Genomic DNA, 57671 nt, shown 5'->3' on the forward strand with positions numbered 1-57671 from the left:
GCTCCCTGGCGGAGGCGACGTCGCTGCTGGTGTCGTTCGGCCTCGTGACGGTGCTGGCATTCGGACTGGTGCTGGGCGCCGGGGTGCTGAGGGCGGGCGATCGCAAGGTGGCGGAGGGCGGCGCGCCCGACGCGGCACCCGCCGCCGCACCGTCCGGAAGCACCGCCGGAAAGTGACACGGGACGGCGTACGGGTGCCGCGGACGGCGCGGGGCCCGTACGCCGCAGGTCAGCCGGCGATCGAGTCGAGCTGTTCCGCGGCGGGGCACAGTGCCCACGGGTCACCGCCGGGGGAGTTTCGAGGCGGGGACCGCCGCCCGGGCCTCCCGGTCGCCCGCGGCCGCGGCCGCGTGCACGATGTCGCTCGCCGCGTACCGGTGGAACTCCAGCTCGGGGTGCGGCCAGGGGGCGGCCCCGGTCGCGGCGGGCAGCAGATGGCGCACGGCCGTGAACAGGCTCTGCCCCTGCGGCCCTTCGTAGTCCCAGAGGTCCACCCCGACCTGCCTGCCGATGGCGGCGAGCCGGGTGTGGGCGACCAGGTCGAAGGTCGAGTAGTGCCGGCTCCTGGTCCGTGCGAGCTCCTGGGGCCGGCTTCCACCCTCACGATGTCCCGACGACTTCGAACTGAGCGGTGCCGTGCTCGGCACCATCGTCGTGATCACCGGTTACCACGTGCTGCGGGCCTTCGCCCCCGCCCACCTCAGGACCAAGGAGCCCTGCTGGACTCGGGCACCTCCGCGTACGACGAGGAATCGCCCAAGAGCTGAGGCTCAGCCGGTGGCCAGGGCGTAGGCGTAGTCCGGGGTGAAGGATCCGGCCGCGCCCGTGCAGCCGTCGGACTCCCCCGGCAGCTTCACCCACAGGTAGGCGTCGATCCGGGACTCGCCGGTCCTCGTCGTCGGGGTCCGGCCGAGGGCCCTGCCTCCCGGGTCGCACCAGTCACCGGCCTGCGGCGCCCCGTTGCCGTTGCGACTGGTGTCGATGACCGCGCCGAGGCGGGCCGGGCCGCCGAGGGCGGCCAGTACCCGGCGGGCGTAGTCCGCTTCGTCCGCCGTGCTGTGGAAGTTCGACACATTGGTGAAGATGCCGTCCCCGCTGGTCGCGGCTCCGGCCTCCTTGAGCGCCGCCGCCTGCTTGGCGGCGGCGTGCCAGCCCGAGTGCCCGCCGTCGAAGTAGACCCTGGCCCGCGGGTTCGCGGCGTGCAGGGTACGGCCCGCCCTGGCCAGCGACGCGAAGCGGGCTGCGCGCTGCCCCGCCGAGAGGCAGTCCGAGAGCGCGATCGCGTCCGGCTCAAGGATCACGATCACCGGCCCGCTGCCCAGCCCTTCGGCGAATTCGCCCATCCACGCGTCGTACGCCGCGAGTCCCGGCGCCCCTCCTTCGGAGGCTCCGCCACAGTCCCGGTCGGGTATCGCGTAGGGCACGAGCACGGGGGTGCGGCCCGCGGCGGCGGCTCCCGACGTCACGCCGCGGACCTGGGCGGTCACCGCTGACGGGTTGTAGGCCGCGAACCAGACCGCGGCCGGCTGCGCCGCGATCCGGGACTCGATGAGCGGGCGGCGCGGATCGTCCCGGTGGCCTCGGACCCAGTCCAGGACCTGCGACTCCGGGTGGCGGTAGAGCCCGGCGGCCGTGGCGGTCCGCTGCGGGGGCTTCTTCTGCGACGGCGCCGGAGCGGCTCTCTTCACGCCCGTCCGGGAAGGACGCGGCGAGGCGGAGGGGGACACGGTGGCCGGTGACGCGGTGGGCACCGCGGGCAGCGGTTCGAGGACCGGCGAAGCGGTCGTGTCGGGGCGGGCGGTCGTCCGCTCGCCCTCCCCCGCGGCTGCGGTGATCACACCGGTCGCCGTACCGACGGCGACGACGGCCGATGCGGCGAAGGCCATGGCGTGCCGGCGTGCGGTACGCCTCCGCTGTCTGGTTTCGGTCCTGCGTTGTGCGCGTGCGCCCGACACTGTTCGTTCCTCTCCCCCGGCGCCCCGCGTTCGTCCGTTCCGATGAACCTCCGGCCGGTCTGCGCCGTGGCGAGCCTACGGCTGGGACGCTGCCCGCATGGCCCAGTTCGAGCAGTTCGCAGACCCGGTCGGCGCCTCCTGCCCACGAGTGGACGGTGCGGTGGCCGATGTGGGCACGGTGATCGAGCGGATGCGCATGCTCCGCTCCCACTGGCCGCCGGGAGACGGCGTAGCCGTGTTCAACCAGGTCTATCTGACGGTCACCGAGGCCGTCAGCGGGCGGACCGAGGACGGTTCCCTCCCGGACCGGGACACCGTGTCCGCCCTGGATGTGCGGTTCGCCGAGCGCTATCTGACCGCTGTCGACACCGCCGCCGCGGGCGGTCGGCCGCCCGCCTGCTGGCGTCCGCTGTTCCAGCTCCGGCGCCATCCCGGCGTACGCCCGCTGCAGTTCGCACTCGCCGGTATCAATGCGCACATCGGTCACGATCTCGCCGTGGCCGTGGTGGACACCTGTCGTACGCTCGGCTGCGCTCCGGCGGACCTGGAGGAGGAGTTCGACCGGGTGGGAGATCTCCTCGTGATGCTGGAGGAACAGATCCGCGAAGAACTGATGCCGGGTCCCGATCTGCTGGAGGTCGCCGACCCCCTCACGCATCTGGCGGGTTCCTGGAGCCTGGAGAGGGCCCGTGAGGCCTCGTGGTCGGCGGCGCGGATGCTGTGGCGACTGCGTGGAGTACCGCTGCTGGCCGAGGAGTTCAGGGCTCGTACGGACGCGGGTATCGGCCTGGTGGGGCGGATTCTGCTCACCCCGTGCCGCTGATCCGGTTCACCCGGACGGCGGGTCATACCCTGGGGTGTTCCCCGGCCTCTTCCCCGCGGAGCCCATCATGTCCGATCCGGCCGGCCGCCCCCGCGTGGTCGTCTCCGTACCCCCGCACCTGCGCGCCGAGTTCTTCACCGCCGAGGTCTGGCAGCAGTTGGACGCGGCGGCCGAGCTGACCGTTCTGGACGAGCACCGGGACCGTACGGCGCTGGCTGCGGCCCTCCCCGGCGCACGGGCACTCATCACCTCGTGGCGCAGTCCGCGCGTCGACGCGCGGCTCCTCGACTCCGCTGACCGGTTGGAGCTCGTCGCGCACACGGGATCGGCCGTGGCCCCGTACGTCGACGAGGAGGTGTTCCGGCGCGGCGTCCATGTCACGCAGGCGGGGCACGAGATGGCCCGGCCGGTGGCCGAGGTGGCCCTCGCCTTCACCCTGTCCCTGCTGCACCGCATCCACCGCTTCGATCATGCCCTGCACGGCGGCGCCCCGTGGGCCGAGGCCGTCCAGGGCGCCGCCGTCGCACGAGATCCACGGCAGCGACATCGGGGTGGTCGGCGCGTCCCGCACCGGTCGCGCGTACATCTCCATGGTGCGGGCGATGGGGGCGCGGGTCCGGGTCACCGACCCGTTCCTGTCCGACGCGGACGCGGTGGCGCTCGGGGTGGAGTCCGTGCCGCTGGAGGAGCTGCTGACGCGGAGCAGAATCGTCGCCGTGCACGCCCCGGTGACCGAGCGGACGCACCGGATGCTCGGTGCCGCCCAGCTTGCGCTGATGCCGGACGGCGCGGGCCTGGTGAACACCGCCCGGGCCTGGCTGGTCGACGAGGAGGCACTGCTCGCGGAGCTGGCCTCGGGGCGGCTGGACGCGGCGATCGACGTGTTCGACGCGGAGCCGCTCCCGGAGGACCACCCCTTCCGCGCCCTGCCGAACGTGCTGCTGACCCCGCATCGGGCCGCGGGCAGCGTCGAGGGCAGGCAGCGTCTCGGGGCGAGCGCCGTCGGCGAGGTGCTGCGGTTGCTCGCCGGGCAGCGCCTGCTCCACACGGTGACCGCCGACGCCCTGGAACGCCTGCGCTGACGGCCCGTCCGGGGTCTGCGCGCGCAGGCGTTCCGGGCGGTGCCGGGGCTGCCGGCCGGGCCGGGGTCTGCGCCGACGGCCCGGCCGGTGCCCGGTCTCAGTCCTCCGGAAGCTCGACCGGTGCGATCTCGTCGAAGACGTCGCCGGGGCCGGGGTTCGTCGGGTCCGTGGCGCCGCCGAACTGGGCCATCACACCCCAGACGGCGTTGAGCGCGGTCTGCACGGCGCCCTCGGCCCAGCCGGCCGTCCACGAGATGTCGTCGCCGGCCAGGAACAGGCCCCGCTTGTCCGAGGGCAGCCGGTCCTGCATGAAGTGGGTGAACAGGCGCCGCTGGTAGCGGTAGTGACCCGGCAGGTTGGCCTTGAACGCGCCCATGAAGTAGGGCTCGTTCTCCCACGAGACGGTGACCGGGTTACCGATGATGTGCTTGCGGATGTCGACCTTGGGATAGATCTCGCCGAGCGATTTGAGCATGACGTCCATGCGCTCCTTCGGGGAGAGCGGCAGCCACTTCAGGCTGTCGTCGCACCACGTGTAGGAGAGGCAGATGACGGCCGGCTTGCCGGGCCCGTCGTCCAGGAGGTACGTGCCCCGGGTCATCCGGTCCGTGAGCGTCATCGACATGGTGTCGCGGCCGGTCGCTTCGTCCTTGTCCAACCAGAACGGCCGGTCGACGGGCACGAACAGTTTGGACGACTCCATGTAGTGGGTGCGCTCCATCGCCGTCCAGTGGTCGATCGGGAAGAGCGCGTCGTCGCAGGCGATCTTGGAGAGCAGCAGCCAGGACTGCCCGGTGAAGACCGCCGCCCGGTAGGAGCGGATGTCGCCGGTGGCGTCCGTGACGGTGATCCGGTTGCCTGCGGTACGGTCCAGGCGGGTCACCGCGGGGCGCGGCTGCCCGCCGTGCAGGGAGGCCAGCGACGTACCGAGCGGCCAGTGGACGATCTTGCGCGGTTCGCGGTCCCACAGGCGCAGCGGCAGCTGCTGGCTGCCGCCGACGATCCCGCGGTGGTGGTCGTCGGCCTCGGTGTAGACGACGCGGAGGATCTCCAGGATGGAGTTGGGGAAGTCGGTGTCCCAGCCGCCGGTTCCGAAGCCGACCTGGCCGAAGATCTCGCGGTGCCGGAAGGACTTGAAGGCGTCCGAGGCGCAGAGGAACCCGTAGAAGGTCTGGTTGTCGAGCTTCTCGACGAGCTTCGCCCAGATCTCCCGGATGCGCGGGACATCGCGCTCGCGCATGGCGCTGTTCATGTCGGAGAAGTCGGCGCCCTCTTCCAGGCACGCGTTCCAGGCGTCCATCACATCGCGGTAGACCTGCGGCAGATCGGCGATCGTCTCGGCGTAGTGGGACTCGCCCTTGAGGTCGACGACGGTCGACGGAGTCGCCGCGGAGAGCGGGTTGGGGAACGGCTCGGTCTCCAGGCCCACCAGGTCGATGTAGTGCTGCAGCGCCGTGGACGAGGGCGGGAAGCGCATGGCGCCCATCTCGGCGGTCAGCGAGGGGTCGCAGCCCTCGAAACCGACCGTACGCAGCCGGCCGCCGATCTGGTCCGCTTCGTAGACGACGGGCCGCAGCCCCATCTTCATCAGTTCGTACGCGGCGATGATGCCGGAGAGGCCACCGCCGATGACGGCGACCTCGGATCCGTGCTCGGTCGCCGGTATCTGGCCGATGCCCGCCGGGTGCGCGAGGAAGTCGTCGTACGCGTAGGGGAAGTCCGGCCCGAACATGGTGATCGGCGGCTGCGCGTCGGTGTGCTGGACGGCGTTGGGCACCGTGGACGTCATGGGGTACGGACTCCTTGCACAGGTGAGAGGGGGACGAAGAGGGAGGGCGGCGCGGGTCAGACGAGGGAGCCGTACAGGCCGGGACGGCGGTCCTTCAGATACGGGTTGGCCGTCCGCGAGGCATCGAGGAACCCGGGGTCCACCTCACCGATGACGAGCTCCTCACCGCGGCCGGCGCGGGTCCTCACAGTGCCGTCGGGGCCTGCCAGACAGCTCAGCCCGACGAACTCGAACTCACCCTCCGGACCGGTCCTGTTGACGTACGCGACGTACATCTGGCTCTCGAAGGCACGGACCGGGACCACCGACTCGGCGACGAACTGGAAGGGGTGCATCTGGGCGGTCGGCACCAGCAGCAGACCGGTCCCCGCCAGGGCGTGCGCGCGGACGTTCTCCGGGAACTCGACGTCGTAGCAGATCAGCACGCCGATCCGGACGCCGTCGAGGTCCGCCTGCACCACGGCCTGCTCGCCGGGGGTGAACCACTTCTGCTCGAAGCTGCCGAACAGGTGGGTCTTGCGGTAGTTCGCGAGGGCGCCGCCGTCCGGGCCGATGAGCTGCGCCGCGTTGAAGATCAGCTCGCCGGCGCGCTCCGGGTAGCCGTACAGGACCGCGATGCCGTGCCGCGCGCAGAGCTCGGCGACCGCGCGTGCCCCCGGGCCGTCCGCGGGTTCGGCGAGCGTGGGGACGGCGTCGCCGACGGCGTATCCGGTGAGGAAGAGTTCCGGGCAGACGAGCAGTCGGGCACCGGCTTCGGCGGCGCGTCCTGCGGCCTCGTCGAGCACCTTGATGTTCTCGTCCACGGAGCCGGGTCGTCCGGAGCTCTGGAGCAGGGCGGTACGCAGCGGCGGCATGGCTGACCTCGGGCGGTGCGGGCGGAGTACGGGGAGACGTATTGAAGGTACGGGGCGCCGATCGGGCCGGACAAGGCGCGAGTGTTGCGCACACACCATCGATTCATTGCGTCGGACAGGGCTGCCGCGGCGATTCGTTGCGTACGGCGTCCACGCAGGTCAGAAGGGTGATTTCGGTCTCGCACGGGCGGGGGCGGGGCCCCGCGCGGCCTCAGGCGGGAGAGCCCGAGGCGTACCGTCGCAGCAGCGGGGAGAGGACGAGCACCGACTTGGTGCGCTCCACGTACGGCTCGCCCGCGATGCGCTCGAGCACCTGCTCGAAGTGCCGCATATCGGCGGCGAAGACCTGCACGATCGCGTCGGCGTCCCCCGTGACGGTGGACGCGGACGCGATCTCCGGGTAACGGGCGAGGCCCTGCTTGATCGCTTCCGGTGCGGTGTTGCGGCTGCAGTAGATCTCGATGAAGCCCTCGGTGTGCCAGCCGAGCGCCGCCGGGTCCACCCGCACGGTGAAGCCGGTGATGGCTCCCTCGGCGCGCAGTCGGTCCACGCGGCGTTTCACGGCGGGGGCGGACAGTCCGATGATCGCGCCGATGTCGGCGTAACTGCGCCGGGCGTCTTCGGCAAGGGCGTGGACGATGCGTTCGTCGAGGTCGTTCAGGCGCACTTCAGAGGGATCACTTCTCTGCGACGGTCGGATTCGGGGGCGGCACGGGCCGCCCCCGAAGTAGACCACGCGCGCCCGCGCGGGGCGCGCTCACCGCAGGGGGGCGGCCGGTCAGAAGGGGAACTGCGAGCGGCCGTGCTGCACCGAGATCCACTTCTGGGTGGTGAAGGCCTCGATCGTCGAGTCGCCGTTCAGCCGTCCCAGGCCCGAGGCCTTCTCGCCGCCGAAGGGCACGATGGGCTCGTCGTGGACCGTGCCGTCGTTGATGTGGATCATGCCGGTGCGGATGCGCTGCCCCACGCGTACACCGCGTTCGATGTTTCCCGTGTGCACCGCGCCGCTCAGCCCGTACGGGGTGTCGTTGGCGATCCGGACGGCCTCGTCCTCGCCGTCGAAGGGCACGAGGAGGGCGACGGGCCCGAAGATCTCCTGCTGCAGGACGGGGGAATCGGCGGCTATCGCGGTCAGTACGGAGGGGCTCACCAGGTTGCCCTCGGCCCGGCCGTGCAACAGGGCCGTCGCGCCGGCCTCCACGGTCTGGTCGACGATCTTGCTCACCGCTTCGGCCTGCGAGGAGTTGATCAGCGGGCCGATCTGGGTCGAGGGGTCGGCCGGGTCCCCGACGCGCAGGGAGGCGACCTTGGCGACGAACTTCTCGGTGAACTCCTTCTCGACGGCGCGGTCGATCAGGATCCGGTTGGCGGCCATGCAGACCTGGCCCTGGTGCACGTACCGGCTGAAGACGGCCGCGTCGACGGCGTAGTCCACATCGGCGTCGTCCAGGACGATCAGCGCGCTGTTCCCGCCGAGTTCGAGTACGGACTGCTTGAAGTTGGCCGCGCACACCGTCGCGACGTGGCGGCCCACCTTGTCGGAACCGGTGAAGGAGATGAGCCTCGGGACGGGGTGTTCGAGCAGCGCGTCGCCGATCTCGGCGATGTCGGTGACCACGACGTTCAGCAGCCCGGCGGGCAGACCGGCGTCCTCGAAAACCTTGGCCAGGAGCGTGCCACCGCAGATCGGCGTGTTCTGGTGGGGCTTGAGGACCACGGCGTTGCCGAGGGCCAGCGCGGGCGCGACCGACTTGAGCGACAGCAGGAAGGGGAAGTTGAAGGGGCTGATGACGCCCACGACGCCGACGGGCACGCGGTAGACACGGTTCTCCTTGCCCTCGGTCGGCGAGGGAAGGATCTGTCCGGACGGCCGCAGCGCGAGCTGGACGGCCTCGCGCAGGAACTCCTTGGCGAGGTGCAGTTCGAACGCGGCCTTCAGCCGGGTGCCTCCGAGCTCCGCGACGATCGCATCGGCGATCTCGGGCTCGCGCTCCTCGACGATCCGCAGAGCCTTCTCCAGGACCGCACGGCGGGTGTACGGGTTGGTGTCCGCCCATTCCTGCTGGGCCCGCTCGGCCGCGCGGTAGGCCTGGTCGACCTCGGCCGCCGTGGCGACGGTGATGGCTGCGAGCTTGTCACCGTTGTACGGGTTGAAGTCGATGATGTCCCAGGACCCCTTCCCCGGCCTCCACTCGCCGTCGATGTACTGGTGGGCCAGGTCAGTGAAGAAGGACATGAGATCCCTTACCGCAGAGAGGCGGGCAGCTGATTGCGACTCATATTACTTACAATTCAACAGAGTTGAAGGTGGTCAATAATGCCTGACTGCCGACTAGAAGCGGTCTTATTCAGTCATGTAACGACACCTGAACACACAGGTGCCCCTCCCGGTACGAACACCCGGGAGGGGCACCTGTGATGCGTGGACCGCGCGGTCAACTCCAGCTGGCGTGCAGCGGCTTGCCCTCCGCGTAACCGGCGGCGCTCTGCACACCCACGATGGCCTTCTCGGCGAACTCCTCGAGCGAGGCCGCACCCGCGTAGGTGCAGGACGAGCGGACGCCGGCGATGATCGAGTCGATCAGGTCCTCCACACCGGGGCGCGCCGGGTCCAGGAACATCCGCGAGGTGGAGATACCCTCCTCGAACAGACCCTTGCGAGCCCGGTCGTAGGCGGACTCCTCCGATGTGCGGTTCTTCACCGCGCGTGCGGAGGCCATCCCGAAGGACTCCTTGTAGTAGCGGCCGTCCGCGGACTGCTGGAGGTCACCGGGCGACTCGTACGTGCCGGCGAACCAGGAACCGATCATCACGTTGGACGCACCGGCGGCGAGCGCCATGGCGACGTCGCGCGGGTGGCGGACGCCTCCGTCCGCCCAGACGTGCTTGCCGTGCTTGCGGGCCTCGGCCGCGCACTCGAGCACGGCGGAGAACTGGGGCCTGCCCACACCGGTCATCATCCGGGTGGTGCACATGGCGCCGGGGCCGACCCCGACCTTGATGATGTCCGCGCCGGCCTCGATCAGGTCGCGCACGCCTTCGGCCGCGACGACGTTGCCTGCCACGATCGGCACGCGCGGGTCGAGCGCCCGCACCGCGGCGACCGCGCTGATCATGGACTCCTGGTGGCCGTGCGCGGTGTCGACGACGAGCGTGTCGACGCCCGCGTCGAGGAGCTGCTTGGCCTTCCCCGCGACATCGCCGTTGATTCCGACGGCCGCGGCGATGCGCAGCCTGCCCTCGGAGTCCGTCGCCGGGGTGTACAGCGTCGCGCGCAGCGCGGCCTTGCGGGTGAGGATGCCGACGAGCCTGCCGTCCGCGTCGACCGCGGGGGCGAGCTTGCGGTTGGCGCCGTCGAGCTTGCCGAAGGCGTCGCGCGGGTCGATGTCCGCGTCGAGCAGCACCAGGTCCTTGGACATGACCTCGGACAGCTGCGTGAAGCGGTCGACACCGGTCAGGTCGTGGTCGGTGACGACACCGACCGGCCTGCGCTCCGCGTCGACGACGACACCCGCTCCGTGGGCCCGCTTGTGCAGCAGGGACAGGGCGTCGGCAACGGTCTGGCCGGGAGACAGCTCGATGGGAGTGTCGAGCACGAGGTGGCGCGTCTTGACCCAGCTGATGACCTCGGTGACCACCTCGATCGGGATGTCCTGGGGGATGACGACCAGCCCACCGCGGCGGGCGACCGTCTCCGCCATCCGGCGCCCCGCGATCGCGGTCATGTTCGCGACGACGAGCGGGATGGTGGTGCCGGTGCCGTCGGGCGAGGAGAGGTCCACGGCCTGCCGGGAACCGACCGCGGAGCGGCCGGGGACCATGAAGACATCGTCGTACGTGAGGTCGTAGGGGACCGAGGGGGACGCCGTGTAGCGACCGGTGCCGGGCTCAAGAAAACGCATAACACTCATTTTTTCATACGAAACGGTGCAGGTCGTTTCCACGAAGACACAGCAATGGACCCCCGCGTTCGTGAGTTCCTCCAAAGAGGCGCTCCGGGGGGCCTGGCAAGTGGAACCTGCCTTACTCGTAGACCTTACCCGAACGCCTTTCAACCATTCGTGATCACGATCCCTGGACCGGGTGACAGGGGGTCAGGTAGCTTCAAATCCGCAGGTCTCGGGGGTGACCGCCACCACCGCTCAGAGCGCGCGGAGGAACCCGTCACGTCGTTGGCCGGAGAGGATTCGGATCCGTCTGTGGAGAGCGAACTGCCCGACATCTACTGCCCGTTCCCTCAGCGGACGAACCCCCACGTAGGGCACACCCGCGAGCACATCGCCGCGTGGACGCGCCGCACCGGTCTGGTGCACCGGGAGTCCGCGAGACGCCGTTTCGAGCAGGCCGACTTCGGCGCGTTCGTCGGCATGGTCTACCCCACGGCGGGCAGCGAGCACCTCGACCTGGTCGCCGACTGGTTCGTCTGGCTCTTCCTCGTCGACGACCAGCTGGACGACGGCCATCTCGGCCGCAGCCCCGAACGGGTACGCGACGTCGTGGCTCGGATGCGTTCCGTGGTGGAGGGAACGGCTCCCGGCCCGCTGCCGGGCGAGGAGCCGCCCGCCGCCGTCGTCGCCCTGGCCGATCTGTGGGAACGTACGATTCCGCAGGCGGCCCCGCACTGGCGCACGCGTTTCTCCTGGCACCTCATGACGTACCTGATGACCGCCACCACCTGGGAGGCGGGGAACCGGGCCGAAGGCGTCGTGCCGGCCGAGGAGACCTACGTGGCCCAGCGCCGGCACACGGGGGCGATCCATGTGTGCATGGACCTGATAGAGATCGTGGCGGGCATCGAGGCGCCCGAGTCGGTCCACAACGACCCCCGGTTCATCACGGCTCTGGAAGCCTCCTGCAACGTCGTGTGCTGGGCGAACGACGTGTACTCCTTCGAGAAGGAGCAGGTGCTCGGCGAGATCCACAACCTCGTTCACCTGGTACGCCACCACCGGGGCTACGGGGAACAGCAGGCCCTCGACCACGTGTGCGCCGAGATAGCCACCGAGACCGAGCGCTTCCTCACGGCGGAGGACGAGCTGCTCGACATGTATCCGCAGCTGTCCGAGCTGCTCGTCCCCTATCTCGACGGGATGCGGAGCTGGATGCGCGGCAATCTGGACTGGTCCCGGCAGACCCCCCGCTACAACCCGGCGGATGTCAGCCAGTACGCGGAACCCGCGGAGTACCTGGAGGAGACCGTCCTCGGCGTGGCCGCGGACCCGGCGGGATCGGGCACGTCCGACGGGCAGCGAAGCCGGTAGACGACGGAGGCCGGGCACCCGTGCGGTGCCCGGCCTCCGTGATGTTCCGTGACGGTCAGTCGTCGGGGTCGGCGCGCTCCAGGGCGGGGCGCTGTCCGGCAGCGGACTCCGTCAGCAGGTAGTCGGCCGCGGCCGTGTCCGTCACCAGGCTGGTGACCAGGCCCGAGCGGAGCACCGCGCCGATCGCCGCCGCCTTGCGCTGACCGCCGGCGATGGCGACCACCTCGGGGATCCGGCGCAGCCGGTCCGCCTCCACGGTGATGCACCGCTCGCCCAGGTCCCGGCCGACGCGCCGACCGTCGGAGTCGAAGAGGTGCGCGGACATCTCGGCCGCGACCCCGAGCGAGGCGTAGTGCGCCCGCTCCTCGTCCGAGAGCATGTCGTGGACGGTGGAGATGCCCGGCTCCCAGGAACCGATGGAGACCGCGGCGACCGTCACCTTGTCGAAGTACTCGAAGGCGCGGGCGATACCCGTCTGGTGGCGCAGGGCCGCCGCCGTCGCCGGATCGGGCAGGAGCATCGGCGCGTAGATCGGATGCGCCTCGCCGCCGGACACCTGGGCCGCGCGGCGCACCGCCTCGACCGATCCGCGCTCGGCCGTCCCCGCGTCGTAGACCCCGGTCAGCTGCACGACCGTGCAGGGCGGCAGCCGGTCGAGCGCCGCGGCCATGTGGATCGTGGAGCGGCCCCAGGCCAGGCCCAGCACATCGCCCTCGTTCACCAGCTCGCCGAGCAGCTCGGCCGCGACCTCGCCCAGGTTCTCCGGGTCGGCTGCGTCGTCCTGCTCGTCCGCCGGGGACTCGACGACGACCGCGTGGCGCAACCCGTAGCGGGCCCGCAGCGCGTCGGAGCGCTCCGCGTCAAGCTCGGCCGGTACCCGGATCTCGATCCGTACGAGATCACGCTCGAGGGCCGTCTCCAGAACCCGGGCCACCTTGAAGCGGCTGACGCCGAACTCCTCGGCGATCTGGATCTTCGACTTTCCCTCGAGGTAGAACCGACGGGCCATGGCCGCCGCCTGGACCAGCTCCGCGGGTCCCATCCGCATGGCTGACCGACCCGCCGAGATGCCAGACACCGCGATCTCCTCACTGCTGTTCACACGCCCGATACACCGTCATCCTGTCAGATCCGGCGATCCTTGATCCGGCCCGTCGGGCCGCGTTCATCTGCCCTTTGTTCAGTGGCCGCACGCCCAGGGCGCCGCGGCGGTGGCTGCGTCCGCCTTCTCGCGCAGGGCACGCACGGCCTGGGCCGGGTCCTGGGCCCCGTAGACCGCGGACCCGGCGACGAAGACATCGGCTCCGGCCTCCGCGCAGCGCTCGATGGTGGTGGCGGAGACGCCGCCGTCGACCTGGAGCCAGAGCTCGAGGCCGTGCTTGGAGATCAGGTCACGGGTACGCCGGATCTTCGGCAGCATGATGTCCAGGAAGGACTGGCCCCCGAAGCCCGGCTCCACCGTCATGATCAGCAGCATGTCGAGCTCGGGGAGCAGGTCCTCGTACGGCTCGATCGGGGTCGCGGGCTTGAGTGCCATCGAGGCGCGCGCCCCCTTGGCCCTGATCTCCCGCGCCAGCCGTACGGGCGCCGCCGCCGCCTCCGCGTGGAAGGTGACGGAGCCGGCGCCCGCCTCGACGTACTGCGGTGCCCAGCGGTCCGCGTCCTCGATCATCAGATGGCAGTCCAGCGGGGTGTCCGTGGCCTTGCTCAGCGCCTCCACGATCGGCACGCCGAGCGTCAGGTTGGGCACAAAGTGGTTGTCCATCACATCGACATGGAGCCAGTCGGCGCCGTCGACGGCCTTCGCCTCCTCGGCGAGTCGCGCGAAGTCGGCGGACAGGATGCTGGGGTTGATCTGGGCCATGCACCAAGCCTGCCATGTTCCGCGCCACTTCCCCGCCTCGGTGCCCCCCAAAGCCTCACGGGATCATTACGGTTCGCACAATCCCGGCTTTTCGCCCGGCCTGCGGGCCAGGGGTCACCCCGTACGTCGCAGCAGCGCCAGATACATCGCGTCCGTGCCGTGCAGATGCGGCCACAACTGGACGTCTGGACCGTCGCCCAGCGCCGGTACTCCCGGCATCAGGGGGCGGGCATCCACCCACTCCGCCTCGACCGGCGCTCCGCCGCGCCCCTTGAGCACGTCCTCGACGACGATCCGGGTCTCGGCCAGATGCGGCGAGCAGGTCGCGTAGCCGACGACCCCGCCGATCCGGACGGCCTTCAACGCCTCGCGCAGCAGGCCCCGTTGGAGCGGCGCGAAGCTCTCCAGGTCCTCCGCGCGGCGACGCCACCGGGACTCCGGGCGGCGGCGCAGCGCCCCGAGGCCCGAGCACGGTACGTCCATCAGGATCCGGTCGAAGGTGCCCGGCTGCCAGGGCGGCCGGGTGCCGTCCGCGGTGACCACCTGGTACGGGCCCGGGTTGCCGGCCAGTGCCCGCTCGACGAGCCGGGCGCGGTGCGGCTGCTTCTCGGCGGCGAGCAGTGCCGCGCCGCGTCCGGCAGCGAGCGCGGCAAGCAGGGCCGCCTTGCCGCCAGGGCCGGCGCAGCCGTCGAGCCACCGTGTGTCACTGCCCTCCACGGGCGCGTTGGCGAGGGCGGTGGCGACGAGCTGGCTGCCCTCGTCCTGCACACCCGCGCTGCCGTCCTGCACCGCGGTCAGCGCACCGGGCTCGCCGCCCTCGGCCATCCGTACGGCGTAGGGGGACCAGCGGCCCGGCAGTCCGCTCTCCTCGCCCAGGGCAGCCAGCAGCTCGTCGGTGGTGGAGCGGCCGGGGCGGGCGACGAGCGTCACCTCGGGGCGTTCGTTGTCGGCTTCGAGGAGGTCCTCGATCCCGGCGCGGCCACCGCCCAGGGCGTCCCACAGCGCGGAGACGATCCACCGCGGATGGGAGTGGACGACCGAGAGGTGCTGCTCGGCATCCTCGTCGTACGACGGCGCGACGCGCTCCACCCAGGTGTCGAGATCGTGCGCCGAGACCTTGCGCAGCACGGCGTTGACGAACTTGGCACGCCCCTCACCCAGGACGACGCGGGCCAGCTCCACGCTGGCGGAGACGGCCGCGTGGGTCGGGATGCGGGTGCCGAGCAGCTGGTGCACGCCCATGTTGAGCACGTCCAGCACGGGCGGGTCCACCTCGCGCAGCGGCCGGTCGATGCAGGCCGCGACGATCGCGTCGTACGTGCCCTGGCGGCGCAGGGTCCCGTAGACCAGCTCGGTCGCGAGCGCGGCGTCCCGTCCGTCGAAGTCACCCTTGGCGCGTGCCTTCTTCAGCAGCGGGGGCAGGACGAGGTTGGCGTACGCGTCGCGTTCGTCGACGGCCCTGAGCGCTTCGAAGGCGAGGAACCGGACCGGGTCCTTCTGCGGGCGGCGATGCGGCTTGGCGGGACGGCGACGCTGCTGGTCGTTCACGTGAAAGGTGCTCCGCTGATGGTGAGAGTGGCGAACCCACCCAGCGTACGTCGCCGCCCGGACCGGCGGCACGGGCGGCGGCATGTGCGGCGACGTGGGCTCCGGAGGCGCGGGCGCCTCCCCGTCGTCAGAGTCCCAGGAGCTCGCCCGGGACGATGCGCACACCGCGCGCCCAGTCGGCGGCCTTCATCGGCTTCTTGCCCTGGGGCTGGACCCAGAGGAGCTCCACGGCGTGCGATCCGGTGCCCACGTACACGTTGTTCTTGCCCGCGGACAGCTCGCCCGGCGCCAGGTCGGCGCGGTCCAGGACGGGCGCTGCCTGGACCAGCTTGAGGCGCTCGCCCCTGAAGAGGGTCCACGCACCGGGGGCCGGGGTGCAGCCGCGCACGATCCGGTCGACCCGCAGCGCGGGTGCGGACCACTGCACCTGGGCGTCCTCGACGGTGATCTTGGGCGCGAGGGTGATGCCCTCGGCGGGCTGCGGTACGGCGTGCAGGGTGCCGTCCTCGATGCCGTCCATGGTCGCGGCGAGCAGCCCGGCGCCGGCGAAGGCCAGCCGGGTGAGCAGGTCACCGCTGGTGTCCGTGGGCCGTACCTCTTCGGTCAGGACGCCGTACACCGGTCCGGAGTCCAGGCCCTCCTCGATCAGGAAGGTCGACGCGCCGGTCACCTCGTCCCCGGCCATCACCGCGTGCTGCACCGGTGCGGCGCCACGCCAGGCCGGCAGGAGCGAGAAGTGCAGATTGACCCAGCCGCGGGCGGGAACGTCGAGGGCCGTCCTGGGCAGCAGCGCACCGTAGGCCACGACGGGGCAGCAGTCCGGGGCGATCTCCCGCAGCCGCGCCAGGAAGGCCTCGTCGCGCGGGCGTACCGGCTTGAGGACCTCGATCCCCGCTTCCTCGGCGCGCTCGGCCACCGGGCTGGCCACGAGGCGGCGGCCCCGCCCGGCGGGTGCGTCGGGACGGGTGACGACGGCGGCCACCTCATGGCGGCCGGAGGCGATCAGGGCGTCCAGGGCGGGGACGGCAACCTCGGGGGTGCCTGCGAAGACGAGCTTCATGGGTGGCGGACTGCCTCTCGGGCCGAAACGTACGGTGTGGCGAGCAGCACACCAGTCTAGGGGCTGTCCCGTCGTCCCTGACGGGCGCACACCCGGGACGACGGGGCGGCCCCGGGACCCGGCCACCGGGGGGCGTACGCACGCCTGTGCGCCCCGCGCATATGCGCATACGCCCCTGATGCGTGACCACATGGCCGGGTGAGGCGTTGGTCAAGAGAGATTGACCGAAGTGGGCCGCCGAAAGATGCGGTCCGATCCCTTTCAACGCCGGTTCGAGAGGCTTGTTCATGGCCGACCACGCAACCCACGACGCCCAGGCGCGTGCCAGTCTGCACCTGCTGGTGCGGGACATCGAGCGGGTCCGGCGGCAGGTGGACGCGCTGCGCACCCTCACTGCGCAGCTGGGAAACGTCTACCGTCCGCGCCGCTCCGGCCCGTCCGCGGGCTTCGTCGTCTACGGCAGGGCCCCGGCGCCCACCGTCCGGCTGGCTCAGGAACTGCGGGACAGCGTCGAGACGCTGGTCACGGCGGCGGTGGACTTCGACCGCTCGCTCGGCTTCTCGTGGGACGCGGTGGGCTCGGCCCTCGGGGTCACCAAGCAGGCGGTGCACCGCCGTTACGGTGCGCGGCGGAACACCCCGCAGCCGGGTACCGCCGAGGTCGCCGCCGAGTCCGCACCCCGTCCGCTGCCCGCGCCGCCCGGTTCCTCCCCCGTGCTGCCCGCGGTGCCCGCGGCCCGTTCCATGCCGCCGCAGCCGTCGGCGGACCGTCCCGCGCCGCGCGAGGAGCTGCGCCCCGGCGCCTTCCCCGGCCCCCGCAACGGCTGACCGGAGCGCTTCCTCTGCCCTCACCGCGTCCGCACGGCGGGGGCGGCGGCCATGGCGGCGGGGCCGTACGGCCTCGTCAGCCGATGTCCGGCGGGTCGATCCTGATCCGTACCGGATCTCCGGTCCCACGGGCCGTCCGCGCCGCCTGAGCCGCCTTCAGGGCGGCGGCGAGCGCCGCCCCGCGCCCTGGCGGAACCCTGACCAGTGCCCGTTCCCAGGTCTCGCCCGGCGGTGCGTCCCCCTGCCTCCGGGGCCTGCCGGAGACGGCCCCCGGCAGCGGTACCGGTCCGAGGATCTCCGCCTCCGACGGCAGTTCCACGGCGGCCAGGTACGCGGCGATCGCCTCCGGCGGCCCGGTCACCGAAGCCATCCGGGACACCGGGGGGAAGCCGAGCTCGGCACGCTCCGCGAGTTCGCGGCGGGCATGGCCGACGGGGTCCCAGCGCACGAGGGCCTGGACGGGCCGCAGGGTCGGCTCGGCCACGATCACCACCGTGCCCCCCTCAGGCTGTCCCCGCACCAGTGAGGCTGCGGCCGTCCAGCGCCGCAGTGCCTCCTCGCCGGCCCGCAGGTCCGGCCGGCCGACCATCGCCCAGCCGTCCAGCAGCAGCGCGGCCGCGTAGCCGCCCTCCGCCACGGGTTCGGCCCCGGGCGTGCTGACCACCAGGGCGGGCTGGTCCGGTACGGAGTCCAGCACGTGGTCCCGGCCCGACGTCCGCACCGGAACGGCGGGAAACGCCCGGCCCAGCTCCTCGGCGGTCCGCCGGGCACCGACGATCCGGGCCCGCAGCCGCCCGCTGCCGCAGGCGGCGCAGCGCCAGGCCGTCTCGGCGCGTCCGCACCAGGCGCAGTTGAGATCCTGCTGGTCCGGAGCCTCCAGCGGCCCCGCGCAGTGCCCGCACCGCGCGGGTTCGCGGCAGCGCTCGCAGGCCAGCCGGGGTGCGTACCCGCGGCGCGGCACCTGGATCAGCACGGGACCGCTGCGCAGCCCGTCCCGTACGGTCTGCCAGGCGAGGCTGGGCAGCCGGGCGGAACGCGCCGCCCCGTCCCTCGCGAGCTCACCGTCGCCGACCGTACGCACCAGGGGCGCCGCGATCCGCAACTGCTCCCGGTCCGCGCGCAGAGGCAGCGCCCAGCCGCTCTCGACCAGCTGGGCGGCCTCGACGGTGCAGTGGGTACCGCCCAGGAGGAACGCGCACCGGCCGTGCGCCGCCCTCAGCTCCAGGACTTCCCGGACGTGCGGGAACGGGGCGTTGTCGTCGCTGTGACTGGAGTCCCCGTCGTCCCAGACGGCCACCAGGCCCAGATCGGCGACGGGGGCGAACATGGCGGCCCTGGTCCCGACCACCGCGCGCACCGAACCGCGCCGGACGGCGAGCCACTCCCGGTAGCGCTTCTCGGGCCCCGAGTCGGCGGTCAGCAGCGCGTGGCGCCCCTCCCCCATCACCTCGGTGAGCGCGGCGTCCACACGCCCCGCGGTCCGCCCGTCGGGTACGACGACGAGTGCGCCCCGTCCCGAGGCCAGCGTGGCGGCGACGGCCCTGGCGATCTCCTCGGGCCAGTGCGGCCCGGGCAGTGCGGTCCAGACGGCTCTGGGCGCACCGCCCTCGGCCAGTGCGCCGAGGAACGCGGGCCCCTGGGCGTACCGCTCCCAGGTGCCGGGGGCCGGTGCCGGGGGCGGTGGCAGCGGCGCGGGTGACGCCTTGGACTCCGCCCGGCCGTTCCTGGGCGGCACGGCGAGCTGCAGCACATCGGCGAGGCTGCCCGCGTAACGGTCGGCGACGGCCCGCGAGAGCGCGAGCAGCTCGGGGCCGAGCACCGGCTCGGGCGAGACGACGTAGGCGAGCGCCGCCAGGGCGCCCTGATAGTCCGACCCGGCACGCCGCTCGATCAGGAATCCGTCGATCAGCCCACCGCCCTCGCGCCGCCCGCCGCGGACCTGGCGCCCCCCGGCCCCGAACCGCACCCGCACCCGGACACCGGGCTGCGCCTCGGCGTCGAGCTCCTCCGGGACCGCGTAATCGAAATACTGATCGAGGTGAAGCGCGCCCTTGTTCACCAGGACCCGGGCGACCGGCAGCTCCTCGGCGAGCGCCGCGCCCCGCCAGGTGCGGGGCTTGGCCCGCGGCACCTTGGCCCGGCGCACGGTCTCCCGGATGAGCGCAAGCTGCTCCGGTGCCCCGGCCTCGGGCTCGTCGGACCGCTCGTCTTCGCTGCTCACAGCCAAATTCCTACCAGACGCCACTGACACCGGTCGCGCCTCCCGCAGCGCACGCACAGGGGCCCGGACACCGTGTACGGCATCCGGGCCCCGGAGGGCTGACGTCGGCCGGGCTAGAGCCCCGCCGCCGCACGCAGCGCGTCCACGCGGTCGGTGCGCTCCCAGGTGAAGTCGGGCAGCTCACGGCCGAAGTGGCCGTACGCGGCGGTCTGGGCGTAGATCGGGCGGAGCAGGTCGAGGTCGCGGATGATCGCGGCCGGACGGAGGTCGAAGACCTCGCCGATCGCGTGCTCGATCTTCTCCGTCTCGACGGTGGCGGTGCCGAAGGTCTCGACGAACAGACCCACCGGCTCGGCCTTGCCGATCGCGTACGCGACCTGGACCTCGCAGCGGGCGGCGAGACCGGCCGCGACGACGTTCTTCGCCACCCAGCGCATGGCGTACGCCGCCGAGCGGTCGACCTTCGACGGGTCCTTGCCGGAGAAGGCGCCGCCGCCGTGGCGGGCCATGCCGCCGTAGGTGTCGATGATGATCTTCCGGCCGGTCAGACCGGCGTCACCCATCGGACCGCCGATCTCGAAGCGGCCGGTCGGGTTCACCAGGAGCCGGTAGCCCTCGGTGTCCAGCTTGATGCCGTCCTCGATGAGCTGCGCCAGGACGTGCTCGACGACGAACTCACGGATGTCGGGCGCGAGGAGCGAGTCCAGGTCGATGTCGGACGCGTGCTGCGAGGAGACGACGACCGTGTCGAGGCGGACGGCCTTGTCACCGTCGTACTCGATGGTGACCTGGGTCTTGCCGTCGGGACGCAGGTACGGGATGGTCCCGTTCTTGCGGACCTCCGACAGCCGGCGGGAGAGCCGGTGCGCCACGTGGATCGGGAGCGGCATCAGCTCGGGCGTCTCGTCGCAGGCGTAGCCGAACATGAGGCCCTGGTCGCCGGCGCCCTGCTTGTCGAGCTCGTCCTCGTCGCCCTCGACGCGCTTCTCGTACGCCGTGTCGACACCCTGGGCGATGTCCGGGGACTGCGCTCCGATGGACACGGACACGCCGCAGGAGGCTCCGTCGAAGCCCTTCTTGGAGGAGTCGTAGCCGATCTCCAGCACCTTGTTGCGCACGAGGTTGGGGATGTCGGCGTAGGCCTTGGTGGTGACCTCACCCGCGACATGCACCAGACCAGTAGTGATCAAGGTCTCGACGGCGACACGCGAGGAAGGGTCCTCACGCAGGAGCGCGTCGAGAATCGTGTCGCTGATCTGGTCAGCGATCTTGTCGGGGTGGCCCTCGGTAACGGACTCCGAGGTGAAGAGACGGCGGGACACATCGCTCCCTGGGGTTGCAGCGGCTGCTGGCTGATCATTGATGGACCTCCGGGAGCTGCGCCCGGCACGTTCCGTCGACCAGTTTATCGGTCGCTTCCGGTGAATGGGCCACGCGTCTCGCCCCTTGGGAGCTCTGTGACCGGCGGCACTGTTGACGTCAGTACGACAATCACTCCTTCCGGGTGTGAGAAATGACCGAATTTCTTGAGCTTCCATCCCGCCGGAGCGGCAACTGAGCAATCTAGCCGAAGCGCGCCGCCACCAGGTCCCAAACCGTGTCGGCGAGTGCTTCTTTCGGCCCGTACGGCACAGCGGTCTCGCCGCCTTCGGCCGAGAGCACCACCGCTTCGTTCTCCTCGGACCCGAAGGTCTTGCGCTCCCCCACCTCGTTGACCACGAGCAGGTCGCAGCCCTTGCGGCGGAGCTTCTCGCGGCCGTTGGCGAGGACGTCGTCGGTCTCCGCGGCGAAACCGACGACGACCTGGCCGGGGCGGGCCCGGTCCGCGGAGACCTCGGCGAGGATGTCGGGATTGCGGACGAGGACCAGGGGCGCCGGCTCCTGGCCGTCCTTCTTCTTGATCTTGCCCGCGGCGTAGTCCGCGGGACGGAAGTCGGCGACCGCCGCGGCCATCACCACCACATCGGCGTCGGCCACCGCCTTCAGCACGGCCTCGCGCAGCTGTACGGCGGTTCCGGCGCGCAGGACGTCGGCGCCCGCGGGGTCGGGCAGTCCGGTGTTCGCCTCGATCAGCGTCACCCGGGCGCCGCGGGCGACAGCGGTGCGCGCCAGCGCGTAGCCCTGCTTGCCGGAGGAGCGGTTGCCGAGGTAGCGGACCGGGTCGAGGGGCTCCCGGGTGCCGCCGGCGCTGATGACCACGTGCCGGCCTGCGAGGTCGGGTTCGGCCGGTCCGCGGGTCAGGACGCGGCGGCAGACCTCGAAGATCTCACCCGGGTCCGGCAGCCGGCCCTTGCCGGTGTCGACGCCGGTGAGGCGGCCGACAGCGGGCTCGATGACGACGGCGCCGCGGCGGCGCAGCGTGGCCACGTTCTCCTGCGTGGCCGGGTGCTCCCACATCTCGGTGTGCATCGCCGGTGCGAAGACGACCGGACAGCGGGCGGTGAGGAGCGTGTTGGTGAGGAGGTCGTCGGCGAGGCCGTGGGCGGCCTTGGCGAGCATGTCGGCGGTGGCGGGGGCGACCACGACGAGGTCGGCCGCCTGCCCGATCCGGACGTGCGGCACCTCGTGCACGCTGTCCCAGACCTCGCTCGACACGGGGTTGCCGGAGAGCGCCGACCAGGTGGCGGCCCCGACGAAGTTCAGCGACGCCCCGGTCGGCACGACCCGGACGTCATGACCGGACTCGGTCAGCCGGCGCAGCAGTTCGCACGCCTTGTAGGCGGCGATGCCACCGCTGACCCCCAGGACGACCTTCGGCTTGTCCACTGCGTCTCCCCGCACTCGTTTCTCCGCGCAACCGATGCGCACCCGGCTGCCCGCAGCCGGGGGACGTACGCACTCCATGCTGCCTCACCGCATGGGACGGCCCTCGGCGGGCCCGGCCCCGGACACACCACAGGCCCGGCGGTGATGACCGCCGGGCCTGTGGTGAAGGTGCGTTTCCTGCCTACTGTGCGGGGCCCTCGATGGCCTCGGAGGTCAGCAGGCCCGCGTTGATCTCGCGGAGCGCGATCGAGAGCGGCTTCTCGTGCACGTGGGTGTCGACGAGCGGACCGACGTACTCGAGGAGGCCTTCACCGAGCTGCGAGTAGTACGCGTTGATCTGGCGCGCGCGCTTGGCCGCGTAGATCACGAGGCTGTACTTCGAGTCGGTGGCCTCGAGGAGCTCATCAATCGGCGGGTTGATGATGCCCTCGGGCGTGGTGATGGAAGAGGACACTCTCTGCCTTCCGAAGGGGATAGAGATCAAAGAGATCTTTGATCATGCTGGTTCCGCAGTGGTGATGCTCTGCGTCCGCGGGGGCCGACGAGGTCAGTCGTCGATGCCGCGGAGGCCGGAAGCCTGCAGCATCAACGTTAGCAGCTCGCGTGCCACGTCCTCGACCGAGGTGTTGACAAGAGTCGTATCGAACTCCGCCTCGGCGGCCAGCTCGACCTTCGCCGCCGTGAGACGGCGCTCGATCACGTCGGGCGCCTCCGTCCCGCGGCCGGTGAGCCGGCGGACCAGCTCGTCCCAGCTCGGCGGCGCCAGGAAGACGAGCTGCGCGTCGGGCATCGACTGGCGGACCAGGCGGGCACCCTGCAGATCGATCTCCAGCAGCACCGGTTCGCCCGCCTCGAGGCGCTCCAGCACGGCCCGGCGTGGGGTGCCGTAACGGTTGCCCGCGAACTCCGCCCACTCCAGCAGCTCGCCGTTGGCGATCAGCTTGTCGAACTCCTCGGTGTCCACGAAGAAGTAGTGGACGCCGTTGCGTTCGCCGGGGCGCGGTTTGCGGGTCGTGGCCGACACCGAGAGCCAGACCTCGGGGTGAACCTTGCGCATATGAGCGACGACCGTGCTCTTACCGACCCCGGAGGGGCCGGAGAGCACGGTCAGCCGCGGACGTACGTCCGGGGGTACGGGGGAGTTCCCCCGGGATGTTGCAGCCATGGAGCGATTATCCCGCTTCTCAGGAGTGCCTGAGAACGTCAGGCGGCACTGCCGCCGAACTCACGCTCCAAAGATGCGATCTGGTTGGAGCCAAGACCCCGGACCCGGCGGCTCTCGGAGATGCCGAGCCGCTCCATGATCTGCTTGGCGCGGACCTTGCCCACGCCCGGCAGGGACTCCAGCAGGGCGGAGACCTTCATCTTGCCGATGACGTCGTTCTCCTGGCCCGACTTGATGACCTCGTGGAGGGAGGCGCCGGAATGCTTGAGTCGATTCTTGACCTCGGCCCGCTCCCGGCGAGCCGCGGCGGCCTTTTCGAGCGCGGCTGCGCGCTGTTCAGGGGTAAGGGGCGGAAGAGCCACGCCTACGTCACCTCGGATGTCGATCTGTCGGATACGGACCGCTGAGGAACGTGAAAGCCCCACAGCCGGTGAGCAACGAACAACCTGTGCTCGTTAGCTCTCGACGGAGACTAGCGGCCACGGCCGCCTGAGTCAGCGAGAACAGACGAAAAGTCCTGGTCAGCCTCAGCCGACCAGGACATTTCCGTCATAACAACCCGGATTTCTGGTCAGGATTCCGTCAACGCGCTGTTACGTGGCATGGTCAGCCATCCGAGACGGCTGCGCGGACCTCGTCCGCGAACCGACCGGCGGCTTCGCGCAGCCCTGACGCGTCCGGTCCGTGGCGCAGCACGCCCCGGCTCACGCTCGGCACCACATTGCCCACCGAGGCGCCGAACACACCGGGCAGATCCGCGGGAGTGGCGCCCTGGGCGCCGATGCCGGGAGCGAGCAGCGGACCGTTGATCGCCAGATTCACACCCGCGTCCCCGAGCGTGGCACCGACGACCGCCCCGACGGAGCCGAGCGGCGCCGCGCCCTCGTTCTCGGCGGCCATGTGGTCGAGCATCAGCTGGGCCAGCGGCCGGCCGTCCGCGGCGGTGGCACGCTGGACCTCGGCGCCCTCCGGGTTGGAGGTGAGGGCGAGGACGAAGACGCCCGAGCCGGAGATCGCGGCCGCGTCGAGCGCCGGGCGCAGCGAGCCGAAGCCGAGGTACGGCGAGACGGTGACCGCGTCGGAGAACAGCGGCGAGTCCTTGTCGAGGTACGTGGCCGCGTAGGCGCCCATGGTGGAGCCGATGTCCCCGCGCTTGGCGTCCATGAGCACCAGGGCCCCGGCGGCGCGCGCCTCCTCGACGGCCTTCTCCAGGACGGCGATGCCGCGCGAGCCGAATCGCTCGAAGAACGCCGACTGCGGCTTGAGCACGGCGACCCGGTCGGCCAGTGCCTCGACGACGGTACGGGTGAAGCGCTCCAGGCCCGCGATGTCGTCGTTCAGGCCCCAGGAGGTGAGGAGCGAGGCGTGCGGGTCGATGCCCACGCAGAGCGGTCCGCGGGTGTCCATGGCGCGGCGCAGACGGGCGCCGAAGGGTTCGAGGGTCACTGCATGACCTTCCGTGTCGAGGCGCCGACGGCTTCGGCGAGGGTGGCGTACGGGGAGGCGGCAAGGCGGGCGGCCAGGCCCTTGTGGATCGAACGGGCGTAGAACGGGCCCTCGTAGATGAAGGCGCTGTAGCCCTGGACGAGCGTGGCACCGGCGAGGATGCGCTGCCAGGCGTCCTCGGCGTTCTCGACGCCCCCGACACCGACGAGGGTGATCCGGGTCCCCACACGGGCGTACAGGCGGCTCAGGACCTCCAGGGAGCGCTCCTTGAGGGGTGCGCCGGAGAGTCCGCCGGTCTCCTTGACCAGCGACGCCGGGGACTTCAGTCCGAGACTGTCGCGGGCGATGGTGGTGTTGGTGGCGATGATGCCGTCCAGACCTAGCTCGACGGCGAGGTCCGCGACCGCGTCGACGTCGTCGTCCGCCAGGTCGGGGGCGATCTTGACGAGCAGCGGGACCCGGCGGTCCGTGACCGTACGGTCGGCGGCCTCGCGCACCGCCGAGAGCAGCGGCCGGAGCGCCTCGGTGGCCTGGAGGTTGCGCAGGCCGGGGGTGTTGGGCGAGGAGACGTTGACGACGAGGTAGTCGGCGTGGGCGGCGAGCCGCTCGGTGGACTTGACGTAGTCCCCCACCGCCTCGGCCTCGGGGACCACCTTGGTCTTGCCGATGTTGACGCCGACCGTCGTACGGAAGACGGGCCTGCGGGCGGCCAGGCGTTCGGCGACGGCCGCGGAGCCCTCGTTGTTGAAGCCCATGCGGTTGATCAGCGCACGGTCCGCGACGAGCCGGAAGAGGCGCTGCTTCGGGTTGCCGGGCTGCGGTTCACCGGTGACCGTGCCGATCTCGATGTGGTCGAACCCGAGCATCGACATGCCGTCGATCGCGATCGCGTTCTTGTCGAAGCCGGCGGCGAGCCCGAACGGGCCGTGCATCCTCAGCCCGAGGGCCTCGGTGCGCAGTTCCTCGTAGCGGGGGGCGAGCGCGGCGGCGACGAAGGTCCGCAGCACGGGGACGCGGGCCGCGAGGCGGATCCAGCGGAAGGCCAGGTAGTGGGCCTGCTCCGGGTCCATGCGCTTGAAGACCAGCTGGAAGAAGAGTTTGTACATCACACAGTCCTCATGAAGAGGGGGACACCGTTTCCGGTGTCCCCCCTGCTGGCGTCCTAGGGTCTTTCGTTCGGATCAGGCCGGATCAGGGAGCGGGGTCCGGTGCGTGCAGCTGCAAGGCGGAGGAGGGAGCCCACGCGATGGGGTCTCCTCTGCTCGAGCGAAGCCGAGAGCTCGGGGAAGTAAGCGACGACGACAACGCCGGAGGGGGTCCCCCCTGGCCCTTAAGGCCTTGGGGGAGTGCGTGCCGGACCCCGCGAGCCCGGCATGATCCGAACGGGAGGCCCTAGTCGCGGGCCGCGGTCAGATGTTCCGCGTGTTCCTGGAGGGAACGTACGCCGACGTCACCGTGGTTGAGCGCGTCGATGCCCTGGACGGCGGCGGCGAGCGCCTGGACCGTGGTGAGGCACGGCACCGACCGGGCGACGGCCGCGGTGCGGATCTCGTAGCCGTCGAGCCTGCCGCCCGTTCCGTACGGCGTGTTGACGATGAGGTCGACCTGGCCGTCGTGGATCAGCTGGACGATGGTCTTCTCGCCGTTGGGGCCCTCGCCCTCGGACTGCTTGCGCACGATGGTGGCGTTGATGCCGTTGCGCTTGAGCACCTCGGCCGTGCCGGACGTGGCCATCAGCTCGAAGCCGTGGGCGACGAGCTCGCGGGCCGGGAAGATCATCGAGCGCTTGTCGCGGTTGGCGACGGAGATGAAGGCGCGGCCCTTGGTGGGCAGCGGGCCGTACGCGCCGGCCTGCGACTTGGCGTACGCCGTGCCGAAGACCGAGTCGATGCCCATGACCTCACCGGTGGAGCGCATCTCCGGGCCGAGGACCGTGTCGACGCCGCGGCCGTGGATGTCGCGGAAGCGCGACCACGGCATGACGGCCTCCTTGACGGAGATCGGCGCGTCGAGCGGCAGGGTGCCGCCGTCGCCCTGCTTCGGCAGCAGGCCCTCCTCGCGCAGCTCGGCGACGGTCGCGCCCAGCGAGATGCGGGCGGCGGCCTTCGCGAGCGGGACCGCGGTCGCCTTCGAGGTGAAGGGGACGGTCCGCGAGGCGCGCGGGTTGGCTTCGAGCACGTAGAGGATGTCGCCGGAGAGCGCGAACTGGATGTTGATCAGGCCGCGTACGCCGACGCCCTTGGCGATGCCCTCGGTCGAGGCCCGCAGGCGCTTGATGTCGAAGCCGCCGAGCGTGATCGGGGGCAGTGCGCAGGCGGAGTCGCCGGAGTGGATGCCGGCCTCCTCGATGTGCTCCATGACGCCGCCGAGGTACAGCTCGGTGCCGTCGTAGAGCGCGTCGACGTCGATCTCGATCGCGTCGTCGAGGAAGCGGTCGACCAGGACCGGCCGGGTGGGGCTGATCTCGGTGGACTCGGCGATGTACGAGGAGAGGCGCGCCTCGTCGTACACGATCTCCATGCCGCGGCCGCCGAGCACGTACGACGGGCGTACGAGGACGGGGTAGCCGATCTCGTCGGCGATGGCCTTGGCCTCGGAGAACGTGGTCGCCGTGCCGTGCTTCGGGGCGGGCAGACCGGCCTCGGCGAGGACCCGGCCGAAGGCACCGCGGTCCTCGGCGGCGTGGATGGCCTCCGGGGAGGTGCCCACGATCGGCACGCCGTTGTCCTTGAGCGCCTGCGCCAGGCCGAGCGGGGTCTGGCCGCCGAGCTGGACGATGACACCGGCGATCGGGCCCGCGAGGGACTCGGCGTGCACGATCTCCAGGACGTCCTCGAGGGTGAGCGGCTCGAAGTACAGCCGGTCGGAGGTGTCGTAGTCCGTGGAGACGGTCTCCGGGTTGCAGTTGACCATCACGGTCTCGTAGCCCGCGTCGCTCAGTGCGAAGGAGGCGTGGACGCAGGAGTAGTCGAACTCGATGCCCTGGCCGATGCGGTTCGGACCGGATCCGAGGATGATCACCGCGGGCTTGGTGCGGGACGCGACCTCGCTCTCCTCGTCGTAGGAGGAGTAGAAGTACGGCGTGTTGGCGGCGAACTCCGCGGCACAGGTGTCCACCGTCTTGTAGACCGGGCGGATGCCCAGGGCGTGCCGTACCTCGCGCACGACGTCCTCGCGCAGACCGCGGATCTCGCCGATCTGGGCGTCGGAGAAGCCGTGCCGCTTGGCCTCGGCGAGCAGCTCGGTGTCGAGGCGCTCGGCGGCGGCCAGCTCGTCGGCGATCTCCTTGATCAGGAAGAGCTGGTCGACGAACCAGGGGTCGATCTTCGTGGCGTCGAAGACCTCTTCCTGGGTGGCGCCGGCGCGGATCGCCTGCATGACGGTGTTGATGCGGCCGTCCGTGGGGCGGACCGCCTCGGCGAGCAGCTCGGCCTTGTCGCCGGGCTCGCCGGTGAAGGCGAACTGCGAGCCCTTCTTCTCCAGGGAGCGCAGGGCCTTCTGCAGCGCCTCGGTGAAGTTGCGGCCGATCGCCATGGCCTCGCCCACCGACTTCATGGTGGTGGTGAGGGTGGAGTCGGCGGAGGGGAACTTCTCGAAGGCGAAGCGCGGGGCCTTCACGACGACGTAGTCGAGGGTCGGCTCGAAGGAGGCCGGCGTCTTCTCGGTGATGTCGTTGGGGATCTCGTCGAGCGTGTAGCCGACAGCCAGCTTGGCGGCGATCTTGGCGATCGGGAAGCCGGTGGCCTTCGAGGCGAGCGCCGAGGAGCGGGAGACGCGCGGGTTCATCTCGATCACGATGACCCGGCCGTCGGTCGGGTCGATGGCGAACTGGATGTTGCAGCCGCCGGTGTCGACACCGACCTCGCGGATGATCGCGATGCCGATGTCGCGCAGCCGCTGGTACTCGCGGTCGGTGAGGGTCATCGAGGGGGCGACGGTGATCGAGTCACCGGTGTGGACGCCCATCGGGTCGAAGTTCTCGATGGAGCAGACGACCACGACGTTGTCGTTCTTGTCGCGCATCAGCTCCAGCTCGTACTCCTTCCAGCCCAGGATGGACTCCTCCAGGAGCACCTCGGTGGTCGGCGAGAGCGTGAGGCCCTGTCCGGCGATGCGGCGCAGCTCGTCCTCGTCGTGGGCGAAGCCGGAACCGGCGCCGCCCATGGTGAAGGACGGGCGGACGACGACGGGGTAGCCGCCGAGGGTGTCGACGCCCTCGATGATGTCGTCCATGGTGTGGCAGATGACGGAGCGGGCGGACTCGCCGTAACCGATCTTCGCCTTGACGGCTTCGACGACGCCCTTGAAGAGGTCGCGGTCCTCGCCCTTGTTGATGGCCTCGACGTTGGCGCCGATGAGCTCGACGCCGTACTTCTCCAGGACACCGTTCTCGTGCATGGAGATCGCGGTGTTGAGCGCGGTCTGGCCGCCCAGCGTCGGGAGGAGCGCGTCGGGGCGCTCCTTGGCGATGATCTTCTCGACGAACTCGGGGGTGATCGGCTCGACGTACGTGGCGTCGGCGATCTCCGGGTCGGTCATGATCGTGGCCGGGTTGGAGTTGACCAGGATGACGCGCAGGCCCTCGGCCTTGAGAACGCGGCAGGCCTGGGTGCCGGAGTAGTCGAATTCGGCGGCCTGCCCGATGACGATCGGGCCGGAGCCGATGACCAGGACGGACTGGATATCGGAGCGCTTAGGCACGCTGGCCCTCCATCAGGGTAACGAAACGGTCGAAGAGGTACGCGGCGTCGTGCGGGCCTGCAGCTGCTTCGGGGTGGTACTGGACGCTGAAGGCGGGCCGGTCCAGGAGCTGGAGGCCTTCGACGACCTGGTCGTTCAGGCAGACGTGGGAGACCTCGGCGCGGCCGAACTCGGTGTCGGAGACCTTGTCGAGGGGGGCGTCGACGGCGAAGCCGTGGTTGTGCGCGGTGACCTCGACCTTGCCGGTCGTGCGGTCCTGCACGGGCTGGTTGATGCCGCGGTGGCCGTACTTCAGCTTGTACGTGCCGAAGCCCAGTGCGCGGCCCAGGATCTGGTTGCCGAAGCAGATGCCGAAGAGCGGGGTCTTCCGCTCCAGGACGCCCTGCATGACGGAGACGGGGTGGTCGGCGGTCGACGGGTCGCCGGGGCCGTTGGAGAAGAAGACTCCGTCGGGCTTCACCGCGTACACCTCGTCGAGGGTGGCGGTGGCGGGCAGGACGTGCACCTCGATGCCGCGCTCGGCCATGCGGTGCGGGGTCATGCCCTTGATGCCGAGGTCGATCGCGGCGACGGTGAACTTCTTGGTGCCGATCGCCGGGACGACGTACGTCTCCTTGGTGGCGACCTCGGCGGCGAGGTCGGCGCCGCTCATCTCGGGCGCCTGGCGCACCTTGGCGAGCAGTATGCCCTCGTCCGCGATGGCGTTGCCGGAGAAGATGCCGACGCGCATCGCGCCGCGCTCGCGGAGGTGGCGGGTCAGCGCACGGGTGTCGATGCCGCTGATGCCGACGATGCCCTGGCTGACGAGCTCCTCGTCCAGCGAGCGCCGGGAGCGCCAGTTGGAGGGCTTGCGGGCGGGGTCGCGGACGACGTATCCGGCGACCCAGATCTGCTTCGACTCGGCGTCGTCGTCGTTCACACCGGTGTTGCCGATGTGCGGGGCGGTCATCACGACGACCTGGCGGTGGTACGAGGGATCGGTCAGCGTTTCCTGGTAACCGGTCATGCCGGTGGAGAACACCGCTTCGCCGAAGGTCTCCCCCACGGCCCCGTAGGCGCGGCCGCGGAAGGAGCGGCCGTCCTCCAGGACGAGTACGGCGGGAGCTTTGTCGGCTCCCCGGGTGGAGATCGTCATCGTGCGGTGCCTTCCGTAGTGCTGGTGAGGTGGTTGACGGCGTCGACCCAGGCCGGGTGCTCGGCGGCGTGGTCGGAGCGGAAACCGGAGTCGATCAGCCTGTCGCCGTGCGCCCAGGTGATGACCAGGAGGCCGCCCTCGGGGAGGACCTTGCCGGCGAGCGCCTTGTCGAGCCGGGCCTCGCGCAGTGCGGCGGCGGGGACGAAGAAGTCGGCCGCGCCGGGGCGTACGACGTCGAGGCCCTGCTCCGTGAGGGTGAGTTCCACCCGGCTGCGGGTGCCGAGGCCGTGGGCGACGATGCGGTCGAGCCACTGTCCCGCAGTGGTCGACGCGTGGTAGCGGCCGGTCAGCGTGAGCAGCTTCTCGCCGTCCGCGAATCCTTCGGGGGCCGTGGCGAGCTCGGGCAGATCGGACTGGAGGCTGCCGCGCCACTTCCACCCCTGGCGCATCAGCCAGTAGACGAAAGCGATGAAGACGACCAGTCCGAGGACCCAGCTGATGCGGGCGGACCAGTCGGTCACCTCCGCCGACTTCTGCTCGGCGGCCAGCTGGTACAGCTGATAACTGGGGTTGAGTGTTGTCACGCGAGCTTCCCGTCGACGACCGTGGCACGGCCCCGCAGGAAGGTGTGGGTCACTCGGCCCGGCAGCTCGCGACCCTCGTACGGAGTGTTGCGGCTGCGGGACGCGAAGCCCGCGGGGTCCACGGCTCCACGGTATGCCGGATCGACCAGTGTGAGGTTGGCGGGCTCACCCGCCGAGACGGGCCGGCCGTGTCCTTCGAGCCGGCCGATGGCCGCGGGACGGAACGACATGCGGTCGGCGACGCCCGCCCAGTCGATGAGACCGGTGTCCACCATCGTCTGCTGGACCACGGACAGCGCGGTCTCCAGGCCCACCATGCCCATGGCGGCGGCGGCCCACTCGCAGTCCTTGTCCTCGTGCGGGTGCGGGGCGTGGTCGGTGGCGACGCAGTCGATCGTGCCGTCGGCGAGCGCCTCGCGCAGGGCCATCACGTCGGCCTCGGTGCGCAGCGGCGGGTTCACCTTGTAGACGGGGTCGTAGGTCCGTACGAGCTCGTCGGTGAGGAGCAGGTGGTGCGGGGTGACCTCGGCGGTGACGTTCCAGCCCTTGGACTTGGCCCAGCGGACGATCTCCACGGAGCCGGCGGTCGAGAGGTGGCAGATGTGCACCCGGGAGTCGACGTGGGCGGCGAGCAGTACGTCGCGGGCGATGATCGACTCCTCGGCGACGGCGGGCCAGCCGCCGAGACCGAGCTCGGCCGAGACGATGCCCTCGTTCATCTGGGCGCCCTCGGTGAGGCGGGGCTCCTGCGCATGCTGGGCGACGACGCCGTCGAACGCCTTCACGTACTCCAGGGCGCGTCGCATGATCACCGCGTCGTCGACGCACTTGCCGTCGTCGGAGAAGACCTTCACTCCGGCGGCGGAGTCGTGCATGGCTCCGAGCTCGGCGAGCTGCTTGCCCTCCAGGCCGACGGTGACGGCGCCGATGGGCTGCACGTCGCAGTAGCCGGACTCCTTGCCGAGCCGCCAGACCTGCTCGACGACGCCCGCGGTGTCGGCTACGGGGAATGTGTTGGCCATGGCGTGGACGGCGGTGAAGCCGCCGACGGCCGCGGCCCGGGTGCCGGTGAGCACCGTCTCGGAGTCCTCGCGGCCGGGCTCGCGCAGGTGCGTGTGCAGGTCGACGAGGCCGGGCAGCAGGACCTGGCCCGCGGCCTCGATCACGGTGGCGTCGCCGGCGTCGAGTCCGGTGCCGACCGCGGAGATGGTCTCGCCGTCGATGAGGACGTCCTGGGGCTCGCCGCCGAGGACCTTCGCACCGCGGATAAGGATCTTGCTCATGGTTACTTGTTCTCCTCGGTACGGTTGTGAACGGCGGGAGCGGCGGGCTCGGAGCCGCCGAGCAGCAGGTAGAGCACGGCCATGCGGATCGACACGCCGTTGGCGACCTGCTCGACGACCGTGCAGCGGTCGGAGTCGGCGACGTCGGCGGTGATCTCCATGCCGCGGACCATCGGGCCGGGGTGCATGACGATGGCGTGCTCGGGCATGCGCGCCATGCGCAGGCCGTCCAGGCCGTAGCGGCGCGAGTACTCGCGCTCGGTCGGGAAGTACGCGGCGTTCATCCGTTCGCGCTGCACACGGAGCATCATCACCGCGTCGGACTTCGGCAGCACCTCGTCGAGGCTGTAGCTGACGTCGCAGGGCCACTGCTCGACACCGACGGGCACCAGGGTGGGCGGGGCCACCAGGGTGACGTGCGCGCCGAGCGTGGTCAGCAGGTGGACGTTGGACCGGGCCACCCGGCTGTGCAGGATGTCGCCGACGATCGTGATGCGGCGGCCTTCGAGGTCCCGGCCGAGCCCCGCGTCGGCTCCGACCAGCCTGCGGCGCATCGTGAAGGCGTCCAGCAGTGCCTGGGTGGGGTGCTCGTGCGTGCCGTCGCCCGCGTTGACGACGGCCCCGTCGATCCAGCCCGATGTCGCGAGGCGGTACGGAGCCCCCGAGGCGCCGTGCCGGATGACGACGGCGTCGGCGCCCATCGCCTCCAGGGTCAGGGCGGTGTCCTTGAGGGACTCGCCCTTGGAGACGGACGAGCCCTTCGCGGAGAAGTTGATGACGTCGGCGGACAGCCGCTTGGCGGCGGCCTCGAACGAGATGCGGGTGCGCGTCGAGTCCTCGAAGAAGAGGTTGACGACGGTACGGCCGCGCAGGGTGGGGAGCTTCTTGATCGGCCGGTCCGCGACCCGGGCCATTTCCTCGGCGGTGTCGAGGATCAGGACGGCGTCGTCGCGGGTGAGATCTGCGGCCGAGATGAGGTGACGCTTCATCTGGGGTTCTCCGTGGATGGTGGAGGGATCAGGCATGCGGGCGTGCGGAAGCTGCCGTACGGCCACTGGAGCGGCGTACGGGGCGCGGAGCTACTGCTCGCCCGCCGGGACGGTCTGCTTGACGCCGAGCAGCACGGCGTCGCGGCCGTCCTCCTCGGCGAGCTGGACCTTGACCGTCTCCCGCAGCGACGTGGGGAGGTTCTTGCCGACGTAGTCGGCACGGATCGGGAGTTCACGGTGGCCGCGGTCGACGAGGACCGCGAGCTGCACGGCGCGTGGACGGCCGATGTCGCCGAGCGCGTCGAGTGCGGCGCGGATCGTGCGGCCGGAGAAGAGCACGTCGTCGACCAGGACGACGAGCCTGCCCTCGATGCCCTCACCGGGGATCTCCGTGCGGGCAAGGGCGCGCGCGGGGCGCATCCTCAGGTCGTCGCGGTACATCGTGATGTCGAGCGATCCGACCGGCGTCTTCCGGCCGGTGATCTCTTCGAGTTTCCCGGCGAGCCGGGAGGCGAGGTAGACCCCCCGCGTCGGGATGCCGAGGAGCACCACGTCGTCGGCGCCCTTGGCGCGTTCGACGATCTCGTGGGCGATTCGGGTCAGTACCCGGGCGATGTCGGGAGCCTCGAGAACGGGGCGTGCCGCATTGCCGTGGTCGTCATGCTGTGCGTCCATAAGAAACGGACCTCCTTCTCCGCCTCACTGGACGGACGTTAAAGGACGTCGAAATTGCGTCATCCACGTTACCAGGGCTTGTGCGAGCCCCGACCCCGCCCCCGGGAGGTGGCAGTCCGGACCTTTCAGCTTGACGCATCCAAGTAACGCTGCGTAACCTCACAGTGAGTTACCAGCCACGCGGCGGAGCCGCAGAATGTTCCAGCGTCCGGGGAGCCTTATGTCCAGCGAATACGCAAAACAGCTCGGGGCCAAGCTCCGCGCCATCCGCACCCAGCAGGGCCTCTCCCTCCACGGCGTGGAGGAGAAGTCGCAGGGCCGCTGGAAGGCCGTAGTGGTCGGTTCGTACGAGCGCGGCGACCGCGCCGTGACCGTGCAGCGCCTTGCCGAGCTGGCGGATTTCTATGGCGTCCCGGTGCAGGAGCTCCTGCCCGGCACGACGCCCGGCGGTGCTGCCGAGCCGCCGCCGAAGCTCGTCCTCGACCTGGAGCGCCTCGCCCACGTCCCGCCGGAGAAGGCCGGACCGCTGCAGCGTTACGCGGCGACGATCCAGAGCCAGCGCGGCGACTACAACGGCAAGGTGCTCTCGATCCGCCAGGACGATCTGCGCACGCTGGCCGTGATCTACGACCAGTCGCCGTCCGTGCTCACGGAGCAGCTGATCAGCTGGGGCGTTCTGGACGCCGACGCGCGCCGCGCAGTGGCCCACGACGAGGGCTGACAGCCGCAGCAGAAACGTACCGCCGGGTAGGCGGGGGCCCTCGCGGGCACCCCGCCGGCCCGGCGTTTCCGTTCCCGGCGCCTTTCCGTTTCCGGGGCGGCTCGCACCTCGGCAGGTGTGGGGCGCGGCCCTGCCGGGCGGGGTGGCGGCGCCGGGCACGCCGAAGGGCCCACAGCTCGCGCCATGGGCCCTTCGTTCGGCTGAACACCGCCGGGCTACTGCTCCCGGCGGAGGTTCGGCTTGAGATCCTTGAAACGGGCCAGCAGGCCGTTCACGAAGGACGGGGAGTCGTCCGTGGAGAACTCCTTGGCGAGCTGGACCGCCTCATCGATCACCACGGCGTCCGGGGTCGAGTCCATCCAGATCAGCTCGTACGCGCCGAGCCTGAGGATGCTCCGGTCGACGACCGGCATGCGGTCGATCTCCCAGTCCACGGCATAGGTGACGATGAGGTCGTCGATGCGGTCCGCGTACTGCGCGTACCCCTCGACGAGCTCCATGGTGAATTCGCCGACCGGCGGCTGACGGTCGTCGGTCCGCGAGAGCCGAACCCAGTCCGCGAGGACCGTCTGCACGGACTCACCGCGCTGGTCGGCCTCGAAGAGGATCTGGAAGGCGCGCTTGCGGGCCTTGTTCCGGGCAGCCACGGTTAGCTGTTCACCCGGCCGAGGTAGTCGCCCGTACGGGTGTCGACCTTGATCTTCTCGCCGGTGGTGATGAAGAGCGGGACGCCGATCTCGTAGCCCGTCTCCAGGGTGGCGGGCTTGCTGCCACCGGTGGAGCGGTCACCCTGGACACCCGGGTCGGTGTGCTGGATCGTCAGCTCGACCGCGGCCGGCAGCTCGACGTAGAGCACCTCGCCCTCGTGCTGCGCGACCGAAGCGGTGAAGCCCTCGATCAGGAAGTTGGCGGCGTCGCCGACAGCCTTGCGGTCGACCATCAGCTGGTCGTACGTGTTCATGTCCATGAAGACGAAGTACTCGCCGTCCATGTACGAGAACTGCATGTCTCGGCGGTCAATGGTGGCCGTTTCGACCTTCACGCCGGCGTTGAACGTCTTGTCGACGACCTTGCCGGAGAGCACGTTCTTGAGCTTGGTACGCACGAAAGCCGGGCCCTTGCCGGGCTTGACGTGCTGGAACTCGACGACGGACCAGAGCTGGCCTCCGTCGAGCTTGAGCACCAGGCCGTTCTTGAGGTCGTTCGTGGAAGCCACGGTTGCGGAATCTCCTGGACTGAAGCTGGTGGACGACAAAGGATGCGCGCTAGAGCGCGAGCAGCTCCTTGGTCGTAATGGTGAGTAGCTCGGGTCCGCCGTCCGCCTCGGGGCGCACGACGAGCGTGTCATCGATCCGGACACCGCCCCGGCCCGGGAGGTGGACCCCCGGTTCGACGGTGACCGGCACACAAGCGTCCAGTTTACCCATGGCTGTCGGTGCCAGCTGCGGGTCCTCGTCGATTTCGAGCCCTACCCCGTGCCCGGTCCATGCCTGGAGGCCCTCCGTGTGACCCGCCGATTCCAGCAGATGACGGGCCGCGTGGTCCACGTCACGGTAGGCGGCACCGGGCACGAGAGCCTCCCGCCCGGCCCGCTGAGCGGCGAAAACAAGGTCGTACAGCTCGATCTGCCATGCGGCGGGAGCGGTCCCGATGACGAACGTCCGACCGATCTCGCACCGGTAGCCGCGATAGTTCGCACCCAGGCAGACGGAGAGAAAATCGCCTTCCTCCACCCTCCGGTCCGAGGGCCTGTGACGCCCCTGGCCGGAATTGGGGCCGGTTCCGACGGAAGTGGAGAAGGCGGGGCCGTCCGCTCCGTGGTCCACCAGGCGGCGCTCCAGCTCCAGGGCGAGGTGCCGCTCGGTGCGGCCCACCAGGATGGATTCGAGGAGCTCTCCGAGGGCCTGGTCGGTGATCTCGGCGGCGATCCGCAGACAGGCGATCTCCTCCTCGTCCTTGACGACCCGCAGCTGCTCCACGGTGAAGCCGAGATCGGCCAGGCGGAGGCGGGGGGCGACGGAGCCCATGGCTCGGTGCCGGGCGACGGTGAGGTCGTGCTCCTCGACGGCGAGGGATTCCGCGTCGAGGGAGAGAGCCAGATCCGCGGCGGCGACGACGGGGTCCCCGTCGGGCGCGGGCAGCACCGTCAGCCGCAGTTGTTCGTCGGGGCGCCCGTGGGCGGGATCGCCCGTCGGGGCACGGGGGCAGAGCAGGACGTCCTGTCCGGGGCCGAGCAGCAGCACGGCGCCGGGCGGGGCCCCGCCCGCGAGATAGCGGACGTTGGCGGGGCGGGAGACCAGGGCCGCAGCGGATCCGGCGGCGGCGTACCGGTCGCGGAGCAGCCCGCGTCGGACGGCGTACACCTCTGACATGTTCCGAGCCTACGAGCGCGGGCGGCGGGCCGCCCGGTCAGCGCATCCGACCGGGGCGCGGCACCCGCGGCTACCAGGTGGGCGGGCTGGCTATGGAGCGGGCGAGCACGTCGTCCAGGACCCTGGCGGTGGTCTCGACGTCGTACGTGGAGTTGTCGATGATCGGCAGGCCGGAGCCGTACCAGCCGGCCATCCGGCCGTGGATCCGGGCGACTTCCTCGTCGGACAGGCGCCGGTTGCCGCTGCGGGCCGCGTTGCGCTCCAGGACGACCTCCAGGCCGGGCAGGAGGACGACGGGCAGCAGGCCGGGGCCGACATGGCGCTTCCAGCCCCCCAGGCCGACGACGGGCCGGTCAGGGAAGACCGCGTCGTCGAGGATGCACGAGATGCCGTTGGCCAGGAAGTTACGGGCGGCGAAGCCGCAGGTGCGGCGTGCCAGCCGGTACTGCGCCTCGGAGTGGTCGTTCCAACCGGCCTGCGGGTCGGCGAAACCCGAGCAGACCCATTCGCGGACGTCGTCGAGGGAGACATGCGCGGTCGGGACGCGTCGGCGGCCCGCCCAGAGCTTGGCGACCGTCGTCTTGCCGGCCCCCGCCGGGCCGATCAGCAGCACGGCCAGGGTCGCGGTGCCGGTGCCCGCCTCGGCGGGCGGCGCGGGCAGCGGAACGGGCCCGCCCGGTGGGAGCTGGATGTGCCCGGTGGTCTCCCGCGAGGGAGGGGAAGGGGCGTGCTGGGGTGCGGGGCCGGTCCAGCCCTGCCCCTGGGGGGCGGGAGGTATCGGCGGCGGCCCCGGCGGACCGGGGTGCTGGGCCTCCTGCGTCCACGGCCCGTTTCCGGGACCGTGGGGCGGCGGCAGCGGGGCCCCCACTGCGTGCTGCATCCGGTGCCACTCCGTCTCGTGCAGGCAACTGGCGCTGGTCGACGGCAACCGTACCTTCCTGGGCCGCCACCGAGTGAACGGCCCAGGGAGGCACGAAGTGCCCGTTGACAGTCCGTCAGGCCGTCAACTCGTCGGACAGGGCGCGCAGGGCGAGTCGGTAGGAGCCGATACCGAATCCGGCCACGGTGCCGGTGGCCACCGGGGCGACCACCGAGGTGTGGCGGAATTCCTCCCGTGCGTACGGATTCGAGATGTGCACCTCGATCAGCGGAGCGGTGCGCTGAGCGGCCGCGTCGCGCATGCCGTACGAGTAGTGGGTGAAAGCGCCCGGGTTGAGAACGACCGGAATCGATCCGTCGGCTGCCTCGTGGAGCCAGCGGATCAGTTCGCCCTCGTCATTGGTCTCGCGGACGTCGACGTCGAAGCCGAGCTCCTTGCCGACGGTACGGCAGGTGTCGACCAGACCCGCGTACGACGTCGCCCCGTACACGTCGGGCTCGCGGGAGCCGAGCCGTCCGAGATTCGGGCCGTTGAGCACGAGGACCCTGCGGGTGGTCATGCGGAGACCTCCCCGTAGGCGGCGAGGAGGACCGCCGGGTCGGGTCCCTCGAGCACGGTGGGCTTCCCGATGCCGTCCAGGACGATGAAGCGCAGCAGATCGCCGCGCGACTTCTTGTCGACCTTCATGTTCTCCAGGAGCTTGGGCCACTGGTCGCCGCGGTAGGTGAGCGGCAGTCCGACGGACTCCAGGACGGCGCGGTGCCGGTCGGCGGTGGCGTCGTCGAGGCGTCCGGCGAGCCGGCCCAGTTCGGCGGCGAAGACCATGCCGATCGAGACGGCGGCGCCGTGGCGCCACTTGTAGCGCTCGTTCTTCTCGATGGCGTGGGCCAGGGTGTGCCCGTAGTTGAGGATTTCCCGGAGTCCGGACTCCTTGAGGTCGCTGGAGACGACCTCGGCCTTGACCCGGATGGAACGCTCGATCAGCTCGGCGGTGTGCGGTCCGGCGGGCGTGCGGGCGCCCTGCGGGTCGGCCTCGACGAGGTCGAGGATGACCGGGTCGGCGATGAAGCCGGCCTTGATGATCTCGGCCATGCCGGAGACGTAGTCGTTGACCGGCAGCGAGTCGAGCGCGGCGAGGTCGCAGAGCACTCCGGCGGGCGGGTGGAAGGCGCCGACGAGGTTCTTGCCCTCGGCGGTGTTGATACCGGTCTTGCCGCCGACGGCCGCGTCGACCATCGCGAGCACCGTCGTCGGCACGGCGATCCAGCGGACCCCGCGCAGCCAGGTGGCGGCGACGAAGCCCGCCACGTCGGTGGTGGCGCCACCGCCGACACCGACGATGACGTCCGTGCGGGTGAAGCCGGTCTGGCCGAGCGCCTTCCAGCAGTAGGCCGCGACCTCGACGGTCTTGGCCTCCTCGGCGTTCGGCAGCTGGATCGCGATGGCCTCGTAGCCCTGGTCGGCCAGGTCCTGGCGGACCGCCTCACCGGTCTCGGCGAGCGCTTCGGGGTGCAGGACGGCGACCCTCCTGGCGCGGTCGCCGATGAGGTTCGCCAGCTCGCCGAGGAGCTGGCGGCCGACGAGCACCTCGTACGGGTCGGTACCCGCCGTGCCGGCGATCTGGATGCGCGTGGTGCCCTGCTCGGTCATACGTGTGTTCTCCCGGCCGGACAGCGGGGACTCGCCCGTGCGCTCCGGCAGTTCCAGTGCGTCGAGGACCGCCTGGGCGACCTCTTCGGGGGTGCGTTCATCAGTGGCGACGACGGAGCGGGCCACCTCTTCGTAGAGATGGCGCCTGGCCTCCATCAGCTCGCGCCACTGCCGTCGCGGGTTGACGGCGAGCAGGGGCCGGGCGGTGTTCAGCCCGACCCGTTTGACGGCCTCGTCCACGTCCATCGACAGGTAGACGACGGGGTGGCCTGCGAGCAGCTCACGCGTCGTCCCGTCGAGCACCGTTCCGCCGCCGAGGGAGAGGACGCCCCGGTGCTGGGCCATGGCGTCCCGCACCGCCTGCCGTTCCAGCGCCCGGAAGTGCTCCTCGCCCTCGTCGAAGAAGATCTCGGAGATCGCCTTGCCCGCCGTGGCCACGACATCCGCGTCGGTGTCCCGGTAGGTCGTGCCGAGGCGCTCGGCGAGCAGCTCGCCCACCGTGGACTTGCCGACCCCCATGGGGCCGACGAGGACGATCAGCGGGCCGCTCACCGGATCTGCATGTGGGAGAGGTACGACTGCACGTTGCGGTGGGTCTCCGCGACGCTGTCGCCGCCGAACTTCTCCGCGACCGCGTCGGCCAGGACCAGTGCGACCATCGCCTCGGCGACGATCCCGGCGGCCGGGACGGCACAGACGTCGGAGCGCTGGTGGTGGGCCTGGGCCGCCTCACCGGTGACGACGTCGATGGTGGCGAGCGCGCGGGGCACCGTGGCGATCGGCTTCATCGCGGCCCGGACCCGCAGCAGCTCACCCGTGGTCAGGCCGCCCTCGGTGCCGCCGGAACGGCCGGAGGTGCGCCTGATCCCGTCCGCGGTGGCCACGATCTCGTCGTGCGCCTTGGAGCCCGGTACCCGGGCCAGGTCGAAGCCGTCGCCGACCTCGACGCCCTTGATGGCCTGGATGCCCATCAGAGCGGCGGCGAGCCGGGCGTCGAGCCGACGGTCCCAGTGCACGTGCGAACCGAGACCGACGGGCACGCCGTACGCGAGCACCTCGACGACTCCGCCGAGGGTGTCGCCGTCCTTGTGGGCCTGGTCGATCTCCGCGACCATCGCCTTCGACGCGTCGGCGTCCAGGCAGCGCACGGGGTCGGCGTCGAGCCGCTCGACATCGGACGGCTTGGGGCAGACGCCGTAGGGCGCCTTGGCCGCGGCCAGCTCGACGACGTGGGAGACGATCTCGATGCCCGCGGTCTCCTTGAGGTAGGAGCGGGCGACGGCGCCGAGGGCGACACGGGCCGCGGTCTCCCGGGCGCTGGCGCGCTCCAGGATCGGCCGGGCCTCGTCGAAGCCGTACTTCTGCATCCCGGCGAGGTCGGCGTGACCGGGCCGGGGCCGGGTCAGCGGGGCGTTACGGGCCTGCGCGGCCAGTACGTCGGGGTCGACCGGGTCGGCCGACATGACCTGCTCCCACTTGGGCCACTCGGTGTTGCCCACCATCACGGCGACGGGCGAACCCATGGTCAGACCGTGCCGGACGCCGCCGAGGAAGGTGACCTCGTCCTTCTCGAACTTCATCCGAGCGCCGCGCCCGTAACCGAGCCGTCGCCGGGCGAGCGCGTCCGCCACCATCTCCGTGGTGACCGGGATGCCGGCGGGAAGACCCTCCAGCGTCGCCACCAGTGCGGGGCCGTGCGACTCTCCCGCGGTCAGCCAGCGCAACCTGCTCAACGGTGCTCCTCATGCTCGCGCCTGAAAACTGCAACGGCGCGACCGGGTGCGCGGCCCTGGCCCGCCACCCCGATCCTCCCACGCCCGGGGGCGCGAACCACCCGCCGGTCCAGCAGACGGACCGTTCCGGCGCCCGACGCGGTCCCGCGCGCGGGACGAAGGGTCCCGACGTGCACGTCGCTTCGCGCGGCGTCAGTGCTCGCGCGCCGCGAGGGCTTCCTCGCCCGCCGCGCGCATCGCGGCCAGCGGGCCGGGGCTTCGTCCGGTCATCTGCTCCACCTGGAGGACGGCCTGATGGACGAGAAGATCGAGACCCGCGACCACGGTCCCTTCCGCTGCTGACCAGCGGGCGGCGAGCGCGGTCGGCCACGGCTCGTAGAGCACGTCGAACAGGGTGCCCGGGGCAGCCGGTACCGCGTCCGCCAGAGCGTCCGTGGTGCCGGCGGGGGTGGTGGCGATCACCAGCGGGGCCCGCAGCGCCTGCTCCGCCGACGCCCAGTCGGCGACCCGGACATCGACGCCGAGGCGGTCGCCCCAGCCGCGCATCTCGTCTCCGCGTTCCCTGCTGCGGACGTAGACGGTGACCGGTCCGGTACAGATCGCGGCGAGTGCGGCGACGGCCGAGGACGCGGTCGCTCCGGCGCCGAGTACGGCGGCGGACTCCACCTTCTCGACTCCGCGTTCGTGCAGTGCAGCGATCATTCCGGGGATGTCGGTGTTGTCGCCGACCCGACGGCCGTCCTCGGTGAACACGACGGTGTTGACCGCCTCGACCGAGGCTGCGGTCTCACTGATCTCGTCGAGCAGCGGAATGATCGCCCGCTTGAGCGGCATCGTCAGGGAAAGTCCGGCCCAGGAGGAGTCCAGGCCCTCGACGAAGCCCGCAAGCCCGGCCTCGTCCACGTCGAAGCGGTCGTACGACCATGTATCGAGGCCGAGTTCCGCGTACGCGGCCCGGTGCAGGGCCGGGGAGAGCGAATGGGCGATCGGCGAGCCGAGGACGGCCGCGCGGCGGCGTCCGTCAGTCGAGGCCATGCTGTTCCTTGAACTTGTCATTGAGCTTTTCGTGCTCAGCAACCGTCTTGGTGAAGTCGGTCTTCTTGCCGTCGAGCGAAATGAAGAACATCCAGCCGTCGGCCGTCGGATTGAGCGTGGCCCTGATCGCTTCCTCGCCCGGATTGCTGATCGGTCCGGGGGTCAGGCCGGCGTGGAAATAGGTGTTGTACGGATCGTCGTTGCTCCGGATCTCACCGAGATCGATCTTGATCTTGCTCTGCTTCTTCAGGTAATTGAACGCGGAGTCGAACTCGAGCTTCCGATTCGTGATCGTGTTGTCCGGCTTCAGGCGGTTGTAGACAACCTCCGCCATCTTGCGGAAGTCATCGTGCGTGAGGCCCTCCGCCTGGACGAGGCTGGCCACCGTGAGCACCTGCCACGGGCCGTCCAGGTTGTACTTCTTGGCCGCCGCTTCGAGGTCGAGCTTCTTGTATTCCGCGTTCGCCCGATCGACCATCTTCTTCAGGACGACCTCAGGCTTCGTCCCCTGGGAGACCGGATAGGCGGCCGGGTAGAGGAATCCTTCCAGCGGATCCTTGAGGACCGGGCCGTCCTCCACCCAGTCGGGCAGTCCGAAGCTTCCCGCCTTGGTCTTGGCGACGCCCGCCGTCGTGCCCGCCTTGATCTTCAGCTTCGTGTCGATCAACTGGTAGATGGCAGCGTTCCGCCATCCCTCCGGAATCACCAGAGCATTCTTGCTCGTCGGGGACAGCATGAGATCCACTGCACTGTCCCCGGACATCTCCTTCTTCAGGAGATAAACACCGGCCTGAATGGACTTCCCCTTGGGATTCCCGTTCTGGGCCGAAATGAAGGCGTCGGCCGACTTCACGACGCCCGCCTTCTTCAGAATGTTCGCGATCTCCGCCCCGAGAGCGCCTTCCGGGATCTCCACCTCGACCTCGCCCGAACCGCTGCCCGCGAAATCGGGGGCCTCGCCGAACTGACTCTTGTAGTACGAGTAGCCGAAGTAGGTGGCTCCGCCGAGGCCGCCCACGAGGATCAGGGAGACGACCAGGCAGGCGCAGCCGCTGCGGCTCTTCTTCTTGCCTTTGCCCCGGCGGGGCTCGCGCGGCTCGTCGTCGTAGTCGTCACCGTCCCGGGAGTCGCGGGGGTTCCGGGAATCGCGGCCCTCGTCGGGCTCGTCCGCACCCGTGAAGAAAGGATGCGTCTCCTCCTGAGGCTCATCCGGATCCCAGTCCGGGTTCTGCCGCTGAGGCTGCTGAGGCTCGGGCGCCTGCTCGCGGCGGCCCGGGGGCTGCGGCGGGGGGTAGGCCTCGGCCGTGCCGTAGTAGTCGGCCTGCTCGCCGTAGCCGCCCGGGGCGTTGCCGTACGGCGGCTGGGGCTGCGGCTCGTACGGCATCGCGGCGTGCTGGCCCGTGTCCCAGCCGCCGTTGTACTGGGGCTGCTGGGGCTGCTGGGGCTGCTGGGGCTGCTGCTGGGCGTACGGGTCCTGCGGGTAGCCCTGCTGGGGGTGCTGCTGGGCATACGGGTCCTGCTGGTGCGCGTACGGGGCCTGCTGCTGGGTATAAGGGTCCTGCGGGTAGCCCTGCTGGGGCTGCTGCTGGGCATACGGGTCCTGCGCATAGGGCTGCTGCTGGCTGTCGTACTGGCCCTGGCCGTGGGCAGCCTGTCGGCCGCCTTCCCACCCCTGGTCCCCGTACAAGGGGTCCTCGGGGTGCCACGGTTCGGAGCCGGGGCCCCGGCCATACTCAGTCATCGATCCCCTTGAGCCGCGAGACGACGTTCCGTCTCTTCGCTTCGCTGTGCGGTGTTTGTTCGAACACCGACGCATCGCGCGGAACGTTACCGTATCGCGATCAGACAACCACTTCGACGCCCTCGCCGGGAGCCTGCCCCGAGGCCCGTTCGGACTCCAGAGCGTTCTGAAGGATCACCACAGCGGCAGCCTGGTCGATGACAGACCGGCCCTTCTTGGACTTCACGCCCGAAGCACGGAGCCCCTGAGTGGCCGTCACTGTGGTCATCCTCTCGTCCACCAATCGCACCGGAATGGGTGCGACCGAGCGGGCGAACACCTGGGCGAAGGCCCGGACCTTCGCCGCGGCGGGACCTTCGCCACCGCCCAGTGAGCGGGGCAGACCGACGATGACCTCGATCGGCTCGTACTCCTCGACGATCTGGCCGAGCCGCCGGTGGGCGGCCGGGACGTCGCGTCCCGGCACGGTCTCCACCGGCGTGGCGAGGATCCCGTCGGGGTCGCACGAGGCGACCCCGATACGGGCGTCACCGACGTCGATGGCGAGTCGACGTCCACGGCGCATCTGCGTCATCTCCGGTGTCACGCCGTCTCGGTGACGAGGCGTTCGACAGCGGCGACGGCGTCACCGATGGCGTCCGGGTTCTGGCCGCCGCCCTGCGCGACGTCCGGCTTGCCGCCGCCACCGCCACCGAGGGTCTTGGCGGCGGTACGGACCAGGTCACCGGCCTTGAGGCCGCGTTCGCGTGCGGCCTCGTTGGTGGCGATCACGGTCAGCGGGCGTCCGTTGGCCGTGGCGAACAGGGCCACGACGGCCGGCCGGCCGCCCTGGATGCGTCCACGCACGTCCAGGACGAGCTTGCGCAGGTCGTCGGCCGAGGTGCCGTCCGGGACCTGTCCGGTGACCAGGGCGACGCCCCGGACGTCCTTGGCCGAGTCGACCAGCCCGGCGGCGGCCGCCAGGACCTTCTCCGCGCGGAACTTCTCGATCTCCTTCTCGGCGTCCTTCAGCTTGCCGAGCATGCCGGCGATCTTCTCCGGGAGCTCCTCGGACCGGCCCTTGACCAGTTCCTGGAGCTGGGCGACGACCGTGTGCTCCTTGGCGAGGAAGTTGTACGCGTCGACACCGACCAGGGCCTCGATACGGCGCACACCGGAACCGATCGACGACTCGCCGAGGAGCTTCACCAGGCCCAGCTGGGAGGTGTTGTGGACGTGCGTGCCGCCGCACAGCTCCTTGGAGAAGTCGCCGATGGTGACGACCCGGACCCGCTCGCCGTACTTCTCGCCGAACTCGGCGATGGCGCCCTGCTTCTTGGCCTCGTCGATCGACATGACGTCGGCCTGGACGTCGAGCTCCCGTGAGAGGACCTCGTTGATCCTCTGCTCGACGTCGGTGAGGACCGTGCCGGGTACGGCGGCGGGCGAGCCGAAGTCGAAGCGGAAGCGGCCGGGCGAGTTCTCCGAACCGGCCTGGGCGGCCGTCGGGCCGAGGGCGTCGCGCAGCGCCTGGTGCGTGAGGTGCGTGGCGCTGTGGGCGCGGGCGATGGCGCGGCGGCGCGTGTTGTCGATGGCGGCGTACACGGAGGCACCGACCGTCACCTCACCGACCTGGACGACGCCCTTGTGCACGTGGACGCCGGGGACCGGCTTCTGTACGTCGCGGACCTCGATGACGGCGCCGGTGTCGAGCCGGATCCGTCCCTGGTCGGCGATCTGGCCGCCGCCCTCGGCGTAGAACGGGGTGCGGTCCAGGACGACCTCGACCTCGTCGCCCTCGGTGGCGGCCGGCGAGGGGACACCGTCGACGAGGAGACCGACGATCGTCGACTCGCCCTCGATGGAGGTGTAGCCGGTGAACTCGGTGGCGCCGGACCTGTCGGCGACCTCGCGGTAGGCGGACAGGTCGGCGTGACCGGTCTTCTTGGCGCGGGCGTCGGCCTTGGCCTTGTCCCGCTGCTCCTGCATCAGGCGGCGGAAGCCCTCCTCGTCGACGGAGAGGCCCTGTTCTGCGGCCATCTCCAGCGTGAGGTCGATCGGGAAGCCCCAGGTGTCGTGGAGCAGGAACGCCTTGTCGCCGGCGAGGACCTGGCCGCCGGCGGCCTTGGTCTCCGTGACGGCGGTCTCGAGGATGTTCGTGCCGCCCTTGAGGGCCTTGAGGAAGGCGGCTTCCTCGGACAGGGCGACGGTCTCGATGCGCTTGCGGTCGGTGATGAGCTCCGGGTACTGCTCGCCCATCGTGTCGATCACGACGTCGACCAGGTCGCGGGCGACCGGTCCGGTGGCGCCCATGAGCCGCATGTTGCGGATGGCGCGGCGCATGATGCGGCGCAGCACGTAGCCGCGGCCCTCGTTGCCGGGAGTGACGCCGTCGCCGATGAGCATCACCGACGTGCGGATGTGGTCGGCGACGACGCGCAGGGAGACGTCCGAGCCCTGCTCGGCTCCGTAGCGCACGCCGGTGAGCTCGGTGGCCTTGTCCATGACGACGCGCAGGGTGTCGGTCTCGTACATGTTCTGTACGCCCTGAAGGATCATGGCGAGGCGCTCGAGGCCGAGACCGGTGTCGATGTTCTGCGACGGCAGGTCGCCGAGGATCGGGAAGTCCTCCTTGCCGTCGCCGGCACCCCGCTCGTACTGCATGAAGACCAGGTTCCAGATCTCCACGTAGCGCTCGTCGTTGACGGCGGGGCCGCCCTCGACGCCGAACTCCGGGCCGCGGTCGTAGTTGATCTCGGAGCACGGGCCGCAGGGACCGGGGACGCCCATGGACCAGAAGTTGTCCTTCTTGCCCAGGCGCTGGATGCGCTCGGCCGGAACGCCGATCTTCTCGCGCCAGATCTGCTCGGCCTCGTCGTCGTCCAGGTAGACGGTGATCCACAGACGCTCGGGGTCGAGGCCGAAGCCGCCGTCCTCGACGGAGTTGGTCAGGGCCTCCCAGGCGTACTGGATGGCCCCTTCCTTGAAGTAGTCCCCGAAGGAGAAGTTGCCGCACATCTGGAAGAACGTGCCGTGCCGGGTGGTCTTGCCGACCTCTTCGATGTCCGGCGTACGGACGCACTTCTGGACGCTGGTGACGCGCGGGGCGGGCGGCTTGACCTCGCCGAGGAAGTACGGCTTGAAGGGGACCATGCCCGCGGGGACCAGCAGCAGAGTCGGGTCGTCCGCGATGAGCGACGCCGAAGGCACGACGGTGTGACCGCGCTCCTCGAAGAAGCTCAGCCAGCGGCGGCGAATTTCAGCCGACTCCATTAGTGGTCCTCATTCCGGTTGTTCGAGTTGTAGGGGAGCTTGCGGTGGGTGGCGTCGCGGCCCGGGTCGGCCGCTTCGACTGCGTAATGGGCGCGTACCGGGAGTTCGGGGTCGACAGGTGCGTCGAGGCCCAGCGCCCCGCCCAGTTCGGCCTCGCGCCGGACCATGCCCTCGCGCACGTCGAGAGCGAAGTCCTTCAGCCTGTGACCCGCCTCGATCGCCTTGTTCGCGGCCTGGGCCGCGAGGCTCTCGGGAGTCAGCTGCCTGATCTTGCGGTTGACCTTGGTGGTGGCCCAGACGCCGGCGGCTGCGCCGGCGGTGAACCAGAACGTACGGCGGAACATCGCTGCGTCAGTCCTTCTGTCCACGGGAGCTGCGGCCGCTCCGCTTCCTGCTGCGGGCGGACGGCACGGTACGGCCGACGATCACGGTGCGGCGGGAGGTCCGGGGGGCCGGCTCCGGTTCCGGAGCGGTCCGGCGGCCGAGCGCCTGGCGTACCCCGTAGCCGAACGCGGCGACCTTCACGAGCGGCCCGCCGAACGTCGAAGCGACGGTGGTGGAGAGCGCGGAGGCGTTGGAGGTGACCTCCTGCACGTCGCTCGCGATGGCGTCGACCTTGTCGAGCTGGGTCTGCGCGGAGCGCAGGGTCGCGGAGGCGTCGGCGAGCAGCGGAACCGCCTGCTCGGTCACGTCCGCCACCAGCTCGGTGGTCGCCCTGAGCGTCTGGGCCAGCCTCACCAGCACCACGGCGAGGAACGAAACCAGGATCGCCCAGAAGACGGCCACCAGGATCCCGGCCACCTCTCCACCGGACACAGTGCACCGCTCCCTGCTCGTCGATTGCCCCGGCCGGGGCTTGTCTCTGCCTGTCTCGGGTCGGCCGGTGTGTGCTGCCACCACAGCCGGTCCTCGTCCCTCGACCCTATCGCGCCGGGCGTCAGGCCCTGTACCGCATTACGGGCGGGCGGGGCGAGCGCGGAGGCGGGGAGATTGTACGGAGAGCTTATGTGCCAGTACTCTGCGTGTTTCATGCGACGCCCTCAGCGCCCCTCCCCCGCACCCGACGACGCCGAACCCTCGCCCGCCGCCGTCCACGGAAACCTCCCTGCCGAACTGAACACATTCGTGGGACGCGAGGACGAGCTGGCCCGGCTGGGGCTGCTGCTGGACGAGTCCAGGCTGGTCACGGTCGCCGGGGTGGCCGGGGTCGGCAAGACCCGTTGTGCCGTCCGGATCGCGGCACTCACGGAGAAACGGTACTGCGACGGGGTGTGGATCGCCGAGCTGTCGGCCATCCACGATCCGGCGCTGCTCGAGCACGCGTTGGTCGACGCCCTGGGCCTCACCGATCACACCAAGAGGCCGCCACGCACCACGCTGGTGGAGCACTGCGCCGAGCGTCAACTTCTGCTCGTGATCGACGGCTTCGAACATCTCATCGATTCATGTGCCGAGCTGGTGGGCGAACTGCTGCGCAGGGCACCGCGGCTGCAGATCCTCGCCGCCGGACGCCGTCCCCTGCGCGTGGACGGCGAGGTCACCTTCGCGCTGGCGCCGATGGCGGACGAGGACGCCCTGGAGCTCTTCACCCACCGGGCCCGGGCCGTACAGCCGGGGTTCCGGCTGACGGCCGACAACCAGGAGTCCGCACGTGAGCTGTGCCGGCGCCTCGACGGAATCCCGCTCGCGCTCGAACTGGCCGCCGGGCGGCTGCGGGCCCTGTCCGTGGAGCAGGTCCTCCAGCGGCTGGACGACCGCTTCCGGCTGCTGACCGGCGGCAGCCGGAGCGCGTTGCCCCGCCATCAGACCCTGCGTACGGCCATCGGCTGGAGCCACGAACTGTGCGCCCCGGAACAGCGCCTGTTGTGGGCGCGGCTTTCGGTGTTCGCCGGGCAGTTCGACCTGGAGGCCGTCGAGTACATCTGCAGCGGTCCCGACCTGCCGGTGGACTCGGTGCTCGACGTTCTGGACGAGCTGCTCGCGCAGTCCGTCGTACTGCGGGAGGACTCGCCGGTGGGCAGTCGGTACCGGCTGCTGGACACCGTGCGGGAGTACGGCGCCGAGTGGCTGGGCGCGACCGGCGACACCGAACGGCTGCGCCGCAGGCACCGGGACTGGTTCCTGGGGCTCGCCACCTGGTGCGAGCTCGACTGGTTCAGCCCCCGGCAGGCCGCGGCGGCCGCCCGCATCGACAGCGAGCTGCCCAATCTGCGCCGGGCGATGGAGTGCTCGATGGAGAGCCCCGACGAGGTCCACCTCGCCCAGTACCTGGCGGGCACCCTCTGGTTCTACTGGGCGGGCTGCGGCCGGCTCTCGGAGGGGCGCCACTGGCTGGACCACGTCCTGGAGGAGGAGTCGCCCTACGATCCGTCGCGGCTGAAGGCCCTGTGGGTGCTGGGTTATGTGGCGGTGCTGCAGGGCGACGCGATCGGCGCGGTCTCGGCCCTGCAGGAGTGCCGGGAGGAGGGCGAGCGCTCGGGGGACGCCTCCGCGGTGGCCTACGCGGTGCACCGCACCGGCTGCCTGGCGATCGTCACGGACGATCTGGTCCGCGCCGAGGAGCTGCTGCGCGAGGCCCTGGCGCGCTACCGGGAGATCGGTGAGCTCAACAGCAATGTACTGATGGCCCAGATCGAGCTGGCGATGGCCGTGGCCTTCGGCGGGGACCTGGACGGGGCGGCGGAGATCTGTGACGAGGTCCGCGAGATCTGCGAGGACCACGGGGAGCGCTGGGCTCTTGCCTACGCTCTGTACGTACTGGCCTATGCGGCTCTGCAGCGGGGGCGCACGACGCGGGCGCGGCAGATGCTCGGCGAAGCACTGTCCATCGCGCACACGTTCCACGACCTGCTCGGCACGGTCCTCTCGTTGGAGCTGATGGCCCTGCTGACCGCCGTCGAGGGCGACGCCGCGGAGGCCGCCGTCCTGCAGGGCGCCGCGGACCGGGTCTGGCCCTCGGTGGGCCTTCCCCTGTTCGGCTCGGCGTACTACGGCAGGCCGCGCGCCGACTGCGAGGCACGGGCCCGCAACGTGCTCGGCGATGTGCGGTACGAGGCGGAGCGGCGCACGGGAAGCCGGCTGGACACGACGGCCGCGGTGGCGCGGGCGCTCGGCGAGGTGGCCCACGTCCGTCCGGGCGGGGAGGGGACACGCGGTGTGGCGGCGCCCGGGGAAACGCGAAGGCCCGCCGCCTCCCGGACAACAGGGAGGGGCGGGCCCGAGCTGTGAGGTAGCTACGCCTGGATCAGCGGGCGTAGTACTCGACGACGAGCTGCTCGTCGCAGATGACCGGAATTTCCTTGCGGTTCGGGTCACGGTCCAGGCGGAAGGCCAGGGCCTTCAGGTTCACCTGGAGGTAGCGCGGGGTCTCACCGTCGGTGTCGTAACCACCCTCGCGGGCCACCTGGAAGGGGACCTTGGCGCGGCTGCGCTCGCGGACCTGCACGACGTCGTCGGGGCGCACGCGGAAGGACGGCTTGTCGACCTTGCCACCGTTGACCTCGATGTGGCCGTGGACGACCATCTGGCGGGCCTGGTAGATGGTGCGGGCGATGCCCGAACGCAGGACCAGGGCGTCGAGGCGGCGCTCGAGCTCGACGACCAGCGCCTCGCCCGTCTTGCCTTCGGCCTTCTTGGCGCGGTCGTAGGCACGCGCCATCTGGCGCTCGCTGATGTCGTACTGCGCGCGGAGACGCTGCTTCTCGAGCAGACGGACCTTGTAGTCCGAGTTCTGCTTGCGGCCACGGCCGTGCTCGCCCGGCGGGTAGGGGCGGGCTTCGAAGTACTTGACAGCCTTCGGCGTCAGGGCGATGCCGAGGGCACGCGACTTCTTGACCTTGGGACGCGACTGGTTAGGCACGTTCTCCAGACCTCCGTTGTAGGTTAAGTTAGGTAAGGCTTACCTTACTCAAGGAGATCGCATGTCTCGCCCTGGGAACACCACTCACGTCACGGACAGCACAGACAGCGGCAGCACACCAGAAGGTGCTGCTACGACGGAAGGCCGATCTGATCGTGGTCAGCCGCGTCCCAGCGGGCTTGAAAACACTCGGATGCCGTCAGCAGCCGAGCGCACACGTTCTCTCGTACAGAGTACCTGCTCCGCGGCACTGCTCGTACCGGGGCTGGATGTGATCCCTCCCGACCTCCTGGTACCGGACTCCAGGTACATCGGCCCCGACGGGGATCTGTTCCTCCGGTTCCCAGCCGACTCACCGGTCGTGCGGGCCGCGACACACGCCCAGGGTGACGAGCTCACCGCCGTACTGGAGATCACCGACGTCGCACCGGTCTCGGTCCCGCACCGGATCCGCGGCCGAGCCCGGATCGCCGGCTGGCTGACCCGGCCACCGGGCCTGGCCGAGCCCGGCCGGATGATGCTCAGGCTGGAGGTCGGGGAGGCGGCCATCGACGACCTGTGGGGCGCGGAGGACATCGAGCCCGAGGCGTTGCGCGACGCGGACGCCGATCCGCTCGTCAGCCACGAGGCCGAGCTGCTCCAGCATCTGCACGCGGCCCACGGCGAGCAGATGGAGACCTTGTCCACGCTGCTCGGCGAACGGACCGCGGACACCCGCTCGGCTCGGCGGACCGCCGCCGTCCCGGTCGCGCTCGACCGCTTCGGTCTCCGGGTCCGGTTCGTCGAGGACGGCGGGGACTGCTTCGACGCACGATTCGAGTTCCCGGACCCCGTCCGCGATGTCAGCGAGCTGCGCCGCGCCATGTACACGCTCTTCGAGGCGGCTTCCTGCTGAACCGCCCCGGAGTCACCGCATCGGGCCGCTCACGGTCAGGACGACGCGGTGCCCGGTTCGCCGCGGCCGAGCCGCTCACGGACCCGGTCCGCCACGTCCGCGTACCGCGCCTCCGCGCCGTAGCGCGTGGGTTCGTAGTAGCGCTTGCCGCGGACCGCCTCCGGGGCGTACTCCTGTGCGGCGATCCCGCCGGGGACGTCGTGGGGGTAGACATAGCCCTGGGCGTGGCCCAGCTTGGCGGCACCCTTGTAGTGACCGTCGCGCAGATGGGCGGGAACCGGGCCTGCGAGGCCTCTGCGCACATCCTCCTGCGCCGCCGAGATCGCCAGGGTGGCCGCGTTGGACTTCGGGGCGAGCGCCAGCGCGATCGTGGCGTGGCTGAGGGTGAGCGCAGCCTCCGGAAAGCCGATCATGGCTACCGCCTGGGCCGCTGCCACCGCGGTGGGCAGCGCTGTCGGATCGGCGAGCCCGATGTCCTCACTCGCGGAGATCATCAGCCTCCGGGCGATGAACCGGGGGTCCTCCCCCGCCTCGATCATCCGGGCGAGGTAGTGCAGGGCGGCATCCACGTCGGAGCCGCGGATGGACTTGATCAGGGCACTCGCCACGTCGTAGTGCTGGTCGCCGTCACGGTCGTACTTCACGGCGGCCCGGTCGACGGTCTCCTCGAGCGTCGTGAGCGTGATCTCCGGCTCGTGCTTGGCGAGGGCCGCTCCGGCCGCCGCCTCCAGAGCGGTCAGGGCGCGCCGGGCGTCACCGCCCGCGATCCGCAGCAGATGCGCCTCCGCGTCGTCGGTCAGGGTGACGGCTCCGCCCAGCCCCCGCTCATCGGACAGGGCCCGGCGCAGGAGGGCGCGCAGATCCTCGTCGGTGAGGGGCTCCAGGGTCAGCAGCAGGGAGCGCGACAGCAGCGGGGAGATGATCGAGAAGTACGGATTCTCCGTGGTGGCGGCGATCAGGGTCACCCAGCGGTTCTCCACGGCGGGGAGCAGGGAGTCCTGCTGCGCCTTGGAGAAGCGGTGGATCTCGTCGAGGAAGAGGACCGTCTCCTTGCCGAAGCCCCCGGTGGCGCGGCGCGCGCCCTCGATGACGGCCCGGACCTCCTTGACGCCCGCGGTGATCGCGGAGAGCTCGACGAAGCGCTTGTTGGTGGCCTTGCTGACCACGTACGCCAGGGTCGTCTTGCCGGTGCCCGGCGGCCCCCAGAGGATCACCGAGGAGGGGCCTGCCGGTCCCCCGCTCCCTTCGCCGACGAGCCGGCGCAGGGGCGAGCCCTGCTTGAGCAGATGCTGCTGGCCCACGACCTCGTCGAGCGTACGAGGACGCATCCGGACAGCGAGGGGGCTGCTGGACGGGTCCTTCTCCTGGCGGTCTTCGGCTGCTGCGGTAAAGAGGTCGGGCTCCACGCTCCGAAGCCTATGTCACCCCACTGACAGGACCGCCGGCTGCGTCAGCTGGTCCAGAAGTCCCACCAGCGGGTCAGGATCAGCATGCCGATGATTCCGATCCAGAGCACCGGCGGCACCCAGTGGAATTCGGTGAGGGTGTTCCGCAGCCAGGCGGGGGCGGGCAGGATGCCGTGCTTGATGTTGTGCGTGGTGACGTAGCAGAACATGAAGATCGTGGCGACCCAGGCCAGGCAGCACCACAGGCAGAGCGAGTTGATGTTGTAGAGCGACTGGTACTGGAGCCAGGTGCAGAATCCGACGCCGAACAGCGTGCCCGCGTTCAGGCCGAGCCAGTACCAGCTGCGGAAGCGCGCGCCGGCCAGGAGCGCCATGCCGATGCCGATGACCACCGAGTAGGTGGCGATTCCGAGCATCGGGTTGGGGAAGCCGAACGCCGCCGCCTGCTCGCTCTTCATGATGTTGCCGCAGGCGACGACCGGGTTCAGGCTGCAGCCCGGGGTGAAGCTGGGGTCCTCGAGCAGCTTGAACTTGTCGATCGTGATCACCCAGGCGGCGAGCAGCCCGGCCGCGCCGGTGATCACCAGCAGCAGCGCGAGCGCGCGACTGCCGCCGAAGGTCTTCGCGCCGTCGTCCTCGTCCTGCCGGGAGGAGGGGTGGTCTACCGCTGCCATCGTCATATCGCCGTTCCATCACTGAGTAGCCAGCCGGGCTTGGTCATTGTGCCGCACAGCCGGCACGGCCAACCGTTCGATGAACATAAAGGTGTGCCCGGACAGGGCCCGGAATGCGGGGCCGCGGGAGGTCCTCCACGGCATGACGGATCGGGCGGTCGACGTGTGCGGGCTGCACAGGCGACACGGGGTGGCCGACCGCCGCGGACGGCGTCCACCTGCGGATCCGTGCCGGACAGGTGCTCGGGCTCCCACGGGCCGCACGGTGCGGGGAAGAGCACCCGCGTCGAGATCCTGTGAGGTCGCCGCGGCCGCGACGGTCCGTGTGCCCGGGGCCGATCCGGCCACCGCCGGCCGCCGGCGGCGCTCCCGGATCGGCGACGTCCGGCAGGATGAATCGGCTCCCGCCGAGTTGACGGTGCGGGAGACAGCCCGGCGGACCCCTCCTGGGCCTGCCCGCCGTCCGGCGGCACAGCCGGCGCCGAACGCGCCTGTGCCCGCCCGGGAGAACCGGGCGGGCACGGGCGAACTCGGCCGATCAGGCCAGCCTGGTCCGCACCTCGGCCACGAGCGCGTGAAGCGCCACCGCCTGCTGCTCGCCCGACTCCATGTCCTTGAGCTGGACCGTGCCCTCGGCGAGGTCGCGCTCACCGGCCACGATCGTCAAGCGGGCGCCGGAGCGGTTCGCGCTCTTCATCGCACCCTTCAGGCCCCGGCCGCCGAACGCGAAGTCGGTGGCGACACCCGCCCGGCGCAACTCGGTGACCAGGCCGAAGAGCACCCGACGGGCCTCCTCGCCGAGCGGTACCGCATACACGCTGGTGGTGGGGGGGACGGCGAGCTCGATGCCCTCCGCCTCCAGTGCGAGCACCGTACGGTCCACGCCGAGCGCCCAGCCGACGGACGGCAGCGCGGGGCCGCCGATCATCTCGGACAGTCCGTCGTAGCGGCCGCCGCCGCCCACCGCGGACTGGGAGCCCAGACCGTCGTGGACGAACTCGAAGGTCGTGCGCGTGTAGTAGTCGAGGCCTCGGACCAGTTTCTCGTCGTCCTCGTACACGACTCCGGCCGCCGTCAGCAGATCGCGGACCTCCTCGTGGTACGCCTTGCAGGCGTCGCACAGGTAGTCGCGCAGCTTGGGTGCGCCGGTCAGCTGCTTCTGCACGTCGGGCCGCTTGTCGTCGAGGACCCGGAGCGGGTTGATCTCGATGCGCCGGCGGGTCTCCTCATCCAGGTCGAGGTCGCGCAGGAAGGTCTGGAGCGACTCCCGGTAGACGGGACGGCACTCCTTGTCGCCCAGCGAGTTCAGCAGGATCCGGAACTGCGCGAGGCCCAGCGAGCGGTACGCCTGGTCGGCCAGGATGATCAGCTCGGCGTCCAGCGCCGGGTCCTCGGTGCCGATGGCTTCCGCGCCGACCTGCGAGAAGTGCCTGTAACGGCCCTTCTGCGGGCGCTCGTAGCGGTAGTACGAGCCGGAATACCAGAGCTTGACGGGGAGGTTGCCGGCCTTGTGCAGGTTGGCCTCCAGCGCGGCACGCAGCACGGAGGCGGTGCCCTCGGGGCGCAGCGCGAGCTTGTCGCCGCCCTTGGTCTCGAAGGCGTACATCTCCTTGGACACGATGTCGGTGGACTCACCGACCCCGCGCGCGAACAGGGCGACGTCCTCGAATCCAGGCGTCTCGATGTAGCCGTAGCCGGAGTTCTTCAGGGGTGCGGAGATCGCCGCGCGCACCGCGAGGTACTTCGCGGAGTCCGGCGGGATCAGGTCGTACGTGCCCTTGGGGGCCTGGAAGGTACTCACAGGAATTTCTCTCGTCACATTCCTCGGCGGGGCGCGTCCATGCCGTGCAGATACGGGTTGGAGGCGCGCTCGCGGCCGATGGTCGTCTGGGGGCCGTGGCCGGACAGCACCACGGTCGAGTCGTCGAGCGGCAGGCACACACGGGCCAGCGACTCGAGCAGCTCGGCGTGGTCGCCGCCGGGCAGGTCGGTGCGTCCGACGGAGCCGGCGAAGAGCAGGTCGCCCGAGAAGAGAACCTGCGGAACATCCGCGGCCTCGGGCATCCTGAACGTCACCGACCCCTTGGTATGGCCGGGCGCGTGCGCGACGCCGAACTCCAGGCCCGCCAGCTTCAGCAGGGCGCCGTCGGTCAGCTCCTTGACGTCGTCCGGTTCGCCCACGGTCAGCTCACCCATGAGCGGCATCCCGATGGAGCGGCCGAGCGCCTTCTCCGGATCGCTCATCATGTACCGGTCCTCGGGGTGGATCCAGGCGGGGACGTCATGGGCGCCGCACACGGGGACGACCGAGGCCACATGGTCGATGTGGCCGTGGGTGAGCACGACGGCGACGGGCTTGAGCCGATGCTTCTTGAGCGCTTCCTCGACGCCCTGGGCCGCTTGGTGGCCCGGGTCGATGATCACGCACTCCTCGCCTGCGGCGGGGGCGACCAGGTAGCAATTGGTCCCCCAGGCCCCGGCGGGGAACCCGGCAATGAGCACGATCGTCCTTAGTGTTCGTCCGACGGGAGAGGGCTGTGGAGACGGATGCGGCAGATCAGAGCCTACCGGCGCTCCTCATTCCACAGCTAACCCATATACGGTACGGGGCAACCCAGGCCGAATCACACGACGTACAAGGAGACCAACCGGTGGTCAGCAGCGATCAGCGGCGGCGGCAGCTCGCCCGGGAGAAGTTCGAGCGGCAGCAACAGCGCCGGGAGGAAGCGCGCCGGAAGACCAGGCGCCTTGCCGTGATCATCGTGTCGGCTGTGGCCGTGGTGGCGGTCATCGGCGCGGGCGCGTACGTCTCCCGGGACGGCGACGACACGAAGGACTCCGCGGATGCGGCGGCGAGCGCGAGCCCGTCGGCCTCTCCCTCGGCGAGCGAGAGCAAGGCTCCCGAGCCCGCGATGAAGATCGACAAAAAAGCGAAGTACTCGATGTCGCTGAAGACGAGCCAGGGCGACATCGCGATCGCGATGGACGCGGCGAAGACCCCGCACACCACCAACTCGTTCAAGGCCCTCGCGGACAAGGGGTACTTCGACAGCACGAAGTGTCACCGCCTGACCACGGAGGGCATTTTCGTCCTTCAGTGCGGTGACCCCAAGGGAGACGGAACGGGCGGTCCCGGCTACACGATCCCGGACGAGAACCTGACCGCGCTCGGCAAGGCGGGCGACGACGGGTCGGTCACATACCCGGCGGGCACGGTCGCGATGGCGAACACCGGCCAGCCGGGCACCGGCGGCAGCCAGTTCTTCCTCGTCTACAAGGACACCAAACTGCCGCCCAGCTACACGCCGTTCGGCACCATGGACGATGCCGGCCTGAAGGCCGTCAAGAAGATCGCCGCGGCGGGCGTCACCGGTGGGGCGGCCGACGGTGCTCCGAAGAAGGCGGTCACGGTCGAGAAGGCGACGG

The 57671-nt window shown here is 70.6% G+C and carries 52 protein-coding genes and 2 pseudogenes (2 of these 54 running past the window's edge); 10 read left to right on the plus strand and 44 right to left on the minus strand.

Going from position 1 to position 57671, the window contains the following annotated elements:
- On the plus strand, positions 1-176 hold the end of the coding sequence (locus OG844_RS05935; RefSeq protein WP_406388590.1) for an MFS transporter. It extends 1066 nt beyond the left edge of the window; only the last 176 of its 1242 coding nucleotides appear in the window; its start codon lies off the left edge, out of view; its stop codon occupies positions 174-176.
- Between the two features lie 52 nt (positions 177-228).
- Here the strand turns inward: OG844_RS05935 and OG844_RS05940 are convergent.
- Positions 229-595 (minus strand): annotated as a pseudogene (locus tag OG844_RS05940) (alginate lyase family protein); the annotation flags it as partial.
- A 16-nt stretch (positions 596-611) separates the two neighbouring features.
- Between OG844_RS05940 and OG844_RS05945 the strand changes: the two are divergent.
- Positions 612-766: pseudogene (locus OG844_RS05945) on the plus strand (nitrate reductase); the annotation flags it as partial.
- A 3-nt stretch (positions 767-769) separates the two neighbouring features.
- Here the strand turns inward: OG844_RS05945 and OG844_RS05950 are convergent.
- Complete coding sequence (locus OG844_RS05950) at positions 770-1885, minus strand: glycoside hydrolase family 6 protein (RefSeq protein WP_406388591.1); 1116 nt, start codon at positions 1883-1885, stop codon at positions 770-772.
- Between the two features lie 166 nt (positions 1886-2051).
- Here OG844_RS05950 and OG844_RS05955 point away from each other — a divergent pair, with 166 nt between their 5' ends.
- On the plus strand, positions 2052-2777 hold the full coding sequence (locus OG844_RS05955) for a DUF5995 family protein (RefSeq protein ID WP_406388593.1): 726 nt from the start codon (positions 2052-2054) through the stop codon (positions 2775-2777).
- 22 nt (positions 2778-2799) lie between these two features.
- Here OG844_RS05955 and OG844_RS05960 read toward each other — a convergent pair whose 3' ends face one another.
- Entirely contained in the window at positions 2800-3402 is a 603-nt protein-coding gene (locus OG844_RS05960) for a hypothetical protein (protein ID WP_406396394.1), read from the minus strand.
- Between OG844_RS05960 and OG844_RS05965 the strand changes: the two genes are divergently transcribed.
- Positions 3329-3859: an NAD(P)-dependent oxidoreductase gene (locus OG844_RS05965; RefSeq protein ID WP_406388595.1), complete on the plus strand. Its 531-nt coding sequence runs from the start codon at positions 3329-3331 to the stop codon at positions 3857-3859. The two genes, OG844_RS05960 and OG844_RS05965, sit on opposite strands and share 74 nt — an antisense overlap.
- A gap of 97 nt (positions 3860-3956) precedes the next feature.
- On the opposite strand, the gene OG844_RS05970 is transcribed toward OG844_RS05965, so the two are convergent.
- From OG844_RS05970 to OG844_RS05990, 5 genes are all read right to left on the minus strand, one after another.
- The gene (locus OG844_RS05970; RefSeq protein WP_406388596.1) at positions 3957-5648 is read right to left on the minus strand and encodes a flavin monoamine oxidase family protein; all 1692 of its coding nucleotides are present in this window, start codon (positions 5646-5648) and stop codon (positions 3957-3959) included.
- A gap of 56 nt (positions 5649-5704) precedes the next feature.
- Entirely contained in the window at positions 5705-6502 is a 798-nt protein-coding gene (locus tag OG844_RS05975; protein WP_406388598.1) for a carbon-nitrogen hydrolase family protein, read from the minus strand.
- A 211-nt stretch (positions 6503-6713) separates the two neighbouring features.
- Positions 6714-7169 carry an Lrp/AsnC family transcriptional regulator gene (locus tag OG844_RS05980; protein ID WP_329212983.1) on the minus strand — a complete coding sequence of 152 codons (456 nt, stop codon included), beginning with the start codon at positions 7167-7169 and terminating at the stop codon, positions 6714-6716.
- A 111-nt stretch (positions 7170-7280) separates the two neighbouring features.
- Positions 7281-8738, minus strand: coding sequence for an aldehyde dehydrogenase family protein (locus tag OG844_RS05985; protein ID WP_406388599.1), 1458 nt, complete (start codon positions 8736-8738; stop codon positions 7281-7283).
- Between the two features lie 199 nt (positions 8739-8937).
- A complete protein-coding gene (locus OG844_RS05990; protein ID WP_406388601.1) occupies positions 8938-10404 on the minus strand; it encodes a GuaB1 family IMP dehydrogenase-related protein in 1467 nt (488 codons plus the stop codon).
- 297 nt (positions 10405-10701) lie between these two features.
- Between OG844_RS05990 and OG844_RS05995 the strand changes: the two genes are divergently transcribed.
- Positions 10702-11763: a terpene synthase family protein gene (locus OG844_RS05995; protein WP_406388603.1), complete on the plus strand. Its 1062-nt coding sequence runs from the start codon at positions 10702-10704 to the stop codon at positions 11761-11763.
- Between the two features lie 55 nt (positions 11764-11818).
- Here the strand turns inward: OG844_RS05995 and OG844_RS06000 are convergent, their stop codons facing one another.
- From OG844_RS06000 to fmt, 4 genes are all read right to left on the minus strand, one after another.
- Positions 11819-12805, minus strand: a complete 987-nt coding sequence (locus tag OG844_RS06000) for a sugar-binding domain-containing protein (protein WP_329215455.1) — start codon at positions 12803-12805, stop codon at positions 11819-11821.
- Positions 12806-12943: 138 nt separating this feature from the next.
- A complete protein-coding gene (rpe, locus tag OG844_RS06005) occupies positions 12944-13627 on the minus strand; it encodes a ribulose-phosphate 3-epimerase (protein ID WP_406388605.1) in 684 nt (227 codons plus the stop codon).
- 114 nt (positions 13628-13741) lie between these two features.
- The gene (locus OG844_RS06010) at positions 13742-15175 is read right to left on the minus strand and encodes a transcription antitermination factor NusB (RefSeq protein WP_351172610.1); all 1434 of its coding nucleotides are present in this window, start codon (positions 15173-15175) and stop codon (positions 13742-13744) included.
- A gap of 127 nt (positions 15176-15302) precedes the next feature.
- A complete protein-coding gene (gene fmt / locus OG844_RS06015) occupies positions 15303-16235 on the minus strand; it encodes a methionyl-tRNA formyltransferase (RefSeq protein WP_329212964.1) in 933 nt (310 codons plus the stop codon).
- Between the two features lie 287 nt (positions 16236-16522).
- Between fmt and OG844_RS06020 the strand changes: the two genes are divergently transcribed.
- Positions 16523-17062 (plus strand): hypothetical protein, encoded by a 540-nt coding sequence (locus tag OG844_RS06020; protein ID WP_406388607.1) that lies wholly within the window; start codon positions 16523-16525, stop codon positions 17060-17062.
- A 76-nt stretch (positions 17063-17138) separates the two neighbouring features.
- Here OG844_RS06020 and OG844_RS06025 read toward each other — a convergent pair whose 3' ends face one another.
- From OG844_RS06025 to pyrR, 14 genes are all read right to left on the minus strand, one after another.
- Positions 17139-19283: a primosomal protein N' gene (locus tag OG844_RS06025; RefSeq protein WP_406388608.1), complete on the minus strand. Its 2145-nt coding sequence runs from the start codon at positions 19281-19283 to the stop codon at positions 17139-17141.
- Between the two features lie 113 nt (positions 19284-19396).
- Positions 19397-20605, minus strand: a complete 1209-nt coding sequence (metK, locus tag OG844_RS06030) for a methionine adenosyltransferase (RefSeq protein WP_406388609.1) — start codon at positions 20603-20605, stop codon at positions 19397-19399.
- A gap of 241 nt (positions 20606-20846) precedes the next feature.
- Positions 20847-22049: a bifunctional phosphopantothenoylcysteine decarboxylase/phosphopantothenate--cysteine ligase CoaBC gene (gene coaBC / locus OG844_RS06035; RefSeq protein ID WP_406388610.1), complete on the minus strand. Its 1203-nt coding sequence runs from the start codon at positions 22047-22049 to the stop codon at positions 20847-20849.
- A 181-nt stretch (positions 22050-22230) separates the two neighbouring features.
- A complete protein-coding gene (gene rpoZ, locus OG844_RS06040; RefSeq protein ID WP_003970369.1) occupies positions 22231-22503 on the minus strand; it encodes a DNA-directed RNA polymerase subunit omega in 273 nt (90 codons plus the stop codon).
- 93 nt (positions 22504-22596) lie between these two features.
- Complete coding sequence (gmk, locus tag OG844_RS06045) at positions 22597-23214, minus strand: guanylate kinase (protein WP_406388611.1); 618 nt, start codon at positions 23212-23214, stop codon at positions 22597-22599.
- Between the two features lie 38 nt (positions 23215-23252).
- On the minus strand, positions 23253-23576 hold the full coding sequence (locus OG844_RS06050) for an integration host factor (protein WP_018524251.1): 324 nt from the start codon (positions 23574-23576) through the stop codon (positions 23253-23255).
- Positions 23577-23820: 244 nt separating this feature from the next.
- A complete protein-coding gene (gene pyrF, locus OG844_RS06055) occupies positions 23821-24660 on the minus strand; it encodes an orotidine-5'-phosphate decarboxylase (RefSeq protein ID WP_356415400.1) in 840 nt (279 codons plus the stop codon).
- Entirely contained in the window at positions 24657-25766 is a 1110-nt protein-coding gene (locus OG844_RS06060) for a quinone-dependent dihydroorotate dehydrogenase (RefSeq protein WP_406388613.1), read from the minus strand. Before OG844_RS06060 ends, pyrF begins: the two co-directional genes overlap by 4 nt.
- 286 nt (positions 25767-26052) lie before the next feature.
- Positions 26053-29361, minus strand: a complete 3309-nt coding sequence (carB, locus tag OG844_RS06065; protein WP_406388615.1) for a carbamoyl-phosphate synthase large subunit — start codon at positions 29359-29361, stop codon at positions 26053-26055.
- The gene (carA, locus tag OG844_RS06070) at positions 29354-30496 is read right to left on the minus strand and encodes a glutamine-hydrolyzing carbamoyl-phosphate synthase small subunit (protein ID WP_406388617.1); all 1143 of its coding nucleotides are present in this window, start codon (positions 30494-30496) and stop codon (positions 29354-29356) included. The genes carB and carA overlap by 8 nt, the downstream gene beginning before the upstream one ends.
- A complete protein-coding gene (locus OG844_RS06075; protein WP_406388619.1) occupies positions 30493-31080 on the minus strand; it encodes a hypothetical protein in 588 nt (195 codons plus the stop codon). The genes carA and OG844_RS06075 overlap by 4 nt, the downstream gene beginning before the upstream one ends.
- Positions 31077-32363 carry a dihydroorotase gene (locus OG844_RS06080; RefSeq protein ID WP_406388621.1) on the minus strand — a complete coding sequence of 429 codons (1287 nt, stop codon included), beginning with the start codon at positions 32361-32363 and terminating at the stop codon, positions 31077-31079. Before OG844_RS06080 ends, OG844_RS06075 begins: the two co-directional genes overlap by 4 nt.
- 2 nt (positions 32364-32365) lie before the next feature.
- Entirely contained in the window at positions 32366-33352 is a 987-nt protein-coding gene (locus OG844_RS06085) for an aspartate carbamoyltransferase catalytic subunit (RefSeq protein WP_406388622.1), read from the minus strand.
- 90 nt (positions 33353-33442) lie between these two features.
- Entirely contained in the window at positions 33443-34027 is a 585-nt protein-coding gene (pyrR, locus tag OG844_RS06090; protein WP_329212938.1) for a bifunctional pyr operon transcriptional regulator/uracil phosphoribosyltransferase PyrR, read from the minus strand.
- A gap of 220 nt (positions 34028-34247) precedes the next feature.
- On the opposite strand from pyrR, the gene bldD reads away from it, so the two are divergent.
- On the plus strand, positions 34248-34748 hold the full coding sequence (bldD, locus tag OG844_RS06095) for a transcriptional regulator BldD (protein ID WP_014157378.1): 501 nt from the start codon (positions 34248-34250) through the stop codon (positions 34746-34748).
- Between the two features lie 215 nt (positions 34749-34963).
- Here the strand turns inward: bldD and nusB are convergent, their stop codons facing one another.
- The 13 genes from nusB to OG844_RS06160 all read right to left on the minus strand — a co-directional run bounded on the left by nusB (position 34964) and on the right by OG844_RS06160 (position 48212).
- Positions 34964-35395 (minus strand): transcription antitermination factor NusB, encoded by a 432-nt coding sequence (gene nusB, locus OG844_RS06100; RefSeq protein WP_056787023.1) that lies wholly within the window; start codon positions 35393-35395, stop codon positions 34964-34966.
- A 2-nt stretch (positions 35396-35397) separates the two neighbouring features.
- Positions 35398-35964, minus strand: a complete 567-nt coding sequence (gene efp / locus OG844_RS06105; RefSeq protein WP_031097761.1) for an elongation factor P — start codon at positions 35962-35964, stop codon at positions 35398-35400.
- Between the two features lie 49 nt (positions 35965-36013).
- Positions 36014-37120: a M24 family metallopeptidase gene (locus OG844_RS06110; RefSeq protein ID WP_406388624.1), complete on the minus strand. Its 1107-nt coding sequence runs from the start codon at positions 37118-37120 to the stop codon at positions 36014-36016.
- 70 nt (positions 37121-37190) lie between these two features.
- Positions 37191-38000, minus strand: coding sequence for a Pro-rich N-terminal domain-containing protein (locus OG844_RS06115; protein WP_406388625.1), 810 nt, complete (start codon positions 37998-38000; stop codon positions 37191-37193).
- Between the two features lie 115 nt (positions 38001-38115).
- The gene (aroQ, locus tag OG844_RS06120) at positions 38116-38559 is read right to left on the minus strand and encodes a type II 3-dehydroquinate dehydratase (RefSeq protein WP_351172557.1); all 444 of its coding nucleotides are present in this window, start codon (positions 38557-38559) and stop codon (positions 38116-38118) included.
- On the minus strand, positions 38556-40202 hold the full coding sequence (gene aroB, locus OG844_RS06125) for a 3-dehydroquinate synthase (RefSeq protein WP_406388626.1): 1647 nt from the start codon (positions 40200-40202) through the stop codon (positions 38556-38558). Before aroB ends, aroQ begins: the two co-directional genes overlap by 4 nt.
- Entirely contained in the window at positions 40199-41383 is a 1185-nt protein-coding gene (gene aroC / locus OG844_RS06130; RefSeq protein ID WP_406388627.1) for a chorismate synthase, read from the minus strand. The genes aroB and aroC overlap by 4 nt, the downstream gene beginning before the upstream one ends.
- A 192-nt stretch (positions 41384-41575) precedes the next feature.
- A complete protein-coding gene (locus tag OG844_RS06135) occupies positions 41576-42418 on the minus strand; it encodes a shikimate dehydrogenase (protein WP_406388629.1) in 843 nt (280 codons plus the stop codon).
- Positions 42405-44159, minus strand: coding sequence for an endolytic transglycosylase MltG (mltG, locus tag OG844_RS06140; protein ID WP_406388630.1), 1755 nt, complete (start codon positions 44157-44159; stop codon positions 42405-42407). The genes OG844_RS06135 and mltG overlap by 14 nt, the downstream gene beginning before the upstream one ends.
- A 100-nt stretch (positions 44160-44259) precedes the next feature.
- The gene (gene ruvX / locus OG844_RS06145; protein WP_356416382.1) at positions 44260-44733 is read right to left on the minus strand and encodes a Holliday junction resolvase RuvX; all 474 of its coding nucleotides are present in this window, start codon (positions 44731-44733) and stop codon (positions 44260-44262) included.
- A gap of 8 nt (positions 44734-44741) precedes the next feature.
- Positions 44742-47411 (minus strand): alanine--tRNA ligase, encoded by a 2670-nt coding sequence (gene alaS / locus OG844_RS06150; protein ID WP_406388632.1) that lies wholly within the window; start codon positions 47409-47411, stop codon positions 44742-44744.
- Positions 47411-47755 carry a DUF6167 family protein gene (locus OG844_RS06155; RefSeq protein WP_406388634.1) on the minus strand — a complete coding sequence of 115 codons (345 nt, stop codon included), beginning with the start codon at positions 47753-47755 and terminating at the stop codon, positions 47411-47413. Before OG844_RS06155 ends, alaS begins: the two co-directional genes overlap by 1 nt.
- Before the next feature lie 7 nt (positions 47756-47762).
- A complete protein-coding gene (locus OG844_RS06160) occupies positions 47763-48212 on the minus strand; it encodes a DUF948 domain-containing protein (protein WP_406396016.1) in 450 nt (149 codons plus the stop codon).
- Positions 48213-48440: 228 nt separating this feature from the next.
- Between OG844_RS06160 and OG844_RS06165 the strand changes: the two genes are divergently transcribed.
- Complete coding sequence (locus OG844_RS06165; RefSeq protein ID WP_406388636.1) at positions 48441-50639, plus strand: ATP-binding protein; 2199 nt, start codon at positions 48441-48443, stop codon at positions 50637-50639.
- 16 nt (positions 50640-50655) lie between these two features.
- On the opposite strand, the gene rpsD is transcribed toward OG844_RS06165, so the two are convergent.
- Complete coding sequence (gene rpsD, locus OG844_RS06170) at positions 50656-51270, minus strand: 30S ribosomal protein S4 (protein ID WP_073729460.1); 615 nt, start codon at positions 51268-51270, stop codon at positions 50656-50658.
- Positions 51271-51463: 193 nt separating this feature from the next.
- Between rpsD and OG844_RS06175 the strand changes: the two genes are divergently transcribed.
- Positions 51464-52165 (plus strand): DUF2470 domain-containing protein, encoded by a 702-nt coding sequence (locus OG844_RS06175; RefSeq protein WP_406388638.1) that lies wholly within the window; start codon positions 51464-51466, stop codon positions 52163-52165.
- Positions 52166-52200: 35 nt separating this feature from the next.
- Here the strand turns inward: OG844_RS06175 and OG844_RS06180 are convergent, their stop codons facing one another.
- The 4 genes from OG844_RS06180 to OG844_RS06195 form a co-directional block, all read right to left on the minus strand.
- Positions 52201-53571 carry a replication-associated recombination protein A gene (locus OG844_RS06180; RefSeq protein ID WP_406388640.1) on the minus strand — a complete coding sequence of 457 codons (1371 nt, stop codon included), beginning with the start codon at positions 53569-53571 and terminating at the stop codon, positions 52201-52203.
- 44 nt (positions 53572-53615) lie between these two features.
- Positions 53616-54251, minus strand: coding sequence for a vitamin K epoxide reductase family protein (locus OG844_RS06185; protein WP_406388642.1), 636 nt, complete (start codon positions 54249-54251; stop codon positions 53616-53618).
- A 532-nt stretch (positions 54252-54783) separates the two neighbouring features.
- On the minus strand, positions 54784-56046 hold the full coding sequence (gene hisS, locus OG844_RS06190; RefSeq protein WP_406388644.1) for a histidine--tRNA ligase: 1263 nt from the start codon (positions 56044-56046) through the stop codon (positions 54784-54786).
- Positions 56047-56060: 14 nt separating this feature from the next.
- The gene (locus OG844_RS06195) at positions 56061-56747 is read right to left on the minus strand and encodes an MBL fold metallo-hydrolase (protein ID WP_329212919.1); all 687 of its coding nucleotides are present in this window, start codon (positions 56745-56747) and stop codon (positions 56061-56063) included.
- 149 nt (positions 56748-56896) lie between these two features.
- On the opposite strand from OG844_RS06195, the gene OG844_RS06200 reads away from it, so the two are divergent.
- On the plus strand, positions 56897-57671 hold the 5' portion of the coding sequence (locus OG844_RS06200; protein ID WP_406388645.1) for a peptidylprolyl isomerase. Its footprint extends 14 nt past the window's final position; the window shows 775 of its 789 coding nt (coding positions 1-775); its start codon is at positions 56897-56899; its stop codon lies beyond the right edge, outside the window.

The sequence above is a fragment of the Streptomyces sp. NBC_00887 genome (assembly GCF_045207585.1).

Excerpts from the sequence above, each read along its gene's own strand:
- rpe (WP_406388605.1), bottom strand. The coding sequence starts at position 13,627 with ATGGCCCAGATCAACCCCAGCATCCTGTCCGCCGACTTCGCGCGACTC.
- ruvX (WP_356416382.1), bottom strand. The coding sequence starts at position 44,733 with ATGACGCAGATGCGCCGTGGACGTCGACTCGCCATCGACGTCGGTGAC.
- carA (WP_406388617.1), bottom strand. The coding sequence starts at position 30,496 with ATGACGATCTCCACCCGGGGAGCCGACAAAGCTCCCGCCGTACTCGTC.
- OG844_RS06085 (WP_406388622.1), bottom strand. The coding sequence starts at position 33,352 with ATGAAGCGTCACCTCATCTCGGCCGCAGATCTCACCCGCGACGACGCC.
- OG844_RS06115 (WP_406388625.1), bottom strand. The coding sequence starts at position 38,000 with ATGCAGCACGCAGTGGGGGCCCCGCTGCCGCCGCCCCACGGTCCCGGA.
- OG844_RS05950 (WP_406388591.1), bottom strand. The coding sequence starts at position 1,885 with ATGGCCTTCGCCGCATCGGCCGTCGTCGCCGTCGGTACGGCGACCGGT.
- OG844_RS05990 (WP_406388601.1), bottom strand. The coding sequence starts at position 10,404 with ATGCGTTTTCTTGAGCCCGGCACCGGTCGCTACACGGCGTCCCCCTCG.
- alaS (WP_406388632.1), bottom strand. The coding sequence starts at position 47,411 with ATGGAGTCGGCTGAAATTCGCCGCCGCTGGCTGAGCTTCTTCGAGGAG.
- OG844_RS06185 (WP_406388642.1), bottom strand. The coding sequence starts at position 54,251 with ATGACGATGGCAGCGGTAGACCACCCCTCCTCCCGGCAGGACGAGGAC.
- OG844_RS05985 (WP_406388599.1), bottom strand. The coding sequence starts at position 8,738 with ATGTCCTTCTTCACTGACCTGGCCCACCAGTACATCGACGGCGAGTGG.
- aroQ (WP_351172557.1), bottom strand. The coding sequence starts at position 38,559 with ATGACCACCCGCAGGGTCCTCGTGCTCAACGGCCCGAATCTCGGACGG.
- pyrR (WP_329212938.1), bottom strand. The coding sequence starts at position 34,027 with ATGGACGCACAGCATGACGACCACGGCAATGCGGCACGCCCCGTTCTC.
- OG844_RS06000 (WP_329215455.1), bottom strand. The coding sequence starts at position 12,805 with ATGGGACCCGCGGAGCTGGTCCAGGCGGCGGCCATGGCCCGTCGGTTC.
- OG844_RS05955 (WP_406388593.1), top strand. The coding sequence starts at position 2,052 with ATGGCCCAGTTCGAGCAGTTCGCAGACCCGGTCGGCGCCTCCTGCCCA.
- OG844_RS06020 (WP_406388607.1), top strand. The coding sequence starts at position 16,523 with ATGGCCGACCACGCAACCCACGACGCCCAGGCGCGTGCCAGTCTGCAC.
- OG844_RS05975 (WP_406388598.1), bottom strand. The coding sequence starts at position 6,502 with ATGCCGCCGCTGCGTACCGCCCTGCTCCAGAGCTCCGGACGACCCGGC.
- bldD (WP_014157378.1), top strand. The coding sequence starts at position 34,248 with ATGTCCAGCGAATACGCAAAACAGCTCGGGGCCAAGCTCCGCGCCATC.
- mltG (WP_406388630.1), bottom strand. The coding sequence starts at position 44,159 with ATGACTGAGTATGGCCGGGGCCCCGGCTCCGAACCGTGGCACCCCGAG.
- OG844_RS06110 (WP_406388624.1), bottom strand. The coding sequence starts at position 37,120 with ATGTCAGAGGTGTACGCCGTCCGACGCGGGCTGCTCCGCGACCGGTAC.
- OG844_RS06060 (WP_406388613.1), bottom strand. The coding sequence starts at position 25,766 with ATGTACAAACTCTTCTTCCAGCTGGTCTTCAAGCGCATGGACCCGGAG.
- fmt (WP_329212964.1), bottom strand. The coding sequence starts at position 16,235 with ATGAAGCTCGTCTTCGCAGGCACCCCCGAGGTTGCCGTCCCCGCCCTG.
- OG844_RS06155 (WP_406388634.1), bottom strand. The coding sequence starts at position 47,755 with ATGTTCCGCCGTACGTTCTGGTTCACCGCCGGCGCAGCCGCCGGCGTC.
- OG844_RS05970 (WP_406388596.1), bottom strand. The coding sequence starts at position 5,648 with ATGACGTCCACGGTGCCCAACGCCGTCCAGCACACCGACGCGCAGCCG.
- OG844_RS06175 (WP_406388638.1), top strand. The coding sequence starts at position 51,464 with ATGCCGTCAGCAGCCGAGCGCACACGTTCTCTCGTACAGAGTACCTGC.
- OG844_RS06165 (WP_406388636.1), top strand. The coding sequence starts at position 48,441 with ATGCGACGCCCTCAGCGCCCCTCCCCCGCACCCGACGACGCCGAACCC.
- OG844_RS06080 (WP_406388621.1), bottom strand. The coding sequence starts at position 32,363 with ATGAGCAAGATCCTTATCCGCGGTGCGAAGGTCCTCGGCGGCGAGCCC.
- OG844_RS06135 (WP_406388629.1), bottom strand. The coding sequence starts at position 42,418 with ATGGCCTCGACTGACGGACGCCGCCGCGCGGCCGTCCTCGGCTCGCCG.
- gmk (WP_406388611.1), bottom strand. The coding sequence starts at position 23,214 with ATGGCTGCAACATCCCGGGGGAACTCCCCCGTACCCCCGGACGTACGT.